This is a genomic window from Pseudomonas lactucae (assembly GCF_036688725.1).
Taxonomy (GTDB): Bacteria; Pseudomonadota; Gammaproteobacteria; order Pseudomonadales; family Pseudomonadaceae; genus Aquipseudomonas; species Aquipseudomonas lactucae.
The window spans coordinates 1-45,634 of the sequence record NZ_JAQQPT010000036.1; the positions used below are offsets into that span (position 1 = coordinate 1).

Genomic DNA, 45,634 nt, shown 5'->3' on the forward strand with positions numbered 1-45,634 from the left:
TTGTTTACCAAGGAGTTTTCCGTTTCGACTGCGCCGGAAGTGGGGCGAATTATAGGCTTCCAGAATCTGCCGTCAACTATTAATTTTGCTTTTCTATCAAAGAGTTGGATTCGATTAAAAAACCACCAACATACTCCTATATAGAAGAAGCCCTCAGATGACTCCAGCCTCCCTCAGCGCAGCCACATTTGCTGGCGCCAGACCTAACACACCCTGCAGCACCTGCGCGGTATGCTCTCCCAATAAAGGAGGCGCACTCCGATACTCCACGGGCGTCTTGGATAACCGAATCGGACTGGCGACCTGCGGCACCATCCCCGCCAGCGCATGAGGCAACTGCATCGCCAGCCCACGCGCCCTGACGTGAGGATCGGCAAATACCTGCGCTAGGTCATTGATAGGCCCACAAGGCACTCCCACTCGCTCCAGCGCCGACACCCACTCAGCTGTCGTCTTGAAGACGGTCGCCTGGCGAATCAGCGGAATCAGCTGCGCCCGATTAGCCACCCGTGCCTTATTAGTAGAGAAACGCGGATCATCCGCCCAATGCGGTTGCCCAGCCACTTCAGCGAACTTGCGAAACTGCCCGTCATTACCCACCGTCAGGATGAAGTCACCGTCAGCCGTAGGAAAATCCTGGTAAGGCACAATGTTTGGATGAGCATTGCCTAACCGCTTCGGCGCCACCCCCGTCGTCAGGTAGTTCATCGCCTGATTGGCCAGGCACGCCACCTGCACGTCCAGCAACGCCATATCGATATGCTGCCCACCGCCGTCATGATCCCTATGTGCCAGCGCAGCAAGAATCGCGACTGTCGAGTAGAGCCCAGTGAGGATGTCAGTCAATGCCACCCCCACCTTCACCGGACCGGCACCCTCATCACCTTCCGGCCGACCGGTCAGACTCATCAGCCCGCCCAAGCCCTGGATCATGAAGTCATAGCCTGCACGCGCCGCATAAGGCCCTGTCTGACCAAAGCCAGTGATCGAGCAATAGATCAACTCGGGATTGATCTCCTTTAGCGACTCATAGTCGAGCCCATAAGCCGCCAGGCCACCAACCTTGAAGTTCTCGATCAGGATGTCGGACTTGGCCGCCAGATCGCGCACCAGCTTCTGCCCCTCCGGTCGCGTGAAGTCGATAGTCACCGACTCTTTATTACGATTGGCAGACAGGTAATACGCCGCCTCGCTGGTGTTTTCACCATGGGCATCCTTAAGGAAGGGAGGCCCCCAGGCACGCGTGTCATCACCATTGCCCGGCCGCTCGACCTTAATGACCTCAGCCCCCAGGTCCGCAAGGATCTGCCCCGCCCAAGGGCCCGCCAACACTCGCGATAAATCCAGCACCCGCAGATGCGAAAGCGCGCCCATACCGTGCTCCTATTAATAGAACGCCTGAAGACCGGTTTGCGCACGCCCCAGGATCAGGGCATGTACGTCGTGAGTACCTTCATAGGTGTTAACCACCTCCAGGTTCACCAGATGGCGCGCGACCCCGAATTCGTCGGAAATGCCGTTGCCCCCCAACATGTCCCGCGCCATACGCGCGATATCCAGGGACTTGCCGCACGAGTTGCGTTTCATGATCGAAGTAATCTCTACCGCAGCCGTGCCTTCATCCTTCATGCGGCCCAGCCGCAAGCAGCCTTGCAGGGCCAGGGTAATCTCAGTCTGCATATCGGCCAGCTTCTTCTGGATCAACTGAGTCGCCGCCAAGGGTCTGCCGAACTGATGACGGTCCAAGGTGTACTGGCGAGCGGTATGCCAGCAGAACTCAGCGGCGCCCAACGCGCCCCAGGAGATCCCATAGCGCGCCGAGTTCAGGCAGGTGAAAGGCCCCTTTAACCCCCGCACATCCGGGAAAATGTTCTCTTCGGGTACGAACACGTTATCCATCACGATCTCACCGGTGATGGAGGCGCGCAGACCGACCTTGCCATGAATCGCCGGCGCACTCAGGCCTTTCCAGCCTTTCTCAAGGACGAAGCCGCGGATATCACCCGCGTCATCCTTGCCCCACACTACAAACACATCCGCAATCGGGCTGTTGGTTATCCACATCTTCGCGCCGGTCAGGCTGTAACCACCCTCCACTTTGCGCGCGCGCGTGATCATTGCACCCGGGTCAGAGCCATGGTTGGGCTCGGTCAGACCAAAACAACCAATCCATTCGCCAGAAGCCAATTTCGGCAGGTACTTCTGTTTCTGCGCTTCGGTACCGAACTCATTGATAGGCACCATCACCAATGACGACTGCACACTCATCATCGAACGGTAACCGGAGTCGACGCGCTCGACCTCCCGCGCAATCAGCCCATAGCTGACGTAGTTCAGGCCACTGCCACCGTACTGCTCCGGGATCATCGCCCCCAGCAAACCGGTTTCTCCCATCTCGCGGAAGATCGCAGGGTCGGTCTTTTCATGACGAAAGGCCTCGAGGACACGCGGCGCCAGCTTGTCTTGAGCGAATTGCTCAGCGCTGTCGCGCACCATGCGCTCTTCTTCGGTGAGCTGTTGATCCAGCAGCAGCGGATCGATCCAGTTGAAGCTTGCCTTGCCAGCCATGAATAAGTCCTCGAACAGAAATCAGAAATCGTGAAAGGAGCCTAGGCCGAGGGAGCGACTAGAGCAAACGAGGATTGCGCATAAGGTTGTGCTAATTTGTCACTTCGAAACCCGATAAAGCGCCACATATGCGATTCATAAGTGAGGACAAGGTATATGCGCAGAAAAATTCCCAGCACCACCGCCCTTGTCAGTTTTGAAGCAGCAGCCCGCCACGAGAGCTTTACCAAGGCGGCGCAGGAGCTTTCCATCACCCAAGGCGCCATCTGCCGCCAGATCGCCAGTCTTGAGGAGTTTTTGAGTGTCGAGCTGTTTCGGCGCTCACGTCGCGGAGTAAAACTGACAGAAGCAGGGCTGTCTTATAGCCGCAGAATCGCCGCACAGTTGGATGCCGTGGAGCGCGATACGTTGTCAGTGATGGGACAGCAGGGCGCGAATACCATTGAGCTGGCTGTAGTCCCCACGTTTGGTACGCAATGGTTGATTCCCCGCCTTAAAGACTTCCAACGCCAGCACCCGGAAGTGACGGTCAACCTCACCAACCGTACCCGGCCCTTTCTGTTTGCCGATACCGAGTTTGACGCAGCGATCTATTTTGGCGATGCCGAGTGGTCGGGCACCGAATCGCACCGGTTGATGGGAGAAAACCCTGTCCCCGTGTGCAGCCCGCGAATCCTGGGCAAACGCGCGCGCCTCACCCCTCACGAAATCGCCGAACTTCCATTGCTGCAACAAACCACCCGCCCTTACGCCTGGCGACAGTGGTTCAACGCCCAACAGTTGAATATCCCACGCGACATGACAGGCCCGCGTTACGAACTATTCTCGATGTTGTCCCAAGCCGCCATGCATGACATGGGCATTGCGCTGATTCCGCCGTTCCTTATCCAGCGAGAACTCGAAGAGCGACAGCTGGTGGTTGCAAGCCCTAAGGCACTGACCAGCCTGAAGGCTTATTACTTGATGATTCCTGACCGAAAAGTCGAATCAGCCTCGCTGCACGCATTCAAGGACTGGCTGGTCGATCAATCGAAGCGCTTCAGCTCCAGCATTTAGTGACCAGTAGCGATTTACTGACTTTGTAGTCAATAAATAAAATCCACTACAGATATAACTATATGTCGCATTTAAACAGACTGTACTTGTCGTTGAAAAATATGGCCCAACGCTATGATTTTCAGGGCTTGTAGCGACTATCACAGGCCAATGCACGACTATTCACAGCGGCGATGTAAAAACCACCTAGAATTCCCTAGACCTCTTTAATTACCTGTATTTAAAGAGGTTATTCCAGGGTATTGCGACAATCAGTCACAGGGTGACTTGTAGTTAATTTTTCGTCACCCGTCATAATCCCTTGAAGGCCGTAAAGTTCGCCTGCAAAATGCCGCGCCCCGCTGTCATTTCAGCGGGATCGTGCTGATCGGCCGCCCCAGTTGTGCCACTCGCGGTGCACTGGCCTTTTTACAAAAAGATCAAAAGCAAAAAGATCATGCAGGAGATTTGACGTGCACATTGGTGTTCCTCTCGAAACCCAGACCGGTGAAACGCGGGTGGCTGCCACCCCGGAAACCATCAAGAAGCTGATCGGCCAGGGCCATAAGGTCACTGTACAAAGCGGCGCAGGCATCAAGGCCAGCGTTGTCGACAGTGCCTATGAAACGGCAGGCGCAACCATTGGCAGTGCCGACGATGCATTTGGCGCCGAGCTGATTCTCAAGGTGGTTGCTCCCAGCGACAGCGAATTGGCGCTGATCAAAAGCGGCACCGTGTTGGTGGGCATGCTCAATCCGTTCAGCAACGAAACCATCGCCAAGCTGGCCGAGCGCGGTATCACTGCCTTCGCTCTCGAAGCCGCGCCACGCACCTCTCGGGCCCAGAGCCTCGACGTGCTGTCCTCGCAAGCCAATATTGCCGGCTATAAAGCGGTGTTGTTGGCGGCACATCACTACCCGCGTTTCATGCCGATGCTGATGACCGCTGCCGGCACCGTCAAAGCTGCACGCGTGTTAATCCTCGGTGCAGGTGTCGCAGGCTTGCAGGCCATCGCCACGGCGAAACGCCTGGGTGCGGTGATCGAAGCGTCTGACGTACGTCCGGCAGTAAAAGAGCAAATCGAATCCCTCGGCGCCAAGTTCGTCGACGTGCCTTACGAAACCGATGAAGAGCGCGAATGCGCCGTCGGCGTCGGCGGTTACGCACGACCGATGCCGACCAGCTGGATGCAGCGTCAGGCCCTGGCCGTCCACGAACGCGCCAAGCAAGCCGACATCGTCATCACTACCGCCCTGATCCCGGGCCGCAAAGCGCCGACCCTGCTCAGCGCCGAGACCGTCGCGCAGATGAAACCCGGCTCGGTAGTCATCGACCTCGCGGCAGCCCAGGGTGGCAACTGCCCGCTGACCGTTGCCGACCAGGTGGTTGTGGAAAACGGCGTGATCATCTGCGGCCCGACCAACCTCGCCGGCGCTGTCGCCGCCGATGCATCGGCCTTGTACGCGCGCAACCTGCTGGACTTCCTGAAGCTGGTCTTCACCAAGGAAGGGCAGTTTGAAATCAACCTCGAAGACGACATCGTCGCCGCGTGCCTGATGTGCCGCGACGGCCAAGTCATCCGCAAAAACGCCTAAGCAGGGATTCAGACGATGGAAGAGCTTATCTCCCCCGGTATCTACAACCTGATCATCTTTGTGCTGGCGATTTATGTCGGTTACCACGTGGTCTGGAACGTTACCCCCGCATTGCACACGCCGTTGATGGCGGTGACCAACGCGATTTCGGCGATCGTGATTGTCGGCGCCATGCTCGCGGCCGCGCTCACTGTTACGCCATTGGGCAAGACTATGGGCACCCTGGCCGTGGCCCTGGCGGCGGTCAACGTGTTCGGTGGCTTCCTGGTCACCCGCCGCATGCTTGAGATGTTCAAGAAAAAAGCCCCGAAAGTAAAAGAAGAGGCGCCATCGTCATGAGCATGAATCTGGTTACGACGCTCTACTTGATCGCGTCGATCTGCTTTATCCAGGCCCTCAAAGGCCTGTCGCACCCAACCACGTCGCGACGCGGCAACTTGTTCGGCATGCTCGGCATGGCGCTGGCGGTACTCACTACCGTGGGCCTCATCTATAAGCTCGGCGCTGAGCTTGCGACGGCCGGCATTGGCTACGTGATTGTCGGCCTGCTGGTCGGCGGCACCGCCGGTTCGATCATGGCCAAGCGCGTTGAAATGACCAAGATGCCGGAACTGGTGGCATTCATGCACAGCATGATTGGCCTGGCTGCGGTGTTTATCGCGATTGCCGCCGTGGTTGAGCCGCAATCCCTGGGCATCGTCAAACATTTGGGCGATGCGATTCCTGCGGGCAACCGCCTGGAGTTGTTCCTCGGTGCCGCCATCGGCGCAATCACCTTCTCCGGCTCGGTGATCGCCTTCGGCAAGCTGTCGGGCAAGTACAAGTTCCGCCTGTTCCAGGGCGCACCCGTACAGTTCGGCGGCCAGCACAAGCTGAACCTGGTGCTCGGCCTTGCGACGCTGGGCCTGGGCCTGGCATTCATGTTCACCGGCAACCTCACCGCGTTCGCGCTGATGCTGGCCCTGGCGTTCGTGCTCGGTGTGCTGATCATCATCCCGATCGGCGGCGCCGACATGCCGGTGGTGGTGTCGATGCTTAACAGCTACTCCGGCTGGGCAGCGGCGGGCATCGGTTTCTCACTGAACAACTCGATGCTGATCATCGCCGGCTCCCTCGTGGGCTCCAGCGGCGCGATCCTGTCGTACATCATGTGCAAGGCGATGAACCGTTCCTTCTTTAATGTACTGCTCGGCGGTTTCGGCAATGCGCCGGACGCCGGAGCCGCTGCAGGCGCCAAAGAGGCGCGCCCGGTCAAGTCCGGCTCGGCCGACGACGCAACCTTCCTGCTGACCAACGCCGACACCGTGATCATCGTCCCGGGCTACGGCTTGGCGGTAGCGCGGGCGCAACACGCGCTGAAGGAGCTGACCGAGAAACTGACCCACCACGGCGTCACCGTGAAGTACGCGATCCACCCGGTGGCAGGCCGTATGCCCGGGCACATGAACGTGCTGCTGGCCGAGGCCGAAGTGCCTTACGACCAAGTGTTCGAGATGGAAGACATCAACTCCGAGTTCGGCCAGGCCGACGTGGTGCTGGTGCTTGGCGCAAACGACGTGGTCAACCCGGCCGCGAAGAACGATCCGAACTCACCGATTGCCGGCATGCCAATCCTGGAAGCGTTCAAGGCCAAGACCATCATCGTCAACAAGCGCTCGATGGCCAGCGGTTATGCCGGGCTGGATAACGAACTGTTTTACCTGGATAAGACCATGATGGTTTTCGGTGACGCCAAGAAGGTCATTGAAGACATGGTCAAAGCCGTCGACTAACACTGCGTCAGCGCAATACTCCAAACCCCGGCCTCACGTAGGCTGGGGTTTTTTATTGCTGCGTGAAACCCGACCAAAGGCTCTAAATCGCGGCCTCACATTCGACCATGGTAGCGGGCCGAAATCTTTTGAAATCACTACACTGCCCACCTTGCTTCCGTAGCCTGAGATAACCATTCATGTACCGTGATCGTATCCGCTTGCCTTCGCTGTTGAACAAGGTCATGAGCGCGGCAGACGCCGCCGCACTGATCGAGGACGGCATGACCGTCGGCATGAGCGGCTTCACCCGTGCCGGTGAAGCCAAGGCCGTCCCCCACGCCCTCGCCGAACGCGCCAAGACCTCGCCGCTCAAAATCACCTTGATGACCGGCGCCAGCCTGGGCAATGACCTGGACAAGCAACTGACAGAAGCCGGCGTACTGTCCCGACGCATGCCGTTCCAGGTCGACAGTACCCTGCGCAAAGCGATCAACGCCGGCGAAGTAATGTTTATCGATCAGCACCTGTCGGAAACCGTCGAGCAACTGCGCAACAACCAGCTCAAGCTACCGGACATTGCGGTGATCGAGGCCGTTGCCATCACTGAGCAAGGGCATATCGTGCCCACTACCTCCGTCGGTAACTCGGCCAGCTTTGCGATTTTCGCCAAGCAAGTGATCGTTGAGATCAACCTGGCGCACAACCCGAACCTGGAAGGGTTGCACGACATCTATATCCCGACCTACCGGCCGACCCGCACGCCGATCCCGCTGGTGAAAGTTGACGATCGCATCGGCAGCACCGCGATCCCGATCCCGCCGGAAAAGATCGTCGCCATCGTCATCACCAACCAGGCGGACTCCGCGTCCACCGTGACGCCGCCCGACAGTGACACCCAAGGCATCGCCAATCACCTGATCAACTTTCTCAAGCAGGAAGTGGACGCCGGGCGCATGACCAACAAGCTCGGCCCGCTGCAGGCGGGTATCGGCAATATTGCCAACGCGGTGATGTGCGGTTTGATCGACTCGCCGTTCGAAGACCTGACCATGTACTCGGAAGTCTTGCAGGACTCGACCTTCGACCTGATCGACGCCGGCAAACTGAGTTTCGCCTCAGGCAGTTCGATCACCTTGTCGGAGCGGCGCAACGCTGATGTGTTCGGCAACCTGGAGCACTACAAGAACAAACTGGTGCTGCGTCCGCAGGAGATCTCCAACCACCCTGAAGTGGTGCGACGCCTGGGCATTATCGGCATCAATACCGCGCTTGAATTCGACATCTACGGCAACGTCAATTCCACCCATGTCTGCGGTACGCGGATGATGAACGGGATTGGCGGCTCCGGCGATTTCGCGCGTAATGCGCACCTGGCGATCTTCGTGACTAAATCGATCGCCAAGGGCGGCGCGATTTCCAGTGTGGTCCCGATGGTCAGCCATGTGGACCATACCGAGCACGACGTCGACATCCTCGTCACCGAAGTAGGCCTGGCGGATCTGCGCGGCCTGGCGCCGCGCGAGCGCGCTCGGGTGATCATCGACAACTGCGTGCACCCGGCCTACCGCGATGCGCTGAACAATTACTTCAATACCGCCTGCGCTCTCGGCGGGCACACCCCGCATATCCTGCGTGAAGCACTGAGTTGGCACATTAACCTGGAAGAAACCGGGCATATGCTCAAGGCTTGATTGATACAGATCCGGGCTGATGCAAACACAGTTTCATCAGCTTGGCTGGCTCAGCCTCACTTCTTGAAAAAACTGTACTGCTGTACTGGTGTTTTCCTACCGATAATTCCTACTCCCTCACTCGAAATTGCCTATTTCGCACTATTTCGGTGCGGACAGGTACAGTTGCCCCATTTCCGTACAGTACAGCACCTATAAACAGTTAACTGGCCCCTCACAATACAAGTGAACTGTATCTAGAGAGTCTTGCGCCGGAGGAGGATCATTGGCATCAGTTAAACCACTACCTAATCCCGCCACAAGCGGAAGGATGTCATCATGGAACGTACACTCAGTTCCGAACTGTTCTTCGAAGAAAAAGCTGTAAACTCCCAGGCTTCCCTGCCTTTGCGCGTTCTCGCCAACCTGATGTTGTGGCAGCGCCGCATCTCCAGCCGCCATCAACTGGCTCGTCTGGATTCGCGTCTGCTTGCTGACGCCGGCATCAGCGAAGCTCAACGCTACGAAGAGCTGAGCAAGCCGTTCTGGCGCTAATGGGCGCCCGCTGGCCCTGACCCAACGGGTCCACTGCCAGCACTGATTATTCAAAACAAAGCCCGCCCCGGGAGACCGGAGGCGGGCTTTGTTGTTCTCGGGTCTTGCACTACGAAACAGGTACAGTTTATAAAATTTACAATATAATAAGTACAGTTATGCACGCTGCATAAAATCTACCCGAACTGATAAGCCGCAGCCTAATATCCAGTCAGCATCTGGATACCGCCCTGCACCACATTCATTGTTCACTTACAGGAGTCACCCCATGTCCCGCCTTCGTCTGCTCAGCGCTGCTGCCTTGTTGGCCCTGGCTGCCAACGCCACTGCATCCAGCTTCATCGTGACCACCGACTCCATCGTCGGCGCGCTGAAAGCCACTTCCGACGCTACCTCCGATGCGACTTCATCCCTGCGTGACAACAAGATCGTGCGCGCCGCACGTGACGATGCCGCCAGCTTTGTCGCCAGCGAAGGCGCGATTCGTGGCGTGAAACTGGAAAGTGCGCTGGCTCAGATCCGCCAGCAAGCACCGCAATTGAACACCGCAACGGATGCACAACTGGCCCAGGCCATCCTGGCCATCTGAAACGGCCACACAAGGGGAGCGCCCGCTCCCTGACACCTTCACTGGCTCTCGCCCAAGCATTGCGCTAGCCTTGGCGCTCGTTTTCAGTAGTCGAGTCCCATGGCTTTTTCATTCCGCCTGTTCCTGGTCCCCGTATTGTTTTTTGCCTGCTGGTCGCCTTTGGTTTCAGCCTTTGACTTGATCACCCAGGGCACCGTCGCGAGCGCATACGCCACCAGCAAGGTGACCTCGGCCCCCTTCGACCGCAAAGTCATCATGGCCGCCCAGGATGACGCTGCCGCGTTTATCGCCACTGACGGCCAGTGGCGGGGCGCACGGCTGGAATCGGCGCTTGATTACCTGCGTCGCACCCAACCAAAACTTCATGCCGGCGACCTTGAACTGGCGCAGGCAATTCTCGTCCAATAATCATCCTCATATTTCTATCTTTGTAACTGGAGTAATTCCATGCGTAGCCCGCTGATCGCCGCCACCCTTGGCCTGCTGTTGTTGGCCGACGTTGCCCAGGCGCATACCCTGGTGGCCACCAGTAACATCATCGTTCGTGCCTCCGGCCGCACCATTGATTTCACCTCGGACACCACCACCTCCATCCGCGATTCCAAGGTCGTGCGTGAAGCCCACGATGATGCGGCGAGCTTCGTCGCCAGCAACGGCGAAATCCGCGGTGCACAGTTGGAAGCCGCCTTCGACACCTTGCGCACCCGCCTGCCGGAAGCTCGCGATGCCAGTGACCAGACCCTCGCCGAAGCTATTCTCGCTCTGTGAGGCGCCTTGTCGCCTGGCTCTTGGCCGGGACGGTGCTGCTCTGTGCCGGCGCAGCCCAGGCCAGCCTGCAACTGCGGCTCAAGACAGATGGCTTGAGCCCGGCCCAACAGCAGGCCAGCCAGGCATTGCTCGATGAAGCGATGCGCTCGTTGCCACCGCGCTTCGTCGAGCAGTTGGACCGGCGCATCGACGTCGGCTGGACGGACAAGATGCCCGACAACGCCTACGGCCAGGCTTCGCTGGTGTCGGAACTGGACCTCAACCGCAACCTGCTCGACAGCCTGACCGACGGCAGCGCCGCCACCCAGAAAACCCATCGTCCCCACGGCACCGTGCGCCGTGAAATGCTCGCCACGGTCCTGCATGAACTGACCCATATCTATGACCGTGCGCGCCTATGGTCTCCAGACGAGCGCACATTGATCCAGCGTTGCAGCCGCCAGAACAGCATCACCGGCCTGATTGGCCTGCCCGATCAGTGCCGCGGACAGAACGACCGGCGTTTCTCCCTCAGCGATGATCCGCGCCTGTTGGACCTTGCCGGCTGGCCGCAATATGTCGGTCGTCGCGGCGAACGCGAGCAGCACAATCGCCAAGTTGCACGCAGCCCGGATATTTACGAAACCACCAGCCCACTGGAGTTCGTCGCGGTCAACATGGAGTACTTTCTCCTCGACCCGAGCTACGCCTGCCGGCGTCCCGCACTGTTCCGCTATTACCAGCAGCACTTCGGCTGGGCTCCGCCGGTACAGGACGCCTGCGCCAAGACCTACCCGTTTCTCAATGCCGGCAACGATTTCGCCAAGACGCCGCTGGGTCATGTGGACCCGGAACGGGTCTACGAAATCGACTACCTGCTGGCCGAAGCCAACCAGAACCTGGTGAGCCGCTGGGGCCACAGCATGTTGCGCCTGGTGATCTGCGCACCGGGCCGCCCTCGTGGGCCGGATTGTCGGCTGGATCTGGACCAGCACCTGGTGCTGTCCTATCGCGCATTTGTCGGCGACGTTCAGCTGTCGAGCTGGGACGGCTTGGTGGGCAAATACCCGTCACGCCTGTTTGTGTTGCCGCTGGCCCAGGTCATCGACGAATACACCAAGACCGAGCTGCGCGGCCTGGCCTCCGTGCCGCTGAAACTGTCGCGCCAGGAAATCAACGACACCGTCGAACACGCTGCAGAAATGCACTGGAGCTACGACGGCAACTACTATTTCCTGTCCAATAACTGCGCGGTCGAAAGCCTGAAACTGTTGCGCAGCGGCAGCGCAAACCCGCAACTCACTGGCCTGGATAACATCACCCCCAACGGCCTGCTCGAAGTGCTGCAAGCCCGCGGCCTGGCCGATACCAGCGTACTGAATGACAAACGCGAAGCGCTGCGCCTGGGCTATCACTTTGACTCGTTCCGCGAGCGCTATCAGGCGATGTTCGACGTGCTGCGCAAGCATCTGCCGATCAAGCAGACCCAGGTGGAAGATTGGTTAGCGCTGAGCGCAGCGCAGCGTCGCCAATGGTTCGATCAGGCCGACCTGCGTACCAGCGCCGCGTTGCTGCTGCTGGAGCAAGCCAGCTTTCGCAAACAGTTGATGCTCGCTCAGGACGAAGTCAAGCAACGCTACCTCGGTGCCCGCGAGCTGAAAAACGGCGGTATGGAGAAGGCCAACGCCACCCTGCAGCAGATCCTCGCCAACAGCGGCTTCCTCAGCCGCCCGGCGGAACTGCTGGACAGCGGCGGCTACGGCCTGCCGCAACCGTCGGAAGCCAAACGCCTGGAGTCGGAAAGTGCCGAGCGCCAGAAGCAATTGCAATCACTGACCGGTGAGTTGGATAAAGAGGTGAGGGCGCTGCTGGAACCTGCGCGCGCGGCCGAGATTGCCGCGTGCGAGGCCAGCCTCAAGCAGTTGGGAGAACACCTGCGGTCACTGCACAAGGCAGCCGGCGGCCTCGAACTACCCTGAAATATCCGAGATAACACATGCCAATGTGGGAGGGGGCTTACCCCCTCCCACATTTTGACCTGTGCAAGCTTGAAGACCGCATGTCTATTCCATATCACCTGTTTTGCCAACGAAAGCTGGCTGAAAGCTTACCCGTCTAGGATCACCCCCACTGCCGGCAACAGACCGGCTGTTAACAACAACAATGGTGATTCCCGATGTCCGTCCGTACCCGCCTGTTCGCCCCAACTCCCCCCGTACGCCTCGTGCCTTTCGTTCTGCGCTGAGCCCCCCGGTTCGCCATTCCCTAGCCGCGCTACGCCTGGAGTATTCCTATGCTGACTTTCCTTGGCTTTGCCATGGTCATCACGTTCATGTTCCTGATCATGACCAAGCGCCTGTCTGCGCTGATCGCCCTGATCATCGTGCCGATCCTGTTCGCGCTGTTCGGCGGTTTCGCGCCGAAGATCGGCCCGATGATGCTCGAAGGCATCACCAAGCTCGCGCCGACCGGCGTGATGCTGATGTTCGCCATCCTTTACTTTGCCTTGATGATCGACTCCGGCCTGTTCGACCCGGCCGTGCGCAAGATCCTCAAGATGGTCAAGGGCGATCCGCTGAAGGTCTCGGTCGGCACCGCAGTGCTGGCCCTGGTGGTGTCCCTCGACGGTGACGGCGCTACCACCTACATGATCTGCGTGGCCGCCATGCTGCCGCTGTACCAGCGCATCGGCATGAGCCCGCGGATCATGGCCGGCCTGATCATCCTCGCCGGTGGCGTGATGAACATGACCCCCTGGGGCGGCCCGACCGCCCGCGCCGCCAGTGCGCTGCACGTGGACCCTTCGGATATTTTCGTGCCGATGATCCCGGCCATGGCCGCAGGTGTCGTGGCAATCCTGGTGATCGCCTATATGTACGGCAAGCGCGAACGTGCGCGTCTGGGTGAGTTGCACCTGCAGGGTGATGAGATCGACCACAGCGAAATCAGCGTGTCGCAATACCCGGACGCCCGCCGTCCGAAGCTGATCTGGTTCAACGGCGCGCTGACCTTGGCCCTGATGTGCACCCTGATCGCCGGCCTGTTGCCGCTGCCGGTGTTGTTCATGGTGGCGTTCAGTATCGCGATGATCGTCAACTACCCGTGCCTGCAGCAGCAAAAAGATCGAGTCGCCGCCCACGCCGGCAGCGTGCTGGCGGTGGTGGGGTTGATCTTCGCCGCGGGTATCTTCACCGGCATCCTGTCGGGCACCGGCATGGTCGATGCTATGTCCAAGAGCCTGCTGGCGGTCATCCCGGAAGCCATGGGCCCGTACCTGGCGGTAATTACGGCGCTGGTGAGCATGCCGTTCACCTTCTTCATGTCTAACGATGCGTTCTACTACGGCGTACTGCCAGTATTGGCCGAAGCCGCCAGCCACTACGGGATCACTGCAGTGGAAATGGCTCGCGCCTCGATCGTTGGACAGCCTGTGCACTTGCTCAGCCCACTGGTACCGTCGACCTACCTGCTGGTGGCCCTGGCCGGTATCGAATTTGGTGATCACCAGCGCTTCACCCTGAAGTGGGCAGTGCTCGTGTGCCTGTGCATAATGTTTGCCGCATTGCTGATGGGGATTTTTCCGCTGTTCAGCACTCTATAATCGTACAACCCAACCGCACCGGCCTATCCGCCGGTGCGGTTTAACACTTGCTCAAAGGAATACACATGGAATGGCTGACCAATCCGGAAATCTGGATTGCCTTCTTCACCCTGACGGCCCTCGAGATCGTCCTGGGCATCGATAACATCATCATGATCTCGATCCTGGTCAGCCGCATGCCCAAGCATATGCAGGCACGCACCCGGATCTTCGGCCTGGCACTGGCCATGGTCACGCGCATCATGCTGCTGCTGTCGATCACCTGGGTCATGCAACTGACCGCCGATCTGTTCGTGGTGTTTGGCCAGGGCATTTCCGGGCGCGACCTGATCCTGTTCTTCGGTGGCCTGTTCCTGCTGTGGAAAAGCTCTCAAGAGATGTACCACGCCCTGGAAGGTGAAGACGAAACCCACGACGAGCCAAAAGGCGCCAGTGGCAAGTTCATCTACACCATCATCCAGATCGCGATCATCGACATCGTGTTCTCCCTGGACTCTGTCATTACGGCGGTGGGCATGGTGTCCCACGTTCCGGTCATGGTTGCCGCGATCGTCGTGGCCGTACTGGTGATGATGCTGGCGGCCGGCACCATCAGCGAATTCATCGACAAGCACCCGTCGTTGAAAATGCTGGCGCTGTCGTTCCTGCTGGTAGTGGGCACCGTGCTGATCGCTGAGTCCTTCGATGTGCACGTGCCAAAAGGCTACGTCTACTTCGCCATGGCGTTCTCGTTGGCGGTGGAAGCGGTGAACATCAAGATGCGTACCGCCATCGCGAAAAAGAAGAAGCAGCAGGACCCAGTGAAACTGCGCAAGGACATTCCGGGTCAATAGCGATGACCCGCTGTTGAAAAGGGGCTTTCGAGCCCCTTTTTTTCTGCGCATTCGGGACGCGGAGCATCCCTGGCGGCATTCCCACGCAGAGCGTCGGGAACGACCTTCATGACAGTTTTGTTTCAATCCCCACTTTAGCTATGCGATGCTGGCGCAGAGCCCATTCGCCAACTACAGCTTAAGTACAAGACGTAGAGCGGCACGCGGCAATTTTCATTTGCTCCTGCTGGAGCACACCCACACGGGGGGCCGAGCATGCTGACCTTGCTCAATCTGCTTTCCGCCGTGACCCTGCTTATCTGGGGCACGCACATCGTCCGGACCGGCATCCTGCGGGTCTACGGCTCCAACTTGCGCCAAGTCATCGGGCAGAACATGTCCAAGCGCTGGCTGGCGTTTGTCGCCGGCATCCTGGTGACGGCCATGGTGCAGAGCAGCAACGCCACGGCGATGCTGGTGACATCGTTTGTCGGCCAGGGCCTGATGGGCCTGGTGCCCGCCTTGGCAACCATGCTCGGCGCAGATGTCGGTACCGCGTTGATGGCACGGGTACTCACCTTTGACTTGTCCTGGCTGTCGCCGCTGCTTATTTTTCTCGGCGTGATCTTCTTTCTGTCGCGCAAACAGACGCGGGCAGGGCAGTTGGGACGCGTGGGGATCGGCCTCGGACTGATCATCCTCGCGCTGCAATTGATCGTCGAAGCCGCCGGGCCGATTACCCATGCCCAGGGCGTCAAGGTGATCTTCGCTTCGCTGACCGGTGACATTCTGCTCGACGCCCTGGTTGGCGCCTTGTTCGCGATGATTTCCTACTCCAGCCTGGCCGCCGTGCTGCTCACCGCCACCCTGGCCGGTGCCGGCGTGATCGGTTTGCACGTAGCCATCGGCCTGGTGATCGGTGCCAACATCGGCAGTGGGGTGCTGGCCTTTCTCAGCACCAGCATGCAGAACTCAGCCGGGCGTCAGGTGGCCTTGGGCAGCCTGTTATACAAACTGATCGGGCTGCTGTTGATCATTCCGGTGCTCGACCCTCTCGTCCGTTGGATGGACGACCTGGATTACAGCGCCCAAGGCATGGTCATCACTTTCCATTTGCTCTACAACGTCAGCCGCTGCCTGATCCTGCTGCCGACTATCGGCCCTATGGCACGCCTGTGTGCGTGGTTGCTGCCCGAGCGCGAAGAGGCCAACGGCAAGGCCAAGCCACGCCACCTGGACCCCACAGCCCTCGCCACACCAAGCCTGGCGCTGGCCAACGCGGCCCGCGAAACCCTACGCCTGGGCGACCTCATCGACAATATGCTCACCGCCATGCAGGAAGTGCTGCGCGGCAAGCAAACCGCCATCACCCAGGAAATGCGCAGCCTCAGCGACGACGTCGAAGCGCTCTACAGTGCGATCAAGCTCTACCTGGCGCAAATGCCCCGGGAAGACCTCAGCGAACATGACAGCAGGCGCTGGGCCGAAATCATCGAACTGTCGATCAACCTCAAGCTCGCCGGCGACCTGATCGAACGCATGCTGCGCAAAGTCCAGCAGCAAAAAACGTCCCAGCGTCGCCAGTTCTCTGAAGTCGGCCTGGAAGAACTTACCGGGCTGCACAGCCAACTGATCGCCAATCTGCGCCTGGGCCTGTCGGTGTTTCTCAGCGCCGACCGGGAAAGCGCACGCCAGTTGCTTCGTGAGAAGCGCCGCTTCCGCGCCCAGGAACGGCGCCTGGCCCACGCCCATGTCAGCCGCCTGCAGCGCAAGATCGTACAGAGCCTGGAGACCAGCTCCCTGCATCTGGAGCTGATTGCCGACATGAAACGCCTCAACTCGTTGTTTTGCAGCAGTGCGTATGTAGTGTTGGAAACCTCCGACACTGGCGCGCTCTCGGCTGAAGATATTGCCGACATCACGCATTCGCCCTGAACGTACGATGGCCCGTGAAGTCAGTTAAGGCTGACCTCACTCGCCAGGAAGCCAGTTATGCGTCGCCTGTTATTCGCCTGCCTGCTCATGGGCGCTACCCACGCCTTTGCCTTTGATCGCCTGCAGGTCGAGGGCTACACACTGCCCAATGGCCTGCAAGTGCTGCTCAAACCGGGCAATGAACGCGGGCATGTGGCGATCCGTCTGGTGGTCGGTGTGGGCCTGGATGACTTCAGGTGCGCAGACAAGGAACTGCCGCACCTGTTCGAACACTTGCTGTTCAGCGGCATCGATGGCGGCGGCGAAGGTGACCTGGAAGACCGCATGCAAGCCCTGGGCGGCGAGTGGAACGCCTACACCAGCAACGCCGACACCACCTTCGTGATCGAAGCGCCAGCGCAAAACCAGCGCAAGGTGCTCGACCTGCTGCTGGCGATTCTCACGCGCACCGAATTGACCGATGCGAATATCGACGCCGCCAAAAAAGTGGTCGAGCGCGAAGACGGCGGCCATTACTCACATTTGCAACGCCTGCTCGACCGCCAGGACCTGGGGCACACCGCCAGCAATCAATTGGCCGTCGAGCTGGGCCTCAAGTGCGCCGAACGCGCCGAGGTCCATCAACTGACCCGCGACCAACTGCAAAAGCTGCGCAAAGATTGGTACGCCCCCAACAACATGACCCTGATCATCGTCGGCGAACTCGACAAGCTGCTGCCGGCCTACCTGGAACGTACCTACGGCCAGCTCGACCCGGTCGAGCCCAGCGAGCATGCACCGCTGCCGCAGATCCAGCAGGCTGCCGCCGGCCATCGCGAATTGATCCACGGCTGGGTGGGCAACAGCGCCAAACTGCACTGGTTGCTGCCCGAACCGGTGCTGGACGACCAACATGACGAAACCTACGACCTGCTCAAGGACTATTTCGACTGGGCACTGTACCGCCAACTGCGCCTCAGGCACGGTTTGTCCTACGGCCCCTGGAGCGAGCGCGAAGTATTCGGCGGTGTGGGGTTTCTCAGCCTGAACGCCGACGTTGAACGGGAAAATCTCGACAACGCCGAACAGGTACTGCAAGACCTCAAGGCCCAATTGCTCAAGGACGGCCTCGACCCGCAGGTGTTTGCCCGGCTGCAGCAAGCCTCCATTGCGCGCCAGGCCTGGGCCGTGCAGGGTAACAGCGCCCTGGCCGACTATTACTGGAGCGCCATGGGCGACTACGACAACGGCCATTTCAGCGATCCGGTCAAACGCATCAAGGCGGTCAAACTGGAACAAGCCAATGAGGCGATGCGCCAAGTCCTCAAGCAACCAGGCTACTGGCGCATCGAGAAACCGCTGTTGAGCTACGATGCCCTGAGCTGGATCGGCGCCGGCCTGCTCGGGCTGGCCGCCCTTGTGTTGATCGGCGTGCGGTTTTATCGCAAACGGATCACGTAATGAGGCACCGAACACCCGGCTAAGGCGCTATTCTGTCTTGGATTTTTTCCTACAAAACTGCGAACCGCCGAATGCCCAACCTGACCCACTTAATCCAGCGCATCCTCGAACTGATGAAGCGCTACCCAGGGGTGATTGCACTCGGCGGTTTCATTTCGGGTGTGAGCAGCTTCATCCTGGTGGATCGCCAGCAGGGCATGGCCAGTTGGATCGCGGTGATCATGCTGGTCAGTTGGTTGTGGCTGATGCTGGAAAACAGCTTCACCCAGCTGTTTACCAAGCTGTTCAAGCGCGAAATCCCCGAGCCCCTGCTGCGCTACGCCACCCAGATGATCCACCAGGAAAGTCTGTTCTTTGTACTGCCGTTCTTCTTCGTCACCACCGCCTGGAACAGCGGCCAGTCGATTTTTACCGGCCTGCTCGGCGCGGCGGCGCTGGTATCGATCATCGACCCGCTGTACTACAAGTGGCTGGCCCCCAAGCGCTCGCTGTTCCTGGCGCTGCACACCCTGACCCTGTTCGCCGCATTGCTCACCGCGCTGCCGATCATCCTGCACCTGACCACCGCCGAGAGTTACAAGCTGGCGCTTGGCGTCGCCATGGCCCTGTCAATCCCGAGCCTGGCGGTGAGCCTGCCGCTGCGCAGCCTCAAAGGCTGGGGGATGCTGCTGGGGGTGACGGCCGCCATAGGTTGCGCGGGCTGGTTCCTGCGCAGCTGGGTACCGCCGGCCACCCTGTGGATGACCGAAGTTGCCATCAGCACCCAGTTGCAGGACCGCACGCCAGGCGATGACCTCAAGGAAGTCAGCGCCTCGCAACTGCGCAGCGGCGGGCTGTACGCCTACACCGCGATCAACGCACCGCGCGGGCTGGACGAGCGGATCTACCATGTATGGAAATTCAACGGCAAAGAGGTCGACCGCATCGCCCTGGATATCCACGGCGGGCGCAAGGAGGGCTACCGCGCCTGGACTCACAAACAGAACTTCCCGAACGACGCAGTAGGCCGCTGGCAGGTTCAGGTGCTGACCGAAGATGGGCAAGTGATCGGCGTACTGCGTTTTAAAGTCTCGGACGCAGCACAAACGGACAACCCACAGTAGGCGGGATCGTGCTATTACGTAGCAATTGTGGATAGCCCATACAAGCTCGGAGCTTATGACCAGTAGGACCACCGCCGGCGCAGCCCAACTCGATACGTCCTCCGTCCCTGCGCTGTTGCGGATTACCGGGGACTGGACGCTTGCCCACTACGCAAATCTGAAGAAGCTGGCGGACAAGCTCGACGGCCAATACGATGCCGGCGCACGCATTGACCTCAATGGCCTCGGCGCCTTGGATACCGCTGGCGCCTCATTGCTGGTAGAGCTGCTGGGGCCGACCCGTATCGAACAGTCTGCCGAGCAGACCGACTGCACCCTGTCCGCCGCCGATCGTGCACTGCTCAAGACGGTCTACCGTTCCCTGAATGATTTCTGCGTACCGGAAAAAGCCCCGGAAGAAACCGCCGGCATGCAACTGCTGGCGCGCATCGGCCGAGCGGTTGACACCGTCTGGCAGGACAGCAAACAACTGCTCGGCTTTATTGGCCTGATCCTCGAAACATTCGCCCGTGGCATTTTCCGGCCCAAGCGTTGGCGCATCACGCCGATGGTCGCGCACCTGGAACAAGTCGGCCTCGACGCCGCGCCTATCGTGGCCTTGTTGACCTTTCTGGTGGGCGCCGTGGTGGCCTTCCTCGGCGCGACGGTACTCAAGAGCTTCGGCGCGACGATTTTTACCGTAGACCTGGTGGCGTTCTCGTTCCTGCGCGAATTCGGTGTGTTGCTCACCGCGATCCTCATCGCCGGCCGCACCGCCAGTGCCTTCACCGCGCAAATCGGCTCAATGAAGGCCAACGAGGAAATCGACGCCATCCGTACCCTGGGCCTGGACCCGATGGAACTGCTGGTGCTGCCCCGCGTGCTTGCGTTGCTGGTGGCGCTGCCGATGCTGACGTTCCTGGCGATGCTCTCGGGGATTGTCGGCGGCGGCGTGGTGTGCGCGGTGGCCTTGGATATTTCGCCGGCGATGTTCCTGTCGCTGCTGCAGTCGGACATTGGCGTGCAGCACTTTCTGGTGGGCATGGTGAAAGCGCCGATCTTTGCCTTCCTGATCGCCGCCATCGGCTGCCTGGAAGGTTTCAAGGTCAGCGGCAGCGCCGAATCGGTCGGTGCGCACACCACCTCCAGCGTGGTGCAATCGATCTTCGTGGTGATTGTGCTGGACGCGGTCGCAGCGCTGTTCTTCATGGAGATGAGCTGGTGAGTCGCTTACACCGTGCGCCCACCGAGGCGGTGATCGAAGTACGCGGTCTGTGCAACCGCTTCGGCAGCCAGAGCGTGCACGAAAATCTCGACCTGTCGTTATACAAGGGCGAGATCCTTGCGGTGGTCGGCGGCTCTGGCAGCGGCAAATCGGTGTTGCTGCGCAGCATCGTCGGCCTGCGTAGGCCCAGCGAAGGCGAAGTGCGGGTGTTCGGCAAGAACCTGCCGAGCCTGCCAGAACATGAACGTTCCCTGGTGGAGCGACGCTTTGGCGTGTTGTTTCAGAAGGGCGCACTGTTTTCCTCGCTGACCGTGACCGAAAACGTCGCGCTGCCGCTGATCGAACATGCCGGCCTCAGCCGCCGCGACGCCGAACACCTGGCGGCGGTCAAGCTGGCCCTGGCCGGGTTGCCACTGTCGGCCGCCGACAAGTACCCGGCGTCGCTGTCCGGCGGCATGATCAAGCGCGCGGCCCTGGCCCGGGCGTTGGCGCTGGACCCGGACATCCTGTTCCTCGATGAGCCCACCGCCGGCCTCGACCCGATTGGCGCGGCGCAATTCGACCAACTGATCCTGACCTTGCGTGACGCGCTAGGCCTGAGCGTGTTCCTGGTCACCCATGACCTCGACACGCTGTACACCATCACCGACCGCGTGGCGGTACTGGCACAGAAAAAAGTGTTGGTGGCCGGTGCCATCGATGTCGTCTCGGAAACCGACGACGCGTGGATTCACGAATATTTCCACGGCCCCCGTGGCCGCGCGGCATTGGATGCCGCTCAATCGCTCAACGAGGTATGACATGGAAACCCGAGCCCATCATGTGATGATCGGTCTGTTCAGCGTGATTGTGGTAGTCGGCGCGATGCTGTTTGGCCTGTGGCTGGCCAAATCCAGCGTCGACAGCGCCTTCCAGGATTACGAAGTGATCTTCAACGAAGCGGTCAGCGGCCTGTCCCAGGGCAGTTCGGTGCAATACAGCGGGATCAAGGTGGGCGACGTGATCAGCCTGAGCCTGGACCCCAAGGACCCGCGCCGCGTCCTCGCACGCATCCGCCTGGCAGGGCAAACGCCGGTCAAGGAAGACACCCAGGCCAAGCTGGCGCTGACGGGCATCACCGGCACCTCAATCATCCAGCTCAGCGGCGGCACTCCGCAAAGCCCCGCACTTAAGGGCAAGGACGGCAACCTGCCGCAGATCATCGCCTCGCCGTCGCCTATCGCACGGCTACTGAACGACAGCAACGACCTGATGACCGGCATCAACCTGCTGCTGCATAACGCCAACGCGATGTTCTCCTCGGAGAACGTCGACCGCATCAGTAAAACCCTGGATAACCTGCAACAAACCACCGGCGCCATCGCCGACCAACGCGGTGATATCAAGGTGGTGATGCAGCAACTGATGCAAGCGAGCAAACAGGCCAGCGCCGCGCTGGAGCAGACCACGTTGCTGATGCGTAATGCCAATGGCTTGCTCAATGATCAAGGCAAACAGGCTTTCGGCAGTGCCGAGCAGGCCATGAAATCCCTGGAACACAGCACTGCGACCCTCAACACCTTGTTGACCGATAACAAGGACTCGGTGAACAGCGGCCTGCAAGGCCTCAATGAACTGGCGCCGGCGGTGCGTGAACTGCGCGAAACCCTCGGTTCGCTGCGCGCTATCTCCCGCCGCCTGGAAGCCAACCCCAGCGGTTACCTGCTGGGCAGCGACAAGAACAAGGAGTTCACGCCATGAAGCGTGCGTATCAACTGATCGCCCCTGTGGCACTGGCGCTGATCAGCGCCTGTTCGATTCTGCCCAAAGCCGACCCTTCGGACGTGTATCGCCTGGCTGCCACCCAGACCGCCACACAAGGTGCGCCGGTCAGTTGGTCGCTGCGCGTGACCAAGCCGCAGACCAGCGAGTTTCTCGATAGCCCACGCATCGCCGTGGTGCCCAATGGCGATTTGATCAGCAGCTATGCCAACTCGCGCTGGAGCGATCCGGCGCCGGTGTTGTTGCGTAACCGCCTGCTCGATGGTTTCCAGCGCGATGGCCGGGTGACGTTGCTCAGTACCGACGAGACCAACCTGCAGGCCGACTATGAATTGGGCGGGCAGTTGCAGGCGTTTCAGAGTGAGTATCGAGGGAGCGCGGTGGAGGTGGTGATTCGCCTCGACGCACGCCTGGTGCGAGGGAGCGATCAACGGATTATGGCCAGCCGGCGATTTGAAGTGCGCCAGCCGGTGGCAGATACCAAGGTGCCAGCGGTGGTGGCTGCTTTTGGGCAGGCCGGGGATCAATTGAATAAGCAGGTGGTGGATTGGGTAGTGGTGCAGGGCAACGGTGCGGTGAAACGCTGAGGGCCTCTTCGGGGGCAAGCCCCCCGATAGCAATCCAAGCCTTAGGCAAAAAACCAGTAGCACACCGCAATCGCGGCCACGACGCCAGCAAACTCCGCCAGCAACGCACAGCCCACCGCATGCCGCGCCCGCTGGATGCCCACCGAACCGAAGTACACGGCCAACACATAAAAGGTGGTTTCGGTACTGCCCTGGATCGTCGCCGCCACCAGCGCCGGGAAGCTGTCCACGCCTTGGGTCTGCATGGTCTCGATCAACATCGCCCGAGCGGCACTGCCGGAGAACGGCTTGACCATCGCGGTCGGCAATGCATCGACAAAGCGCGTGTCCATCCCCGTCCAGGCCACCACATGGCGAATGCCTTCCAGACCGAAGTCCAACGCGCCGGACGCACGCAACACGCCCACCGCACAGAGCATCGCCACCAAGTACGGCAACAGGTTCTTGGCAACGTCGAAACCTTCTTTGGCACCTTCGACAAACGCCTCGTACACCTTCACCTTGCGCAGCGCGCCGATCACCAGGAACAGCATGATCAAGCCAAACAGCGTGAGGTTACCGAGGATCGACGACAAGCCGGCCAACGCCGTGGCGGACAAGGTCGCCAGCAACGCCATGAAGCCACCCAATATCAACGCGCCGGGAATCAGGTAGGCCAGCACGACCGGGTCCCACAGGCGCAGGCGCTGCATCACCGCCACAGAAAGCAGGCCCACCAGGGTCGAGGCGCTGGTGGCCAGCAGGATCGGCAGGAACACCAGCGTCGGGTCGGCGGCCCCTTGCTGGGCGCGGTACATGAAGATGGTCACCGGCAACAGCGTCAATGAAGATGCATTGAGCACCAGGAACAGGATCTGCGCGTTACTGGCCGTGTTGGGGATGGGGTTGAGTTCCTGCAACGCCTTCATCGCCTTCAGGCCGATGGGCGTGGCCGCATTGTCCAGGCCCAGGCCGTTGGCGGCGAAGTTAAGGGTGATCAAGCCGATGGCGGGGTGGCCGGCGGGCACTTCCGGCATTAACCGGCGGAACAGCGGGCCGAGAGCCTTGGCCAGCCAATCGACAATTCCGGCTTTTTCGGCGATGCGCAAAAAGCCCAGCCACAACGTAAGCGTGCCGAACAGCAGCACCATCACTTCCACCGACAACTTGGCCATGGCAAAAATGCTTTCCACCATGGCCGCAAAAATCCCGGCGTTACCGCCCACCAGCCATTGCACCAGTGCTGACACCATTGCCACGACGAAGAAGCCAAGCCATAGGCCATTGAGCATCAGTTAAATCCCCCGAAAGATGGGGCGAATGATAGCGGGGCTGGCAGAAACGACAAACCCCGGAATTCTCCGGGGTTTGTTTCAGTGCCCGCGTGCTATCAGCTGCGAGTGGCTTGGGCCGTCGGCAAGGCTTCCTTGCTGCGCCAGTGCGGCAGCGAGTTCCAGTAGCGCTCGCCCTTGGCATCGTCATACATGCCTTCCCAACGGGAGATCACCAGCACGGCCAGCGCGTTGCCGATCACGTTGAGGGCGGTACGCGCCATGTCCATGATGCGGTCGACACCGGCGATGAATGCCAGGCCTTCCAACGGGATGCCCACGCTGCCCAGGGTAGCCAGCAGCACCACGAAGGAAACGCCCGGCACACCGGCAATACCTTTGGAGGTGACCATCAGCGTCAATACCAGCATCAGTTGCTGGCCGATCGACAGATCGATGCCATACAGCTGGGCAATAAAGATCGCCGCAATGCTCTGGTACAGGGTCGAACCGTCGAGGTTGAACGAGTAACCGGTCGGTACCACGAAGCTGCAAATGGCCTTGGGCGCACCGTAGCTTTCCATCTTCTCGATCACGCGCGGCAGCACGGTTTCGGAGCTGGCGGTGGAGTAGGCCAGGACCAGCTCGTCCTTGAAGATGCGGATCAGCTTGAGGATCGAGAAGCCAAACAGCCGTGCGATCAGGCCCAGTACGACAAAAGCGAAGAACAGGATGGCGACGTAAACCAGGATCACCAGCTTGGCCAGCGGCAACAGCGAGGCAAAGCCGAAGTTGGCCACGGTCACCGCGATCAGCGCGAATACGCCGATCGGCGCGTATTTCATGATCATGTGGGTGACTTTGAACATGCTCTCGGACACGCCCTGGAACATAGTCACCAGCGGCTCGCGCAGATCAGGCTTGAGGCTCGACAAGCCCAGGCCGAACAGCACCGAGAAGAAGATGATCGGCAGCATTTCGCCACGGGCCACGGCGGCGAAGATGTTCGACGGAATCAGGTTGAGGATGGTCTGGATGAACGCGTGTTCATGCTGAACCTCGGCAGCGGTGGCCTGGTACTTGGAAATGTCCACGGTGCCCAGGGTGCTCATGTCGATACCCGCGCCCGGGTGAAAGACGTTGGCCAACACCAGGCCGACCACAATGGCGATGGTCGTGACGATTTCGAAGTAAAGGATGGTTTTGACGCCGATGCGGCCGAGTTTTTTCGCGTCACCCACACCGGCAATACCGACGATCAGCGAGGAAATCACAATCGGGATCACGATCATCTTGATCAGGCGGATAAAGATATCGCCCGCCGGTTGCAGCACATTGCTGATCCACCAGGCCTTTTCAGCACTGAAATGGTTAAGCACTGCACCAATTGCAATCCCCAGCACCAAACCGATGAGGATCTGCCAGGCGAGGCTTAGCTTTGCCTTCTTCATGTCATTACCCTTACTTCAAGTGAACTTAAGGCAAATGCGCCAGCTGCAACGCTCGAGAGCGAAAAAGTGTGTGCATCGGCCTCCATGGAAGGTCACCGCAGCGTGGCCGAAATGGCTTACTGGCAGGCGAAAAAAGGCGCAACTATTCCGATGCCAGGGAGCGCCGTCTAATGCCGTAAACGCCTACCCCATGCCGAATCGGCATGAGTTTTTTTCATCATAACTGTCCGATCGGTCAGTTCAAATGCGACATTTTGCCCGGTGAATACGCCGTGAACCGGCCAATTCAGGCTCGCCCAGAGGTTCTGCACCTCTTTGGGGCATTGACGCAAACGCTAGGGAATTCGGCGGGCCCACAGCAGAAATGGCCGATAGAGGCGTAAAAACTTTCTCGATAGATGGTCACCCCGACATACCAAGTAATGGTTGGGTGCGAGCAAAAAAGGAATTATGCGACTAAGGGCGGAATAAGAGGGCGGGATTGAGAGTGACAAGCCCGCCGCAAGTTCAGCAAGCCGTGGGCCTGTGAACTTGCGTCGCAGCTTTTCGCCTGACCCGGCCCTTGCGCAGGCACTCCCTGTGCCCGTAGGTCACGCCGATCCCAGTTGATCAGAGCAACCCGGCCCCCTGGTCATGCACCGCCCATGGCGAGCGGCGCAGACAGAAAGAAGCAAGCGTGCTTCTTTCTATGGATGATGGCCCCGTAGACGACAGACGCGTCAGACGGCACCTAGTACCAATTCGGATCTTTCTTCAGTTGCTCCATCAGCAACTTCTGCATGCCTTCATCCGGCTTACCGATAAACCGGTAATCGGCATGGCGCGTTGGCGATTTATCCTTCGGCAGTCCGGCCGGGACCTCTACCAACATCGCGTAGGCGTCTTCCTTGTCGAAGCTGAAGGCAACGATCAGGCGTTTGTTCAGGCACGTGTCTGCGGTTTCGCACAACGGCCCCACCAAATACTTGTCGCCATCTTCTTCCACGGCCGTCATTTGCTCGGCCGTACCCGACAGGTTCATCACCCACTCCGGCAGACGCTCTTCTTTCTTCACCACGTCTTGCCAGGTTTCGCGGTATTGCGGGTCCGCGCTGAGCAGTTCATTGGCTCGCGATTGGCCGTCATTGGCGGCCATCGCCAAGCCGCTGCCGCCTAATAGCAAGACGGCAGCAATGGCTTTGAGAGACAAAGTGGTCATATTCAGCCTCGGCCGCGACGACCAAAGAAGAACGAAGCAATGAACATCACCAGGAAGACGACAAACAGGATCTTGGCGATACCCGTAGCGGTGCCCGCGATACCACCGAAGCCCAGTACTGCAGCCACAATGGCGATGATCAGAAATGTGATTGCCCAACTCAACATGGTGATTCTCCTTATGCTTCTATAAAAGGTAACAGCGGTAGTGCAGTGCGGGCGCTCAACTCAAGCGGCCGCTTTCTTGCCTAGAACACCCAACGCTCTTGGGTGGGCAGCTGATCCAGGGTGGAATCCTGGTCAACGACTCTCAATTGCGGGGCGGTCACATCAGCAGAAACGCTACCGACGGCACGGCTGCCAATGGAACTGAAATGGGTTTGGGTCATCACCGGACGTTCGAACTGCGGGGCTTGCTGCTGACTCTGCTGCCAATGCTGAAACTGCTGGCCTGCAATCAGCGTCACCATAAGGGCAAGGCTGGCGAACAGACCTTGTTGCAAGCGCAGTGGCGATACACGCAATTGGCTGAGGCTTTGGCGAGTCATGCTGTTGTTCTCCCGCATTCTGATTATTCGTTCGTGATGCTCTTGGGAGAGGTATTGCAGAGCGCATGCCAGCTTTTTTTCAAAATAAAACACATGAAAATCAATAGGTTATCAAATTTCATTTAAGCCACACCCCAGCATCCTGCACGATGCCCCCCTGTGGGCCGTGCGAAATGCACGATGGCCAGCGGTCGGCTCAGGGGATCGAAAGCAAGGAAGACGTTGCCGAAGTGGCAAGACGGCATGAAAAAGCCATCATCCAGGCTTTGTAGGAAGAGATGCAGATAGCTGCACGATGTTGTTATTTATCAATCAGAATAAACCATGCAACTTGCCCGATTATTCCGGGACTAACCAAGATCACTCACCGTTAAGGAGCGCAGCACAGATGGAATCAGGCAAGGATCTTCAAGGCCGCATTCTTTTAGTGGATGACGAATCCGCGATCTTGCGCACCTTCCGTTACTGCCTGGAAGACGAAGGCTACACCGTCGCCACTGCCAACAGCGCCGCGCAGGCCGATACCTTGATGCAGCGCCAGGTGTTCGACCTGTGCTTCCTGGACCTGCGCCTGGGCGAGGACAATGGCTTGGATGTGTTGGCGCAAATGCGCATACAAGCGCCGTGGATGCGCGTGGTGATCGTCACCGCCCACTCCGCCGTCGACACCGCGGTGGACGCGATCCAGGCCGGGGCCGCCGACTACCTGGTCAAGCCCTGCAGCCCTGATCAATTGCGCCTGGCCACCGCCAAGCAATTGGAAGTACGCCAACTCTCCGCACGCCTGGAAGCACTGGAAGGCGCCGTGCGCCAGCCCAAGGACGGCCTCGACTCCCACAGCCCGGCGATGATGGTGGTGCTGGAAACCGCCCGCCAAGTGGCCGGCACCGACGCCAACATCCTGATCCTGGGCGAGTCCGGTACCGGTAAAGGTGAACTCGCCCGGGCCATTCATGGCTGGAGCAAGCGCTCCAAGAAATCCTGCGTGACTATCAACTGCCCGTCGCTGACCGCTGAGCTGATGGAAAGCGAGCTGTTCGGCCACAGCCGTGGCGCCTTTACCGGTGCCAGTGAAAGCACGTTGGGCCGCGTCAATCAGGCGGATGGCGGTACGCTGTTTCTCGACGAGATCGGCGATTTTCCCCTCACTCTGCAACCCAAGTTGCTGCGTTTCATCCAGGACAAGGAATACGAGCGCGTGGGCGATCCCGTCACCCGTCGCGCCGATGTGCGCATTCTCGCGGCCACCAACCTGAACCTCGAAGACATGGTGCGCGATGGCCGCTTCCGTGAGGATTTGCTCTACCGTCTCAACGTCATCACCTTGCACCTGCCGCCGTTGCGCGAACGCAGTGAAGACATCCTGACCCTGGCCGACCGTTTCCTGGCGCGCTTCGTCAAGGAATACGCCCGCCCGGCTCGCGGCTTCAGCGACCAAGCCCGCGAAGCGCTGCTCAACTACCGCTGGCCAGGCAATATCCGCGAGTTACGCAACGTGGTTGAGCGCGCCAGCATTATTTGCCCGCAGGAAAAGGTCGAAATCAGCCACCTCGGCATGGCCGAACAGCCGACCAACAATGCCCCGCGCATCGGCGCCGCGCTGAGCCTGGACGAGCTGGAAAAAGCCCATATCGGTGCCGTCCTGGCCACCAGCGACACACTGGACCAAGCGGCTCGTACCCTCGGCATTGACGCGTCGACCCTGTACCGCAAACGCAAACAGTACAACCTGTGAGCTGCACCTTATGAAGTTAGCGATGACACTGCGCACTCGGTTGTTCCTGAGCATCTCTGCGCTGATCACCGTCGCTCTGCTGGGATTGATCCTGGGCCTGGTCAGCGTCATGCAGATGGCCAAGACCCAGGAATCGCTGATTCGCAGCAATTTCGTCACCCTCGAACTGGGCCTGAAGCTGCGCCAAAGCCTGGGTGACCAATTGATTCTGATGCTTGAAGAGCGCCCCAACGCTCACGCATTCGAGGAATCCAAACAGCAGTATTTCGACTTGCTCAATCAGGGCATAGCCCATGAGCAGCAGGACGGCAGATCCAGTGGCTTCGCACGGGCTCGAATCGACTACCTGAACTTTCTCAAAGCCTATGACGAATCACAGCCCGCTTCACTGGTCAGCAGCAATAACGACAGACTCACCGAATCATTCAACGTACTGCGCAACGGCTTGATCGACGAACACAAGCGCGCACTGGAAACCATCAACCTCAGTGAGCGCAAGTCCCACGACCGAGCCTTATTGATCGCCGGGCTGATGGGGTTGGTGGGCCTGGCGGTGCTCATCATTGGCTTCGTCACCGCCCATGGCATCGCCCGGCGCTTCGGCGGCCCCATCGAAGCCTTGGCCAAGGCGGCGGACAGGATCGGGCAGGGCGATTTCGAGGTGACGCTGCCGATCTCGTCGGCGGCGGAAATGAACCAGTTGACCCGTCGTTTCGGCATCATGGCCGAAGCCTTGCGCCAGCATCAGGCAACCAATATCGACGAGCTGCTGGCCGGTCAGCAGCGCCTGCAGGCGGTACTCGACAGCATCGACGACGGGTTGTTGATGATTGATCGCCAGGGCCGCCTGGAGCACCTCAACCCGGTTGCACAACGCCAGTTGGGCTGGGACGAGGAACGTCTCGGCCAGGGCCTGGGCGAAGCCCTCGTACGCCCGGAACTGGATGAGCAACTGCAGCTGGTGCTGCGCGGCGGCAACCTGGAGCGCGCACCGGACGATCTGGAAGTGGAGGTCGAGGGCGAACTGCGGTTGCTGACATACAGCCTGACACCGGTGAGCCATACCCAAGGGCATATTCTGGGCGCGGTGATGGTGCTGCATGACGTGACCGAACAGCGAGCGTTCGAGCGGGTACGCAGCGAGTTTGTACTGCGCGCCTCCCATGAGCTGCGCACACCGGTAACCGGCATGCATATGGCCTTCGGACTGTTCCGTGAACGGGCGAAGTTTCCTGCCGAGTCTCGCGAGGCGGACCTGCTGGACACGGTCAACGAAGAAATGCAGCGCCTGATGCAGTTGATCAACGACTTGCTCAACTTCTCGCGCTACCAGAGCGGCCTACAGAAACTGACCCTGGGCCCGTGCGATGTCCCCGACCTGCTCGAACATGCACAGGCACGCTTTGTGGAGCCGGCCAAAGCGCAGAACATCGAACTGTTGGTGGAAGCCCAGGACGATCTGCCCCGACTGTACGCCGACCAGGCGCAGTTGGAGCGAGTGCTCGACAATTTGCTGGGCAATGCCTTGCGCCACACCGCAGACGGTGGGCAGATCCGGCTGCAGGCGCGCCGTCATGGCGAGCGTGTGATTATCAGCGTCGAGGACAACGGCGAAGGTATCGCCTATGGTCAGCAAGGTCGCATCTTTGAACCATTCGTCCAGGTCGGTCGCAAAAAAGGCGGCGCCGGCCTGGGGCTGGCCCTGTGCAAGGAGATCGTACAGTTGCACGGCGGCCGCATGGGTGTGTATTCGCGGCCGGGGCAAGGCACCCAGTTCTACATGGCATTGCCGTTGTAGGAACTCGGCTTTTGGGGGGCCTCTGTCCCCTGGCGCAAGCAGGTTTGCTCGCCACAGTTCAGTGCACGCAGGATCGCAGCCGTTTCAGCATCCGGCGCACCATCGAACAACGTTGGCCGGAAGCGCATCTGGAACGCGGCGATCACATGGCGCGTGGCAACATCCAGCTCGCCGGTCTGGGGTGTCGGGTAGCCCAGGTGGGCCAACTCTTCCTGAAACCAACTGGCACTAGGCGGCTCGGCGGCATATTGCGCCTGGAGACGTGTGACCGTCTGGGCATTCGGCCACACGCCGAGTCCTTCATCCGCCAGGCGCTTCCAGGGGAACAACGGACCCGGGTCCAGCTTGCGCAGCGGGGCGATATCGCTATGGCCGATGATGTTCCGGGGGTCGATGCCATTGCGCTTGCTGATGTCCTTGAGCAACACCACCAATGCTTTCACCTGCGCCTCGGAGTAGGGGTACCAGACCCGGCCGGTCGGCGTATCGCGGTAGCCAGGATTTACGATCTCTATACCGATAGAGCTGGAGTTGAGCCAGGTACGCCCCATCCACTCGCTCTCTCCGGCATGCCAGGCTCGCTGGCTTTCATCCACCAGCTTATAGATGGTCGCGCCAGCATCATCGCCGATCAGGTAATGGGCACTGACTTGGCCGTGCGTCAGCAGGGCCAGGGAGCGTTCAAGGTTGGTGGAGGTGTAGTGGACGACCACGAATTGCACGCGATTGTCGTGGTTCACCGAGGGATGGCTGGTGTCCAGGCGCGGGCCACTGGCGCAGCCGGCGAGCAGGAAACATACACATGCAAAATACAAGGATTTCATGGCGGGAGACGTTACGCTGAAGACGATAATGCAACAGTGTAACGTACCGTTTGTGGCCCGGCGGTCAAATTACAAAATGGAACATCTTTTACGCCGCCTGAACCTGGTTACGCCCGGCCGCCTTGGCTCGATACAACGCCTCGTCCGCTCGCTTGAGCGCCAGCTCACTGCGCTCACCCGACTGAAGCTGTGCCACGCCCATCGATACCGTGATCGTCACCGGCTCACCTTTGAAGTGGAACGGGCAAGCCTCTATCGCGTTGCGCAATACCTCACCCACCGCCAGCGCATCCGCCAAGGGTGAGTCAGGCATCAACAACACAAACTCTTCACCGCCAAAGCGCGCGATAAAGTCAGTCGGGCGCAGGCGCTTGCTCAGTACGTTGGCGATGATCTTCAGCACCTTGTCTCCGGCCAGATGACCGTAACCGTCGTTGATACGCTTGAAATGATCCAGGTCGAGCATCGCCAGCGACAGGCTGTTACCGCGCTGATGCCAGGCATTGACCTCTTGGTCGAGGCGCTCGCTCCAGGCGGCACGGTTGGGCAAACCGGTAAGCGGGTCGATCAAGGCTTTTTGGCGCTGTACTTCCAGGTGCTCGCGATAACCCTGAGCTTCCTGTTCCATATTGGCTACCCGTTCGGCCAGGCCTTTGAGACGAGCCGCCACCTCCTGCTCGCGCTGGTCACGTTGCTGCTGGTGCTCATCCATGGTGCCGAGCAAGCCCTCAAGGTGGCTTTCCAGTACCTGCTTGAGACCGTCCAGATCGGCCGCTTCCTGCACGCTGTTTTGCAGGCCATCGACTTGTTCACGAATCTGCGTGTCCAGTTCCCGCGCAGCGGAACGGCTGTCGGCATGCCCCTCACTGGCCACCTGCAAGTGGCCCTGGAATGCTTCAAGACGCTCGTTGAGCTGTTTGAGGTACGCCTCGAATTCGTGCTGGCCGCTGTCGGTGACCGCCAGCATCAACACCGCCAAGTCGTCGAGAATCGGTAGCAGCTCGTACCAGTTCAAGCCATGGGCCAGGCGCTCGCGCATGGCTTCGGCCTGGGGTCGATGACGCTCGGGCAGGGCCAGCTCTTCCAACAGCCCCATCAAAGTGTCTTCGATATGTTTGGCTACTGAGCTGTAGGACGGCTCCGGAGAATCCGGCAGGGAATAGGTACCGTCCGATTGCAACTCATCGGGGTCGCGCTCCTCGGTTTCCAGCACAGGGGGCAGCGAAAGGCTGCCGATTACCGTTTCATCCGGCGTTTCGACCGAAACCTCGGCTGTTTCGATAAAGGCGGCGAGGGCGCTTTCAGGGGTGGGCTCTTCGATCTGCGGCTCGGGCGCCTTGACCCCGACAACGACTACTGCTTCTTTCGCAGGCTCCACGGCTACGGCCGTCTGCACAGGCGGCTCGTACACAAACGTTTCGCTGGCGACCTCGGCAATCTTGACGGGCGCCGTGGGTTCAGGCTGTGGGGCAACCGATGCTTCGGCCTGGGGTCCGAAGGCCCGCAAGGCTTGGGTAAGCTCTTCGGATTGCTCGGGTTCCGGCGGCACAGCGGCAGGCTTGGGTGCAACGGGTTGCGATGCCGGACCGGACGCCGGATCGCTTGCCGGCTCATGGGTGACGTCTTTTGTACCAAACAAGCGTTGTAACAAGCCCGGCCCGGTGCGTGCGGTTTCAGCGTCGGGCTCCAGGTTATTCAGCGCTTGCCCTTGCAGGCCGCTCAACTCGCTGAGTAACAGGGGGATTTCGCGCGCCTGACTGACGCGACCGTCCAACTGCTTGGCAAAGGTCTTCAGCGGGCGCGCCACCTCACGGGGCAGCGGCAGTTTTTGCAGTTGCGTGACCAGTGAGGTCAGGGCGGTGCTGATCTGGTCGATCCTGGTTTCGCGGCGCTGCTCCGAATCCAGCACGGCTTTTTCCAGGCGCGGCAGCAGGGCAGCCAGCGCAGCGTCCATGTCGTCGGTGCGGACGATGTCGCGCATTTCCTTCATGCACTGGTCAACCGCGCGGTCTGTGCCTTCAGCAGCCAGCGTGCTGCGCACCAACCCGCGACGCAGCAGGTCGAGGCGAGCGGCCCAGCGGCGTTCGAGCTTTTCTTGTTGCTCGATACTTAACAGGTATTTTTCTTTCCAGCGCTGGGCGTCGTCGCTCATGCAAGGGGTCCGCTGGTGCCTGGGTTCAACGCGGGCAATGCATCAACCGTAAGCGAACCCGGCAGACGAATCTCCACCGCGACCGGCAGGTGATCGGAGATGGGATGCGCAAGTACCTGCACACTTTCGAGAGTAAGGGTGGGGCTGAGCAGGATATGGTCCAGACAGCGTTGCGGGCGCCAGCTGGGAAACGTGGCTTCGACTTGCGGTGCCAGTAACCCAAGGTCACGCAACGGTGAGTTCTGCAGCAGATCGGTGGCGTGGGTGTTCATGTCCCCCATCAGCACCTGATGCTTGTAGTTGCCAATCAGCTCACGCACGTACGCCAGTTGCAGGTTGCGTGTACGTCCCCCGAGTGCCAGGTGCATCATCACCACCACCAAGGCTTCCGGGCCCTCGCCAAAACGCACGAGAATTGCCCCGCGCCCCTTGGGGCCCGGCAACGGATGATCTTCGATGGCCGTCGGCTTCAGGCGACTGAGCACACCATTGCTGTGCTGCGCCAGGCGACCGAGGTTGCGATTGAGCTGTTGGTACCAGTAGGGAAAGGCACCCAACTGGGCCAGGTGTTCAACCTGGTTGATATAGCCGGAACGCATGCTGCCGCCATCGGCCTCCTGCAGGGCGACCAGGTCGAAGTCATTCAACAGGTCGCCAATCTTCTGCAGGTTGCTGGTACGCCCCTTGTGGGGCAGCACGTGCTGCCAGCCACGGGTGAGGTAGTGCCGATACTTCTCGGTACTGTTGCCCACCTGGATATTGAAGCTGAGCAGGCGCAGGCGACTGTCCGCCGGCAGGCCCGTGGATTCCAAGTGATGCTCATTGACCCGCGGTTCATGCAGGCCAACCCCACGTTCGGTGCCCCAGCGGCGCATAACGAGCCCCTTACTTGGCTGCGCGTTCTTTGGCGATCAGTTGGTCAGCCACATTGAGGGTCTGCTCAGGACCACCGGTGGTGCCCAGGTCGAAACGGTACTTGCCGTTGACGATCATGGTCGGTACGCCTTGCACGCCGTACTTCTGCGCCAGCTCCTTGGCCTGCTTGATCTGGCCCTGGATAGCGAAGGAGTTGAAGGTGGCCATGAACTTGTCCTTGTCGACACCTTGAGTGGCAACAAAGTCAGCCATTTCGTCCGGTTTGGTCAGGCGTTTGCCTTGTTTCTGGATTGCGTCAAATACGGCGTTGTGGACCTTGTGCTCCACCCCCATGGCTTCCAGGGTCAGGAACAGTTGGCCGTGGGCATCCCATGGGCCGCCGAACATCGCGGGGATGCGCTTGAAGTTCACGTCTTTCGGCAGTTTTTCAACCCATGGGTTGATGGTCGGTTCAAACGCGTAGCAATGCGGGCAGCCGTACCAGAACAGCTCCACCACTTCGATCTTTCCCGGCACCGAGACTGGCACTGGGTTGGCCAATTCAACGTAGGTTTTACCGGCTTCAAGCGGCACGTCGGCAGCTTGTGCGGTCATGCCGAAAAGGCTGGCAGTGACGAGAGCGGCGCTGAGGATCAGATTACGCATGCTTTACTCCTGGACAAATAAGGTCGCCTCACGCGACCTTTAGGTGTGACAGGTCTACGCGGACATGAGTTCGTTAGTGTAACGGCACCGGCCACAAAAAAGGGCGGCCAAGGCCACCCTTTTTATGCTTGCATCGCGGGATTAATCGAGCGTTAACGTAGCACGCGCTTAGTGCAGACCCTGGATGTAACTGGAGACCGCTGCGATGTCTTCGTCGCTCAGCTTGCGCGCGATGGTGCGCATGGTCATCGCATCCCCATCGTTGGCGCGGCCGGCTTCTTCCTTGCGGAACTCGGTCAGCTGTTTGGCGATGTATGCAGCGTGCTGGCCACCCAGGTGCGGGAAGCCTGCTGCCGCATTGCCCGCGCCATTGGGCGAGTGGCAACCGGTACAGGCGGGAAGGCCCTTGTCCAGATCACCGCCACGGAACAGCTTCTCTCCACGAGCAACAAGCTTGGGATCGGCAGCTCCCACGCTGCCTTTCTGGCTGGCAAAATACGCCGCGATATCCGCCAGGTCCTGATCGCTGAGGTTGGTCAGCAGGCCGGTCATTTCCAGCACCGTGCGCTTGCCGCTCTTGATATCCTGCATCTGCTTGGTCAGGTAACGCTCACCCTGGCCGGCCAGCTTGGGAAAGTTCGGCGCCGGGCTGTTGCCATCCGGTCCGTGGCAAGCACCACACACGGCGGCTTTCGCCTGGCCCGCTGTAGCGTCGCCTGCAGCATGGGCAACACCGGTGATGCCCAAGGTCAACAGCAGACTCACGATCAGTTTGTTCATCAGCTAATCCAACTACGGCTAAGGGTTTAAGAGTTATCTACCGGGTTTACTCACCATCAACCCAATGATGGCCTGGTAATCCTCAGTACTGCAGTCCATGCACAAACCACGCGGCGGCATTGCCTTGAAACCCTGCGGCGCGCGCAGCATCAGCGCGACCTAAGCAAACTCGGTTGTACAGCACTCCTGGATCCTGTGTAGCCTGAGCGCTAAAAAGCGGGATCAGGACACCAAAAGCGCACAACCATCAGGTCATACATCGACCTTTTCAGGGTTTGAGAGCGTTTTGCGTTCTAATGCGCAATAAAGGTCTATCGCTCTCGTGAACCTCATCCTTCGCTGGGACAAAGCACACACAAAATCTGCGGCATTATATACTGGCGCTACTGAAACGGAAACGACACCGCTTGCCGCACCCTTTCTCGGCACCGCCCACATCGGAAATCTCATGCAACTCAAGAATCCCATCCTCGGCCTGTGCCAACAGTCCACCTTCATGCTCAGCGCCGCCAAAGTGGACCAATGCCCCGATGACGAAGGCTTTGAAGTCGCCTTTGCCGGCCGTTCCAACGCCGGCAAGTCCAGCGCGCTGAACACCCTGACCCATGCGAGCCTGGCGCGCACCTCGAAAACCCCGGGCCGCACGCAACTGCTCAATTTCTTCAAGCTAGACGATGATCGGCGTCTGGTCGACCTGCCAGGCTACGGATATGCAAAAGTACCTATCCCGCTGAAGCTGCACTGGCAGCGTCACCTGGAGGCTTACCTGGGTGGCCGGGAGAGTTTGAAGGGTTTGATTCTGATGATGGACATCCGTCATCCAATGACCGACTTCGACCTGTTGATGCTCGATTGGGCGGTCGCCAGCGGCATGCCGATGCATATCCTGCTGACCAAGGCCGACAAGCTGACCTACGGCGCGGCCAAGAACACCCTGCTCAAAGTGCAGTCCGAAATCCGCAAAGGCTGGGGTGACGCGATCACTATCCAGTTGTTCTCGGCGCCCAAGCGCATGGGCCTGGAAGACGCTTACACCGTGCTGGCCGGCTGGATGGAATTGGCGGACAAGGGCGCGGAAATCGCGGAATAACTTTTCTGCAGGCAAAAAAAACCCCGGACTTCGTATGGGGAGGGGAAGTTCGGGGTTCAAGTTCCGGACCGCTAGGGCGGGGTCCAGATATCTGCCAACACTTAACACAACATAGGAGCATTGAAGGGCTTCACCACCCATTCAGTAACTCTGAGTGGCGGTTCACGGGTTAAGTTCCGGCAGCGTCGAAAAACTATTGGAAATAACTGACGGAAGTTTCCGACATAAAGCGCTCTGCCACCACGCCCGGTGGTGGCCCCACCCCCGAAATCAGTGCGCTTCGTCCCAGTTATCGCCCACGCCCACTTCCACCAGCAGCGGCACGTCCAACTGCGCTGCAGCGCTCATGTGTTCACGGACTTTCTCGCTGACTTCGGCAACCAGGTCTTCACGCACTTCGAGCACCAATTCGTCGTGCACCTGCAGGATCACCTTGGCGTCCAGGCCCGAGTCAGTCAGCCAGTTATCCACCCGTACCATGGCTTTCTTGATGATGTCGGCCGCCGTGCCCTGCATCGGCGCGTTGATCGCGGTACGTTCCGCCGCCGCGCGCTCTTGAGGCTTGTTGGAGTGGATGTCCGGCAAGTACAGCCGACGGCCGAAGAACGTCTCCACATAACCCTGATCGGAAGCCTGCGCGCGGGTACGCTCCATGTATTCACGAACCCCGGGGTAGCGGGCGAAGTACACATCGATATACGCCTTGGCGGTCTTGGTATCGACCCCAATGTCCTTGCCCAGCTTTTGCGCGCCCATGCCGTAGATCAGGCCGAAGTTGATCGCCTTGGCGCTGCGACGCTGATCGGACGTGACCTCGCCCAACTCAACCTTGAATACCTCGGCAGCCGTAGCCGTGTGCACATCCAGGTTATGGCGGAAGGCGTTCATCAACCCTTCGTCCTTGGACAGGTGCGCCATGATGCGCAACTCGATCTGCGAATAGTCCGCCGCCAGCAGCTTGTAGCCTTTGGGCGCAACAAACGCCTGGCGAATGCGCCGCCCTTCAGCTGTGCGCACCGGGATATTCTGCAGGTTCGGATCGCTCGAAGACAGACGACCGGTGGCCGCCACCGCCTGGTGGTAAGACGTGTGGATACGCCCGGTACGGGGGTTGATCTGTTCCGGCAGGCGGTCGGTGTAGGTGCTTTTGAGCTTGCTCATGCTGCGGTACTGCATCAGCACCTTGGGCAGCGGATAGTCATCTTCGGCCAGCTTGGCCAGCACGTCTTCAGCGGTGGACGCCTGCCCTTTACCGGTCTTCTTCAGCACCGGCATCCCCAGCTTCTCGTAGAGAATCGCCCCCAATTGCTTGGGGGATCCCAGGTTGAATGCTTCACCGGCGATTTCGAAGGCTTGACGCTCCAATTCCACCATTTTGTTGCCCAGCTCGATGCTCTGGACACCCAGCAACTGCGCATCCACCAACGCCCCCTGACGCTCGATGCGCGCCAGCACCGGCACCAATGGCATCTCAATATCCGTCAGCACACTGGCCAGGCTCGGAATAGCAGCCAGTTGCGCATGCAGCTCCTGGTGCAAACGCAAGGTCACATCGGCATCTTCGGCCGCATACGGGCCGGCCTGTTCAAGCGCGATCTGGTCAAACGTAAGCTGCTTGGCGCCCTTACCGGCAATGTCCTGGAAACTGACCGTGTCGTAGTCCAGGTACTTCTTGGCCAGGCTGTCCATGTCGTGACGGGTTGCGGTGGCATTGAGCACATAGGATTCGAGCATGGTATCGAACGCGATGCCTTGCACAGTGATGCCCTGCGCGGGGTCGCCATCGATGGCGCAGTTGGCCAGGATGTTCATGTCGAACTTGGCGTGCTGGCCGATCTTGAGTTTGGTCGGGTCTTCAAGCAATGGCTTCAACGCCCGCAGCACCGTGTCACGATCCAACTGGTCCGGCACGCCGATGTAGGCATGGGTCAGCGGGATGTAGGCCGCCTCATGGGGCTGGACGGCAAAGGAAACCCCGACCAATTGCGCCTGATGGGCGTCGATGCCGGTGGTTTCGGTGTCGAAGGCAAACAGCTTCGCGTCGTTGAGTTTCTTCAGCCAAAGGTCGAAGGTGGCCTGGTCGAGGATGGTGGTATAGATCGCCTCCACCGGTACGGATATCACCGCCTCGACCGACACGTCGACGACAGGCGCGACCTCGTTTGCCGTCTTGAGCTCAACCCGCTTGGTATCGCGCTGGATCTCGTCGTACCAGCTCTTGAACTCGAGCAGGGTGTACAACTCAAGCAGCTTTTCACGATCAGGCTCGATCAGGTGCAGGTCATCCAGGCCCACGTCCAGCGGCACGTCGATCTTGATCGTCGCCAACTGGTACGACAGGAAGGCCATCTGCTTGTGCTCCTCCAGCTTGGCCGGCAGCGTCTTGGCGCCGCGGATCGGCAGGGTCGGCACGATATCGAGCTGCTCATAAAGCTCTTTGAGTCCGCCATTCACCCCCACCAGCAAGCCGGAAGCCGTCTTCGGCCCAATGCCCGGAACACCTGGAATGTTGTCGGACGAATCGCCCATCAGCGCCAGATAGTCGATGATCTGCTCCGGAGCGACGCCAAATTTCTCCTTTACGCCGTCCACGTCCATGGCGCTACCGGTCATGGTGTTGACCAAGGTAATGTGCCCGTCGACCAGTTGCGCCATGTCCTTGTCGCCGGTGGAAATCACCACCGGACGGTCGGCGGCCGCGCTGCTGCGGGCCAGGGTGCCGATCACGTCATCGGCCTCGACGCCTTCGACGCACAGCAACGGAAAGCCCAGGGCGATTACGCTCTGGTGCAGGGGTTCGATCTGCAGGCGCATGTCATCAGGCATGCTCGGGCGGTTGGCCTTGTATTCGGCGTACATGTCGTCGCGAAAGGTCCCACCCTTGGCGTCGAACACCACCGCGAAAGGACTGTCCGGGTACTGCTTGCGCAGGCTCTTGAGCATGTTCAACACGCCCTTGACCGCACCGGTCGGCAGGCCTTTGGAAGTGGTCAACGGTGGCAACGCGTGGAAGGCGCGGTACAGGTAAGAAGAACCGTCCACCAGGACGAGGGGCGCTTGGCTCATGAGCAGGATCAACCTTTTCGGCGGGTCTGGCGCTAGAATAGCCGGACCAATGAAAACAAAGGGACAAGGTTATCATGCGTACATTCAATCGCCTGCTGTTGACTGGCTTGATTGCACTCGCTCCGATGGCTGCCATGGCGGCAGACGATGCCCCTTCGGGCGATCCGGAAGTAACCATTCGCACGGAAGGCGACAAGACCATCCAGGAATACCGCCAAAACGGCTTCCTGTACGCCATCAAGGTCATCCCGAAGGGGGCTCCACCGTACTTCCTGGTGCGCGCGGACGGAACCGACGCGAACTTCATCCGCTCTGACCAGCCGGATATGCTGATCCCGTCATGGAAGATCTTCGAATGGAAATGATTTCTTAACTTCAATTGGCGCCGTGCAGCACGGTGCCCGTACTGGCAGTTTTAACCATGTCTGTGTTCACCCCCCTGGCTCGGCCCGAGCTGGAAACCTTTCTCGCCCCATACGGGCTAGGCCGCCTGCTTGATTTCCAGGGGATTGCCGCTGGTAGCGAAAACACCAATTTCTTTATCAGCCTGGAACAGGGCGAGTACGTCCTGACCCTGGTTGAACGCGGCCCGGTGGCGGAAATGCCATTTTTCATCGAACTGCTCGACGTGCTCCACGCCGCCGACCTGCCGGTGCCCTACGCCCTGCGCACCACCGATGGTGTGGCCTTGCGCGAGCTGGCCGGCAAACCGGCACTGCTGCAACCACGCCTGGCTGGCAAGCACATCAAGGAGGCCAATGCGCAACATTGCACCCAGGTGGGCGACCTGCTGGGCCATCTGCACTTGGCGACGCAAGGCAATAAAGTACTGGAACGCAAGACTGATCGCGGCCTGGACTGGATGCTCAGCGAAGGTGTGCAGCTGATTTCGCACTTGAGCGAGGCACAACAAAGCCTGCTGCACGCTGCATTGACTGAAATTGAAGCTCACAAGGCCGAAATTCTCGCCCTGCCGCGCGCCAATGTGCATGCCGACCTGTTCCGCGACAACGCCATGTTCGAAGGCACGCACCTGACGGGCTTGATCGACTTCTACAACGCCTGCTCCGGGCCGATGCTGTACGACGTGGCCATCGCCCTGAATGACTGGTGCTCGGACGCCGATGGCATGATCGACGGGCAGCGCGCCCGTGCCTTGCTGGGGGCGTATGCCGGGCTGCGGCCATTTACAGCGAAGGAAGCGGAACTGTGGCCGACCATGCTGCGCGTGGCATGCGTGCGATTCTGGCTGTCACGCCTGATCGCCGCTGAATCGTTTGCCGGACAGGATGTGTTGATTCACGACCCGGCGGAGTTCGAGCACCGCCTGGCTCAACGCCAGCAGGTTACGATCCAGCTGCCTTTCGCGCTCTGATCTTCGTTAAACCTTACAACGACTCCAGGCACCCGGCCAAGTCGTTCCCCAGTTTATCCAGCACCTGCTCATAGCCTTGAGCAGTGGCCGGTGTATAACCGCCCAACGCATCCAACTCCGCCAATTTCACCGGCAATCCCGCCACTAGCGTCTCGGCCAGACGCGGGCGCAGCGGCGGCTCACTGAACACGCAAGTCTTGCCCACTTCCTGCAAACGCGCGCGCATCGCAGCTACGTGCTGCGCGCCCGGCTGCACTTCGGCAGCGACACTGAATACGCCGGCATGCTTCAAGCCGTAAGCGTCTTCGAAGTAATCAAAGGCTTCGTGGAACACAAAGTAAGGTTTGCCATCGACGGAGGCCAGACGCTTTTTCAGCCGCGCATCCAACGCATCCAGGCGCCCTGCAAAGGCCTTCGCATTGCTCTGATAACGCTCGGCGTTCGCCGGATCAGCCTGACTGAGGTCCGCCGCCATGCGCGCCGCGATCACCCGCGCATTCACCGTGGACAGCCACAAATGGGCATCAACGCTGCCTGGACGGTGATCATGGTCGTGTTCGTCGGCATCATCGGCGTGGGAATGGCTATCTTCGCCGAAACGACGCAATTTCATGCCCGGCAGGTCCTGCACCGCAACCGTCGGCGCCGTACGACCTGCCAGTACGCGCGGCAGGAAGGTCTCCATATCCGGCCCGATCCAATACAGCAGTTCCACCGACTGCACGCGCCGTACGTCGGATGGACGCAGCGCGAAGTTATGCGGCGACGCACCCGGCGGCAATAACACCTCCGGCACCGCCACACCGTCCTGCACCGCAGCGGCAATCAACTGCAAAGGCTTGATGCTGGTCAACACCTTGACCTCGGCCTGAGCCAGGCCTGCGACGAACAAACTGGTGACAAATACGACAAAAACGGGAAAAAGTCGGGACACGATGACCACTCAATGGCGTAGGAACGGGTAACATAATAACGTCTCTATCAAATATCTGTCGCCGCTCATGCCTATAACACCGCTTGCCAGCCGTCCCCACGACCACTCTCACTGCGTGCACACTGCGCTGTCGGAAGCCGACACCCTGTGCACACAGAAGGGTTTGCGCCTGACCGCCTTGCGCCGCCGCGTGCTGGAACTGGTGTGGCAGAGCCACAAGCCGCTTGGCGCCTACGACATCCTGGGTGTGCTCAGCGAGCAGGACGGCCGCCGCGCCGCGCCGCCCACCGTGTACCGCGCGCTGGACTTCCTGCTGGAAAACGGCTTGGTGCATCGCATCGCCTCACTCAACGCCTTTGTCGGCTGCAACCACCCGGAACATGCGCATCAGGGCCAGTTCCTGATCTGCCGCGAGTGCCACGCCGCCATCGAACTTGAACAAAAAAGCATCAGCGACGCCATTATCAAGAGTTCTGCCGATGTGGGCTTCAAGGTCGAAGGGCAGACCGTCGAAGTGGTCGGCCTGTGCTCCGGATGCCAGGGGGCTTGATGAGCAACGCGTTAATCCGCCTGGAGCAGGTTGGCGTCACGTTCGCAGGGCAAAACGTGCTGGATAACATTGCGCTGAGCGTGGAACCGGGGCAGATCGTCACGCTGATCGGCCCCAATGGAGCCGGCAAAACCACCCTGGTGCGTGCCGTGCTCGGCCTGCTCAAGCCCGACAGCGGCAGCGTGTGGCGCAAACCCAGGTTGCGCGTCGGCTATATGCCGCAGAAACTGCACGTCGACCCGACCCTGCCGCTGTCTGTGCTGCGCTTCCTGCGGCTAGTGCCAGGTGTGGATCGCGCCCTTGCGCAGGCCGCGCTCAAGGAAGTCGGCGCCGAGCAGGTGATCGATAGCCCGGTGCAAAGCATCTCCGGCGGTGAAATGCAGCGCGTGCTGCTGGCCCGTGCCCTGTTGCGCGAGCCAGAACTGCTGGTACTCGATGAACCCGTGCAGGGCGTCGACGTCGCAGGCCAGGCCGAGCTGTACAGCCTCATCACCCGCCTGCGCGACCGCCATGGCTGCGGCGTGCTGATGGTCTCCCATGATTTGCACCTGGTGATGAGCACCACCGACCAGGTGGTATGCCTCAACCGCCACGTGTGCTGTTCCGGCCACCCGGAACAGGTCAGCGGCGACCCGGCGTTCGTCGAGTTGTTCGGCAAGAACGCCCAGAGCCTGGCGATCTACCACCACCGTCACGACCACGCCCATGACCTGCATGGCGCAGTCGTGGACGATAGCGCGACGCCCCACACCCACGCTCATGGAGATGGCTGCAAGCATGGCTGATTTTCTGCTCTACGCCCTGCTGGCCGGCTTGGCTTTGGCGTTGGTGGCGGGCCCATTGGGCTCGTTCGTCGTCTGGCGACGCATGGCCTATTTTGGCGACACCTTGTCCCACGCCGCGCTACTGGGCGTGGCCATGGGCTTTTTGCTGGACGTGAGCCCGACCATCGCCGTGACCGTGGGCTGCCTGCTGCTGGCGGTGCTGCTGGTGACCTTGCAACAGCGTCAGCCGCTGGCCTCGGACACATTGCTCGGCATTCTGGCGCCGAGCACCTTGTCCCTGGGCCTGGTGGTGCTGAGCTTCATGCATGAAGTGCGCATCGACCTGATGGCCTACCTGTTCGGCGACCTGCTGGCGATCAGCCCTACCGATCTGGCATGGATTCTCGGCGGCAGCGCCGCAGTGCTAGTGCTGCTGGTGGTGCTGTGGCGGCCCTTGCTGGCAATCACAGTGCATGAAGAGCTGGCCAAGGTCGAAGGCTTGCCCGTATCGGGCCTGCGCATGGCCCTGATGTTGCTCATCGCCGTGGTGATCGCTGTCGCGATGAAGATTGTCGGCGTATTGTTGATCACATCGCTGTTGATCATTCCCGCCGCCGCCGCCCAGCGCCACGCCCGTTCACCGGAGCAGATGGCGATCGGCGCCAGCCTGCTGGGGATGCTCGCCGTGTGTGGCGGCCTGGCACTGTCGTGGTTCAAGGACACGCCGGCCGGGCCATCGATTGTGGTCGCAGCCGCCGCCCTGTTTCTGCTGAGTTTTGTTCTGCCCCGTCGAGGGGTGTAGACTTGCTCGCTTTTTGCGCAAATAGAGAGTCGCAGGAATGAAGCCGTTCACCTCCCGTTATCTGCTCCTTGCCGCATTTTCCTTGCTGCTGGGCGCCTGTCAAAGCACACCGCCCGCCGCCCCCGAGGCCAAGGACCCACGTGCTGCGGCCATCGCGCAGCTGGAGCAAAACCTGGCCAGCAGCGAGCTGGCTACCGCCGAAGACCAGCTGGCGACATTGCAGGCCCAGTCGCCCAACGACCCGACACTGGAGTCCTACCAGCGCCAATTGGCCGAAGCCTACCTGCAGCGCAGTCAGATCGTGCTGCAAAAGGGCGACGTCAACGCCGCCGCCACCGCCCTGAGCCGCGCCCGCGCCTTGATGCCCAAGGCACCGGCGCTGACCGGCGGCGTCAACAGCGCCATCACCCATGCACGCAAGGTCGAGCTGGATAAAGCCGAGGAAGCCCTCAAAGCCGCCGAAGCCAAGCCGGCCGCCAAAGTTATTGACCCGGCGGCGCCCAGCACTACCGTGGCGTTGAACCTCACCGATATCGAAGAGCTTCGTCATCAACTGGATGCGATCGCCACCGATGTGGTGAATTACCGGTGCGATGTGAGCATCCAGGCGCCACGCACCGAGGATTACCCGTGGCTGGCCACGTTGCTGACCAAACGGGTGAAACGCATTGATTCGGGGTATGACTTGAAGATTCACCGGCAGATTCTGAAGAAGATCCCGGCGCAGATCGTGCTGATCCCGCGCAAGGCGGACTAAAGCATCGGGAGCAAGTCGAATCGTCGCACCGCCCCTCCTACGTTTTGAACGGTGAACACATTCAAAATGTGGGAGGGGCGGTGC

General features: G+C 60.1%; 42 protein-coding genes and 1 pseudogene. 28 read left to right on the forward strand and 15 right to left on the reverse strand.

Annotated elements, in window-relative coordinates; genetic code table 11:
• Positions 1-153: 153 nt before the first annotated feature.
• Both V6M90_RS29360 and V6M90_RS29365 read right to left on the reverse strand, forming a co-directional pair.
• Complete coding sequence (locus tag V6M90_RS29360; RefSeq protein WP_003170844.1) at positions 154-1,374, reverse strand: CaiB/BaiF CoA transferase family protein; 1,221 nt, start codon at positions 1,372-1,374, stop codon at positions 154-156.
• A gap of 12 nt (positions 1,375-1,386) precedes the next feature.
• Positions 1,387-2,568, reverse strand: a complete 1,182-nt coding sequence (locus tag V6M90_RS29365; protein ID WP_003170842.1) for an acyl-CoA dehydrogenase — start codon at positions 2,566-2,568, stop codon at positions 1,387-1,389.
• Positions 2,569-2,724: 156 nt separating this feature from the next.
• Here V6M90_RS29365 and V6M90_RS29370 point away from each other — a divergent pair, with 156 nt between their 5' ends.
• The 19 genes from V6M90_RS29370 to V6M90_RS29460 all read left to right on the forward strand — a co-directional run bounded on the left by V6M90_RS29370 (position 2,725) and on the right by V6M90_RS29460 (position 22,956).
• On the forward strand, positions 2,725-3,624 hold the full coding sequence (locus V6M90_RS29370) for a LysR family transcriptional regulator (protein ID WP_003170840.1): 900 nt from the start codon (positions 2,725-2,727) through the stop codon (positions 3,622-3,624).
• 452 nt (positions 3,625-4,076) lie between these two features.
• Positions 4,077-5,198 (forward strand): Re/Si-specific NAD(P)(+) transhydrogenase subunit alpha, encoded by a 1,122-nt coding sequence (locus tag V6M90_RS29375; protein WP_141062749.1) that lies wholly within the window; start codon positions 4,077-4,079, stop codon positions 5,196-5,198.
• 15 nt (positions 5,199-5,213) lie between these two features.
• Positions 5,214-5,537 carry an NAD(P) transhydrogenase subunit alpha gene (locus V6M90_RS29380; RefSeq protein WP_003170836.1) on the forward strand — a complete coding sequence of 108 codons (324 nt, stop codon included), beginning with the start codon at positions 5,214-5,216 and terminating at the stop codon, positions 5,535-5,537.
• Positions 5,534-6,970, forward strand: a complete 1,437-nt coding sequence (locus V6M90_RS29385) for an NAD(P)(+) transhydrogenase (Re/Si-specific) subunit beta (protein WP_003170835.1) — start codon at positions 5,534-5,536, stop codon at positions 6,968-6,970. Before V6M90_RS29380 ends, V6M90_RS29385 begins: the two co-directional genes overlap by 4 nt.
• Before the next feature lie 179 nt (positions 6,971-7,149).
• A complete protein-coding gene (locus tag V6M90_RS29390) occupies positions 7,150-8,643 on the forward strand; it encodes an acetyl-CoA hydrolase/transferase family protein (RefSeq protein ID WP_003170834.1) in 1,494 nt (497 codons plus the stop codon).
• Between the two features lie 318 nt (positions 8,644-8,961).
• Positions 8,962-9,177, forward strand: coding sequence for a DUF1127 domain-containing protein (locus V6M90_RS29395; protein WP_003170833.1), 216 nt, complete (start codon positions 8,962-8,964; stop codon positions 9,175-9,177).
• A gap of 268 nt (positions 9,178-9,445) precedes the next feature.
• On the forward strand, positions 9,446-9,766 hold the full coding sequence (locus V6M90_RS29400; protein WP_003170832.1) for a DUF2388 domain-containing protein: 321 nt from the start codon (positions 9,446-9,448) through the stop codon (positions 9,764-9,766).
• Between the two features lie 99 nt (positions 9,767-9,865).
• A complete protein-coding gene (locus V6M90_RS29405; RefSeq protein ID WP_003170831.1) occupies positions 9,866-10,174 on the forward strand; it encodes a DUF2388 domain-containing protein in 309 nt (102 codons plus the stop codon).
• 39 nt (positions 10,175-10,213) lie between these two features.
• Complete coding sequence (locus V6M90_RS29410; protein ID WP_003170830.1) at positions 10,214-10,534, forward strand: DUF2388 domain-containing protein; 321 nt, start codon at positions 10,214-10,216, stop codon at positions 10,532-10,534.
• A complete protein-coding gene (locus V6M90_RS29415; protein ID WP_141062751.1) occupies positions 10,531-12,492 on the forward strand; it encodes a DUF7844 domain-containing protein in 1,962 nt (653 codons plus the stop codon). The genes V6M90_RS29410 and V6M90_RS29415 overlap by 4 nt, the downstream gene beginning before the upstream one ends.
• A 314-nt stretch (positions 12,493-12,806) precedes the next feature.
• Complete coding sequence (locus tag V6M90_RS29420) at positions 12,807-14,114, forward strand: CitMHS family transporter (RefSeq protein WP_003170826.1); 1,308 nt, start codon at positions 12,807-12,809, stop codon at positions 14,112-14,114.
• A 65-nt stretch (positions 14,115-14,179) separates the two neighbouring features.
• A complete protein-coding gene (locus V6M90_RS29425; protein WP_003170824.1) occupies positions 14,180-14,947 on the forward strand; it encodes a TerC family protein in 768 nt (255 codons plus the stop codon).
• Between the two features lie 255 nt (positions 14,948-15,202).
• Positions 15,203-16,861, forward strand: coding sequence for a Na/Pi cotransporter family protein (locus V6M90_RS29430; protein ID WP_003170822.1), 1,659 nt, complete (start codon positions 15,203-15,205; stop codon positions 16,859-16,861).
• Positions 16,862-16,918: 57 nt separating this feature from the next.
• On the forward strand, positions 16,919-18,301 hold the full coding sequence (locus V6M90_RS29435; protein ID WP_003170820.1) for a M16 family metallopeptidase: 1,383 nt from the start codon (positions 16,919-16,921) through the stop codon (positions 18,299-18,301).
• Positions 18,302-18,372: 71 nt separating this feature from the next.
• On the forward strand, positions 18,373-19,404 hold the full coding sequence (locus V6M90_RS29440) for a DUF5924 family protein (protein WP_003170818.1): 1,032 nt from the start codon (positions 18,373-18,375) through the stop codon (positions 19,402-19,404).
• A 55-nt stretch (positions 19,405-19,459) separates the two neighbouring features.
• Positions 19,460-20,608 (forward strand): ABC transporter permease, encoded by a 1,149-nt coding sequence (locus V6M90_RS29445; protein ID WP_003170816.1) that lies wholly within the window; start codon positions 19,460-19,462, stop codon positions 20,606-20,608.
• Complete coding sequence (locus V6M90_RS29450; protein ID WP_042943983.1) at positions 20,605-21,408, forward strand: ABC transporter ATP-binding protein; 804 nt, start codon at positions 20,605-20,607, stop codon at positions 21,406-21,408. Before V6M90_RS29445 ends, V6M90_RS29450 begins: the two co-directional genes overlap by 4 nt.
• Position 21,409: 1 nt before the next feature.
• The gene (locus V6M90_RS29455) at positions 21,410-22,348 is read left to right on the forward strand and encodes an MlaD family protein (protein ID WP_332847623.1); all 939 of its coding nucleotides are present in this window, start codon (positions 21,410-21,412) and stop codon (positions 22,346-22,348) included.
• A complete protein-coding gene (locus V6M90_RS29460; RefSeq protein WP_003170813.1) occupies positions 22,345-22,956 on the forward strand; it encodes an ABC-type transport auxiliary lipoprotein family protein in 612 nt (203 codons plus the stop codon). The genes V6M90_RS29455 and V6M90_RS29460 overlap by 4 nt, the downstream gene beginning before the upstream one ends.
• 41 nt (positions 22,957-22,997) lie before the next feature.
• Here V6M90_RS29460 and V6M90_RS29465 read toward each other — a convergent pair whose 3' ends face one another.
• From V6M90_RS29465 to V6M90_RS29485, 5 genes are all read right to left on the reverse strand, one after another.
• Positions 22,998-24,227, reverse strand: a complete 1,230-nt coding sequence (locus V6M90_RS29465) for a nucleoside recognition domain-containing protein (RefSeq protein ID WP_332847624.1) — start codon at positions 24,225-24,227, stop codon at positions 22,998-23,000.
• A 98-nt stretch (positions 24,228-24,325) separates the two neighbouring features.
• A complete protein-coding gene (gene gltP, locus V6M90_RS29470; RefSeq protein WP_003170810.1) occupies positions 24,326-25,657 on the reverse strand; it encodes a glutamate/aspartate:proton symporter GltP in 1,332 nt (443 codons plus the stop codon).
• Positions 25,658-26,387: 730 nt separating this feature from the next.
• The gene (locus tag V6M90_RS29475; protein ID WP_003170807.1) at positions 26,388-26,855 is read right to left on the reverse strand and encodes an inhibitor of vertebrate lysozyme family protein; all 468 of its coding nucleotides are present in this window, start codon (positions 26,853-26,855) and stop codon (positions 26,388-26,390) included.
• Positions 26,856-26,857: 2 nt separating this feature from the next.
• On the reverse strand, positions 26,858-27,022 hold the full coding sequence (locus V6M90_RS29480) for a DUF1328 domain-containing protein (protein WP_003170804.1): 165 nt from the start codon (positions 27,020-27,022) through the stop codon (positions 26,858-26,860).
• Positions 27,023-27,102: 80 nt separating this feature from the next.
• Positions 27,103-27,402, reverse strand: coding sequence for a hypothetical protein (locus V6M90_RS29485; RefSeq protein WP_003170799.1), 300 nt, complete (start codon positions 27,400-27,402; stop codon positions 27,103-27,105).
• 388 nt (positions 27,403-27,790) lie between these two features.
• On the opposite strand from V6M90_RS29485, the gene algB reads away from it, so the two are divergent.
• Positions 27,791-29,137 (forward strand): sigma-54-dependent response regulator transcription factor AlgB, encoded by a 1,347-nt coding sequence (gene algB / locus V6M90_RS29490; protein ID WP_078826724.1) that lies wholly within the window; start codon positions 27,791-27,793, stop codon positions 29,135-29,137.
• Between the two features lie 10 nt (positions 29,138-29,147).
• The gene (locus V6M90_RS29495) at positions 29,148-30,935 is read left to right on the forward strand and encodes an ATP-binding protein (RefSeq protein ID WP_003170797.1); all 1,788 of its coding nucleotides are present in this window, start codon (positions 29,148-29,150) and stop codon (positions 30,933-30,935) included.
• Here V6M90_RS29495 and V6M90_RS29500 read toward each other — a convergent pair.
• The 6 genes and pseudogenes from V6M90_RS29500 to V6M90_RS29525 all read right to left on the reverse strand — a co-directional run bounded on the left by V6M90_RS29500 (position 30,914) and on the right by V6M90_RS29525 (position 36,456).
• Positions 30,914-31,759 (reverse strand): N-acetylmuramoyl-L-alanine amidase, encoded by an 846-nt coding sequence (locus V6M90_RS29500; protein WP_003170796.1) that lies wholly within the window; start codon positions 31,757-31,759, stop codon positions 30,914-30,916. The genes V6M90_RS29495 and V6M90_RS29500 overlap by 22 nt on opposite strands.
• Before the next feature lie 88 nt (positions 31,760-31,847).
• Complete coding sequence (locus V6M90_RS29505; RefSeq protein WP_332847625.1) at positions 31,848-33,911, reverse strand: GGDEF domain-containing protein; 2,064 nt, start codon at positions 33,909-33,911, stop codon at positions 31,848-31,850.
• Positions 33,908-34,786 (reverse strand): endonuclease/exonuclease/phosphatase family protein, encoded by an 879-nt coding sequence (locus V6M90_RS29510; protein ID WP_003170793.1) that lies wholly within the window; start codon positions 34,784-34,786, stop codon positions 33,908-33,910. The genes V6M90_RS29505 and V6M90_RS29510 overlap by 4 nt, the downstream gene beginning before the upstream one ends.
• Positions 34,787-34,796: 10 nt before the next feature.
• Complete coding sequence (dsbA, locus tag V6M90_RS29515; protein ID WP_003170792.1) at positions 34,797-35,432, reverse strand: thiol:disulfide interchange protein DsbA; 636 nt, start codon at positions 35,430-35,432, stop codon at positions 34,797-34,799.
• A gap of 168 nt (positions 35,433-35,600) precedes the next feature.
• Positions 35,601-36,212: a c-type cytochrome gene (locus V6M90_RS29520; RefSeq protein ID WP_003170791.1), complete on the reverse strand. Its 612-nt coding sequence runs from the start codon at positions 36,210-36,212 to the stop codon at positions 35,601-35,603.
• Between the two features lie 33 nt (positions 36,213-36,245).
• Positions 36,246-36,456: pseudogene (locus V6M90_RS29525) on the reverse strand (cytochrome).
• Between the two features lie 204 nt (positions 36,457-36,660).
• On the opposite strand from V6M90_RS29525, the gene yihA reads away from it, so the two are divergent.
• Positions 36,661-37,302, forward strand: coding sequence for a ribosome biogenesis GTP-binding protein YihA/YsxC (gene yihA, locus V6M90_RS29530; protein WP_042943980.1), 642 nt, complete (start codon positions 36,661-36,663; stop codon positions 37,300-37,302).
• Between the two features lie 270 nt (positions 37,303-37,572).
• Here the strand turns inward: yihA and polA are convergent, their stop codons facing one another.
• Positions 37,573-40,368, reverse strand: a complete 2,796-nt coding sequence (gene polA / locus V6M90_RS29535; protein ID WP_332847626.1) for a DNA polymerase I — start codon at positions 40,366-40,368, stop codon at positions 37,573-37,575.
• Positions 40,369-40,442: 74 nt separating this feature from the next.
• Between polA and V6M90_RS29540 the strand changes: the two genes are divergently transcribed.
• Positions 40,443-40,733, forward strand: coding sequence for a DUF2782 domain-containing protein (locus V6M90_RS29540; protein WP_003170786.1), 291 nt, complete (start codon positions 40,443-40,445; stop codon positions 40,731-40,733).
• Positions 40,734-40,789: 56 nt separating this feature from the next.
• Positions 40,790-41,743, forward strand: coding sequence for a homoserine kinase (locus V6M90_RS29545; protein ID WP_003170785.1), 954 nt, complete (start codon positions 40,790-40,792; stop codon positions 41,741-41,743).
• 13 nt (positions 41,744-41,756) lie between these two features.
• On the opposite strand, the gene V6M90_RS29550 is transcribed toward V6M90_RS29545, so the two are convergent.
• On the reverse strand, positions 41,757-42,686 hold the full coding sequence (locus V6M90_RS29550; protein ID WP_003170784.1) for a zinc ABC transporter substrate-binding protein: 930 nt from the start codon (positions 42,684-42,686) through the stop codon (positions 41,757-41,759).
• A gap of 58 nt (positions 42,687-42,744) precedes the next feature.
• On the opposite strand from V6M90_RS29550, the gene V6M90_RS29555 reads away from it, so the two are divergent.
• The 4 genes from V6M90_RS29555 to V6M90_RS29570 are packed head-to-tail and all read left to right on the forward strand — an operon-like array spanning position 42,745 to position 45,550.
• Positions 42,745-43,227, forward strand: coding sequence for a Fur family transcriptional regulator (locus tag V6M90_RS29555; RefSeq protein WP_003170783.1), 483 nt, complete (start codon positions 42,745-42,747; stop codon positions 43,225-43,227).
• Positions 43,227-44,012, forward strand: a complete 786-nt coding sequence (znuC, locus tag V6M90_RS29560; RefSeq protein ID WP_332847627.1) for a zinc ABC transporter ATP-binding protein ZnuC — start codon at positions 43,227-43,229, stop codon at positions 44,010-44,012. The genes V6M90_RS29555 and znuC overlap by 1 nt, the downstream gene beginning before the upstream one ends.
• Complete coding sequence (gene znuB / locus V6M90_RS29565) at positions 44,005-44,793, forward strand: zinc ABC transporter permease subunit ZnuB (RefSeq protein WP_003170780.1); 789 nt, start codon at positions 44,005-44,007, stop codon at positions 44,791-44,793. Before znuC ends, znuB begins: the two co-directional genes overlap by 8 nt.
• 37 nt (positions 44,794-44,830) lie before the next feature.
• The gene (locus V6M90_RS29570; RefSeq protein ID WP_332847628.1) at positions 44,831-45,550 is read left to right on the forward strand and encodes a PA5502 family lipoprotein; all 720 of its coding nucleotides are present in this window, start codon (positions 44,831-44,833) and stop codon (positions 45,548-45,550) included.
• The last annotated feature ends 84 nt before the right edge of the window (positions 45,551-45,634 follow it).

What these genes read in the sequence shown, in the direction of transcription:
- V6M90_RS29360 (WP_003170844.1), bottom strand. Translation starts at nt 1,374, where the DNA reads ATGGGCGCGCTTTCGCATCTGCGGGTGCTGGATTTATCGCGAGTGTTG.
- V6M90_RS29365 (WP_003170842.1), bottom strand. Translation starts at nt 2,568, where the DNA reads ATGGCTGGCAAGGCAAGCTTCAACTGGATCGATCCGCTGCTGCTGGAT.
- V6M90_RS29370 (WP_003170840.1), top strand. Translation starts at nt 2,725, where the DNA reads ATGCGCAGAAAAATTCCCAGCACCACCGCCCTTGTCAGTTTTGAAGCA.
- V6M90_RS29380 (WP_003170836.1), top strand. Translation starts at nt 5,214, where the DNA reads ATGGAAGAGCTTATCTCCCCCGGTATCTACAACCTGATCATCTTTGTG.
- V6M90_RS29385 (WP_003170835.1), top strand. Translation starts at nt 5,534, where the DNA reads ATGAGCATGAATCTGGTTACGACGCTCTACTTGATCGCGTCGATCTGC.
- V6M90_RS29390 (WP_003170834.1), top strand. Translation starts at nt 7,150, where the DNA reads ATGTACCGTGATCGTATCCGCTTGCCTTCGCTGTTGAACAAGGTCATG.
- V6M90_RS29395 (WP_003170833.1), top strand. Translation starts at nt 8,962, where the DNA reads ATGGAACGTACACTCAGTTCCGAACTGTTCTTCGAAGAAAAAGCTGTA.
- V6M90_RS29400 (WP_003170832.1), top strand. Translation starts at nt 9,446, where the DNA reads ATGTCCCGCCTTCGTCTGCTCAGCGCTGCTGCCTTGTTGGCCCTGGCT.
- V6M90_RS29405 (WP_003170831.1), top strand. Translation starts at nt 9,866, where the DNA reads ATGGCTTTTTCATTCCGCCTGTTCCTGGTCCCCGTATTGTTTTTTGCC.
- V6M90_RS29410 (WP_003170830.1), top strand. Translation starts at nt 10,214, where the DNA reads ATGCGTAGCCCGCTGATCGCCGCCACCCTTGGCCTGCTGTTGTTGGCC.
- V6M90_RS29420 (WP_003170826.1), top strand. Translation starts at nt 12,807, where the DNA reads ATGCTGACTTTCCTTGGCTTTGCCATGGTCATCACGTTCATGTTCCTG.
- V6M90_RS29425 (WP_003170824.1), top strand. Translation starts at nt 14,180, where the DNA reads ATGGAATGGCTGACCAATCCGGAAATCTGGATTGCCTTCTTCACCCTG.
- V6M90_RS29430 (WP_003170822.1), top strand. Translation starts at nt 15,203, where the DNA reads ATGCTGACCTTGCTCAATCTGCTTTCCGCCGTGACCCTGCTTATCTGG.
- V6M90_RS29435 (WP_003170820.1), top strand. Translation starts at nt 16,919, where the DNA reads ATGCGTCGCCTGTTATTCGCCTGCCTGCTCATGGGCGCTACCCACGCC.
- V6M90_RS29440 (WP_003170818.1), top strand. Translation starts at nt 18,373, where the DNA reads ATGCCCAACCTGACCCACTTAATCCAGCGCATCCTCGAACTGATGAAG.
- V6M90_RS29445 (WP_003170816.1), top strand. Translation starts at nt 19,460, where the DNA reads ATGACCAGTAGGACCACCGCCGGCGCAGCCCAACTCGATACGTCCTCC.
- V6M90_RS29455 (WP_332847623.1), top strand. Translation starts at nt 21,410, where the DNA reads ATGGAAACCCGAGCCCATCATGTGATGATCGGTCTGTTCAGCGTGATT.
- V6M90_RS29460 (WP_003170813.1), top strand. Translation starts at nt 22,345, where the DNA reads ATGAAGCGTGCGTATCAACTGATCGCCCCTGTGGCACTGGCGCTGATC.
- V6M90_RS29465 (WP_332847624.1), bottom strand. Translation starts at nt 24,227, where the DNA reads ATGCTCAATGGCCTATGGCTTGGCTTCTTCGTCGTGGCAATGGTGTCA.
- gltP (WP_003170810.1), bottom strand. Translation starts at nt 25,657, where the DNA reads ATGAAGAAGGCAAAGCTAAGCCTCGCCTGGCAGATCCTCATCGGTTTG.
- V6M90_RS29475 (WP_003170807.1), bottom strand. Translation starts at nt 26,855, where the DNA reads ATGACCACTTTGTCTCTCAAAGCCATTGCTGCCGTCTTGCTATTAGGC.
- V6M90_RS29480 (WP_003170804.1), bottom strand. Translation starts at nt 27,022, where the DNA reads ATGTTGAGTTGGGCAATCACATTTCTGATCATCGCCATTGTGGCTGCA.
- V6M90_RS29485 (WP_003170799.1), bottom strand. Translation starts at nt 27,402, where the DNA reads ATGACTCGCCAAAGCCTCAGCCAATTGCGTGTATCGCCACTGCGCTTG.
- algB (WP_078826724.1), top strand. Translation starts at nt 27,791, where the DNA reads ATGGAATCAGGCAAGGATCTTCAAGGCCGCATTCTTTTAGTGGATGAC.
- V6M90_RS29495 (WP_003170797.1), top strand. Translation starts at nt 29,148, where the DNA reads ATGAAGTTAGCGATGACACTGCGCACTCGGTTGTTCCTGAGCATCTCT.
- V6M90_RS29500 (WP_003170796.1), bottom strand. Translation starts at nt 31,759, where the DNA reads ATGAAATCCTTGTATTTTGCATGTGTATGTTTCCTGCTCGCCGGCTGC.
- V6M90_RS29505 (WP_332847625.1), bottom strand. Translation starts at nt 33,911, where the DNA reads ATGAGCGACGACGCCCAGCGCTGGAAAGAAAAATACCTGTTAAGTATC.
- V6M90_RS29510 (WP_003170793.1), bottom strand. Translation starts at nt 34,786, where the DNA reads ATGCGCCGCTGGGGCACCGAACGTGGGGTTGGCCTGCATGAACCGCGG.
- dsbA (WP_003170792.1), bottom strand. Translation starts at nt 35,432, where the DNA reads ATGCGTAATCTGATCCTCAGCGCCGCTCTCGTCACTGCCAGCCTTTTC.
- V6M90_RS29520 (WP_003170791.1), bottom strand. Translation starts at nt 36,212, where the DNA reads ATGAACAAACTGATCGTGAGTCTGCTGTTGACCTTGGGCATCACCGGT.
- yihA (WP_042943980.1), top strand. Translation starts at nt 36,661, where the DNA reads ATGCAACTCAAGAATCCCATCCTCGGCCTGTGCCAACAGTCCACCTTC.
- polA (WP_332847626.1), bottom strand. Translation starts at nt 40,368, where the DNA reads ATGAGCCAAGCGCCCCTCGTCCTGGTGGACGGTTCTTCTTACCTGTAC.
- V6M90_RS29540 (WP_003170786.1), top strand. Translation starts at nt 40,443, where the DNA reads ATGCGTACATTCAATCGCCTGCTGTTGACTGGCTTGATTGCACTCGCT.
- V6M90_RS29545 (WP_003170785.1), top strand. Translation starts at nt 40,790, where the DNA reads ATGTCTGTGTTCACCCCCCTGGCTCGGCCCGAGCTGGAAACCTTTCTC.
- V6M90_RS29555 (WP_003170783.1), top strand. Translation starts at nt 42,745, where the DNA reads ATGCCTATAACACCGCTTGCCAGCCGTCCCCACGACCACTCTCACTGC.
- znuC (WP_332847627.1), top strand. Translation starts at nt 43,227, where the DNA reads ATGAGCAACGCGTTAATCCGCCTGGAGCAGGTTGGCGTCACGTTCGCA.
- znuB (WP_003170780.1), top strand. Translation starts at nt 44,005, where the DNA reads ATGGCTGATTTTCTGCTCTACGCCCTGCTGGCCGGCTTGGCTTTGGCG.
- V6M90_RS29570 (WP_332847628.1), top strand. Translation starts at nt 44,831, where the DNA reads ATGAAGCCGTTCACCTCCCGTTATCTGCTCCTTGCCGCATTTTCCTTG.